36 protein-coding genes and 5 tRNA genes are annotated in these 40,997 nt (G+C 72.0%); 27 read left to right on the top strand and 14 right to left on the bottom strand.

What is annotated here, in order from left to right; translation table 11 throughout:
- From fliP to csrA, 7 genes are all read left to right on the top strand, one after another.
- Window positions 1-826 (top strand): flagellar type III secretion system pore protein FliP (gene fliP, locus ASG04_RS17625; RefSeq protein ID WP_162241719.1); only part of this gene is annotated, 826 nt, incomplete at its 5' end.
- The gene (gene fliQ / locus ASG04_RS12435) at window positions 826-1,101 is read left to right on the top strand and encodes a flagellar biosynthesis protein FliQ (protein ID WP_056124776.1); all 276 of its coding nucleotides are present in this window, start codon (window positions 826-828) and stop codon (window positions 1,099-1,101) included. The genes fliP and fliQ, both read left to right, overlap by 1 nt.
- A complete protein-coding gene (locus ASG04_RS12430) occupies window positions 1,101-1,877 on the top strand; it encodes a flagellar biosynthetic protein FliR (protein ID WP_056124771.1) in 777 nt (258 codons plus the stop codon). Before fliQ ends, ASG04_RS12430 begins: the two co-directional genes overlap by 1 nt.
- 2 nt (window positions 1,878-1,879) lie before the next feature.
- Complete coding sequence (locus ASG04_RS12425) at window positions 1,880-3,073, top strand: flagellar biosynthesis protein FlhB (protein ID WP_056124769.1); 1,194 nt, start codon at window positions 1,880-1,882, stop codon at window positions 3,071-3,073.
- Window positions 3,070-5,124, top strand: coding sequence for a flagellar biosynthesis protein FlhA (locus ASG04_RS12420; RefSeq protein ID WP_056124765.1), 2,055 nt, complete (start codon window positions 3,070-3,072; stop codon window positions 5,122-5,124). The genes ASG04_RS12425 and ASG04_RS12420 overlap by 4 nt, the downstream gene beginning before the upstream one ends.
- Window positions 5,099-6,046, top strand: a complete 948-nt coding sequence (locus tag ASG04_RS12415) for a hypothetical protein (protein WP_156463652.1) — start codon at window positions 5,099-5,101, stop codon at window positions 6,044-6,046. The genes ASG04_RS12420 and ASG04_RS12415 overlap by 26 nt, the downstream gene beginning before the upstream one ends.
- 46 nt (window positions 6,047-6,092) lie before the next feature.
- A complete protein-coding gene (gene csrA, locus ASG04_RS12410; protein WP_056124761.1) occupies window positions 6,093-6,386 on the top strand; it encodes a carbon storage regulator CsrA in 294 nt (97 codons plus the stop codon).
- 74 nt (window positions 6,387-6,460) lie between these two features.
- Here the strand turns inward: csrA and ASG04_RS12405 are convergent, their stop codons facing one another.
- The gene (locus ASG04_RS12405; RefSeq protein WP_056124758.1) at window positions 6,461-8,572 is read right to left on the bottom strand and encodes an acyl-CoA dehydrogenase; all 2,112 of its coding nucleotides are present in this window, start codon (window positions 8,570-8,572) and stop codon (window positions 6,461-6,463) included.
- 155 nt (window positions 8,573-8,727) lie between these two features.
- Here ASG04_RS12405 and ASG04_RS12400 point away from each other — a divergent pair, with 155 nt between their 5' ends.
- Window positions 8,728-10,194 (top strand): peptide MFS transporter, encoded by a 1,467-nt coding sequence (locus tag ASG04_RS12400; RefSeq protein WP_056124755.1) that lies wholly within the window; start codon window positions 8,728-8,730, stop codon window positions 10,192-10,194.
- A 160-nt stretch (window positions 10,195-10,354) separates the two neighbouring features.
- On the opposite strand, the gene ASG04_RS12395 is transcribed toward ASG04_RS12400, so the two are convergent.
- From ASG04_RS12395 to ASG04_RS12375, 5 genes are all read right to left on the bottom strand, one after another.
- Window positions 10,355-10,681: a hypothetical protein gene (locus ASG04_RS12395; protein WP_156463651.1), complete on the bottom strand. Its 327-nt coding sequence runs from the start codon at window positions 10,679-10,681 to the stop codon at window positions 10,355-10,357.
- 361 nt (window positions 10,682-11,042) lie between these two features.
- Window positions 11,043-14,441, bottom strand: a complete 3,399-nt coding sequence (locus tag ASG04_RS12390) for an ATP-binding protein (protein ID WP_056124749.1) — start codon at window positions 14,439-14,441, stop codon at window positions 11,043-11,045.
- A complete protein-coding gene (locus ASG04_RS12385) occupies window positions 14,438-15,223 on the bottom strand; it encodes a DUF4194 domain-containing protein (protein ID WP_056124746.1) in 786 nt (261 codons plus the stop codon). The genes ASG04_RS12390 and ASG04_RS12385 overlap by 4 nt, the downstream gene beginning before the upstream one ends.
- Entirely contained in the window at window positions 15,220-16,725 is a 1,506-nt protein-coding gene (locus ASG04_RS12380; RefSeq protein ID WP_056124743.1) for a DUF3375 domain-containing protein, read from the bottom strand. The genes ASG04_RS12385 and ASG04_RS12380 overlap by 4 nt, the downstream gene beginning before the upstream one ends.
- Before the next feature lie 120 nt (window positions 16,726-16,845).
- Window positions 16,846-16,918, bottom strand: a tRNA-Val gene (locus ASG04_RS12375).
- A gap of 370 nt (window positions 16,919-17,288) precedes the next feature.
- Here ASG04_RS12375 and ASG04_RS12370 point away from each other — a divergent pair.
- The 5 genes from ASG04_RS12370 to ASG04_RS12350 all read left to right on the top strand — a co-directional run bounded on the left by ASG04_RS12370 (window position 17,289) and on the right by ASG04_RS12350 (window position 19,463).
- A tRNA-Gly gene (locus tag ASG04_RS12370) sits at window positions 17,289-17,360 on the top strand.
- 82 nt (window positions 17,361-17,442) lie between these two features.
- Window positions 17,443-17,516: transfer RNA gene (locus ASG04_RS12365), tRNA-Cys, on the top strand.
- Between the two features lie 15 nt (window positions 17,517-17,531).
- A tRNA-Val gene (locus tag ASG04_RS12360) sits at window positions 17,532-17,606 on the top strand.
- 343 nt (window positions 17,607-17,949) lie between these two features.
- Window positions 17,950-18,672 (top strand): GAF and ANTAR domain-containing protein, encoded by a 723-nt coding sequence (locus ASG04_RS12355; protein WP_082518099.1) that lies wholly within the window; start codon window positions 17,950-17,952, stop codon window positions 18,670-18,672.
- Window positions 18,673-18,689: 17 nt separating this feature from the next.
- Entirely contained in the window at window positions 18,690-19,463 is a 774-nt protein-coding gene (locus tag ASG04_RS12350; protein ID WP_082518195.1) for a GAF and ANTAR domain-containing protein, read from the top strand.
- Window positions 19,464-19,754: 291 nt separating this feature from the next.
- Here ASG04_RS12350 and ASG04_RS12345 read toward each other — a convergent pair whose 3' ends face one another.
- A complete protein-coding gene (locus ASG04_RS12345) occupies window positions 19,755-20,648 on the bottom strand; it encodes a helix-turn-helix transcriptional regulator (RefSeq protein ID WP_146245181.1) in 894 nt (297 codons plus the stop codon).
- 215 nt (window positions 20,649-20,863) lie between these two features.
- Here ASG04_RS12345 and ASG04_RS12340 point away from each other — a divergent pair, with 215 nt between their 5' ends.
- The 3 genes from ASG04_RS12340 (at window position 20,864) to ASG04_RS12330 (ending at window position 23,594) form a co-directional block, all read left to right on the top strand.
- Window positions 20,864-21,445, top strand: a complete 582-nt coding sequence (locus ASG04_RS12340; protein ID WP_056124738.1) for a GrpB family protein — start codon at window positions 20,864-20,866, stop codon at window positions 21,443-21,445.
- 63 nt (window positions 21,446-21,508) lie between these two features.
- Window positions 21,509-22,219 (top strand): 5'-methylthioadenosine/S-adenosylhomocysteine nucleosidase, encoded by a 711-nt coding sequence (mtnN, locus tag ASG04_RS12335; protein WP_056124735.1) that lies wholly within the window; start codon window positions 21,509-21,511, stop codon window positions 22,217-22,219.
- Between the two features lie 103 nt (window positions 22,220-22,322).
- Window positions 22,323-23,594 carry a DUF2254 domain-containing protein gene (locus ASG04_RS12330; protein ID WP_156463650.1) on the top strand — a complete coding sequence of 424 codons (1,272 nt, stop codon included), beginning with the start codon at window positions 22,323-22,325 and terminating at the stop codon, window positions 23,592-23,594.
- 89 nt (window positions 23,595-23,683) lie between these two features.
- On the opposite strand, the gene ASG04_RS12325 is transcribed toward ASG04_RS12330, so the two are convergent.
- The gene (locus ASG04_RS12325; RefSeq protein ID WP_056124730.1) at window positions 23,684-24,283 is read right to left on the bottom strand and encodes a hypothetical protein; all 600 of its coding nucleotides are present in this window, start codon (window positions 24,281-24,283) and stop codon (window positions 23,684-23,686) included.
- A 163-nt stretch (window positions 24,284-24,446) separates the two neighbouring features.
- Here ASG04_RS12325 and ASG04_RS12320 point away from each other — a divergent pair, with 163 nt between their 5' ends.
- The 3 genes from ASG04_RS12320 (at window position 24,447) to ASG04_RS12310 (ending at window position 28,756) form a co-directional block, all read left to right on the top strand.
- Entirely contained in the window at window positions 24,447-25,124 is a 678-nt protein-coding gene (locus tag ASG04_RS12320; RefSeq protein ID WP_181436951.1) for a response regulator, read from the top strand.
- Window positions 25,121-26,686 carry a sensor histidine kinase gene (locus tag ASG04_RS12315; protein WP_056124724.1) on the top strand — a complete coding sequence of 522 codons (1,566 nt, stop codon included), beginning with the start codon at window positions 25,121-25,123 and terminating at the stop codon, window positions 26,684-26,686. The genes ASG04_RS12320 and ASG04_RS12315 overlap by 4 nt, the downstream gene beginning before the upstream one ends.
- 210 nt (window positions 26,687-26,896) lie before the next feature.
- A complete protein-coding gene (locus ASG04_RS12310) occupies window positions 26,897-28,756 on the top strand; it encodes a family 43 glycosylhydrolase (protein WP_056124721.1) in 1,860 nt (619 codons plus the stop codon).
- Between the two features lie 13 nt (window positions 28,757-28,769).
- Here ASG04_RS12310 and ASG04_RS12305 read toward each other — a convergent pair whose 3' ends face one another.
- Entirely contained in the window at window positions 28,770-29,471 is a 702-nt protein-coding gene (locus tag ASG04_RS12305) for a DUF4232 domain-containing protein (RefSeq protein WP_162241718.1), read from the bottom strand.
- Between the two features lie 124 nt (window positions 29,472-29,595).
- On the opposite strand from ASG04_RS12305, the gene ASG04_RS12300 reads away from it, so the two are divergent.
- Window positions 29,596-30,255, top strand: a complete 660-nt coding sequence (locus ASG04_RS12300; protein WP_056124714.1) for a response regulator transcription factor — start codon at window positions 29,596-29,598, stop codon at window positions 30,253-30,255.
- The gene (locus tag ASG04_RS12295; RefSeq protein ID WP_056124711.1) at window positions 30,252-31,505 is read left to right on the top strand and encodes a sensor histidine kinase; all 1,254 of its coding nucleotides are present in this window, start codon (window positions 30,252-30,254) and stop codon (window positions 31,503-31,505) included. The genes ASG04_RS12300 and ASG04_RS12295 overlap by 4 nt, the downstream gene beginning before the upstream one ends.
- A 52-nt stretch (window positions 31,506-31,557) precedes the next feature.
- Here ASG04_RS12295 and ASG04_RS18040 read toward each other — a convergent pair whose 3' ends face one another.
- Window positions 31,558-32,466 carry a GNAT family N-acetyltransferase gene (locus ASG04_RS18040; protein WP_321164488.1) on the bottom strand — a complete coding sequence of 303 codons (909 nt, stop codon included), beginning with the start codon at window positions 32,464-32,466 and terminating at the stop codon, window positions 31,558-31,560.
- A 106-nt stretch (window positions 32,467-32,572) separates the two neighbouring features.
- On the opposite strand from ASG04_RS18040, the gene ASG04_RS12280 reads away from it, so the two are divergent.
- Complete coding sequence (locus ASG04_RS12280) at window positions 32,573-33,256, top strand: hypothetical protein (protein WP_056124708.1); 684 nt, start codon at window positions 32,573-32,575, stop codon at window positions 33,254-33,256.
- 12 nt (window positions 33,257-33,268) lie between these two features.
- On the opposite strand, the gene ASG04_RS12275 is transcribed toward ASG04_RS12280, so the two are convergent.
- Entirely contained in the window at window positions 33,269-33,487 is a 219-nt protein-coding gene (locus tag ASG04_RS12275) for a hypothetical protein (protein ID WP_056124705.1), read from the bottom strand.
- Between the two features lie 101 nt (window positions 33,488-33,588).
- On the opposite strand from ASG04_RS12275, the gene ASG04_RS12270 reads away from it, so the two are divergent.
- A tRNA-Gly gene (locus tag ASG04_RS12270) sits at window positions 33,589-33,660 on the top strand.
- Window positions 33,661-33,767: 107 nt separating this feature from the next.
- Here ASG04_RS12270 and ASG04_RS18095 read toward each other — a convergent pair.
- From ASG04_RS18095 to ASG04_RS12255, 3 genes are read right to left on the bottom strand one after another with little or no spacing between them, the layout of a single operon-like run.
- Window positions 33,768-34,016, bottom strand: a complete 249-nt coding sequence (locus tag ASG04_RS18095) for a DUF6510 family protein (protein WP_056124702.1) — start codon at window positions 34,014-34,016, stop codon at window positions 33,768-33,770.
- Entirely contained in the window at window positions 34,016-34,843 is an 828-nt protein-coding gene (locus tag ASG04_RS12260; protein ID WP_235515532.1) for a ferredoxin reductase, read from the bottom strand. Before ASG04_RS12260 ends, ASG04_RS18095 begins: the two co-directional genes overlap by 1 nt.
- Window positions 34,840-35,433 carry a molybdopterin-dependent oxidoreductase gene (locus tag ASG04_RS12255; protein ID WP_056124698.1) on the bottom strand — a complete coding sequence of 198 codons (594 nt, stop codon included), beginning with the start codon at window positions 35,431-35,433 and terminating at the stop codon, window positions 34,840-34,842. The genes ASG04_RS12260 and ASG04_RS12255 overlap by 4 nt, the downstream gene beginning before the upstream one ends.
- Before the next feature lie 170 nt (window positions 35,434-35,603).
- Here ASG04_RS12255 and ASG04_RS12250 point away from each other — a divergent pair, with 170 nt between their 5' ends.
- From ASG04_RS12250 to ASG04_RS12235, 4 genes are read left to right on the top strand one after another with little or no spacing between them, the layout of a single operon-like run.
- Entirely contained in the window at window positions 35,604-37,208 is a 1,605-nt protein-coding gene (locus ASG04_RS12250; RefSeq protein WP_056124694.1) for an ABC transporter substrate-binding protein, read from the top strand.
- Window positions 37,205-38,257 carry an ABC transporter permease gene (locus ASG04_RS12245; RefSeq protein ID WP_056124686.1) on the top strand — a complete coding sequence of 351 codons (1,053 nt, stop codon included), beginning with the start codon at window positions 37,205-37,207 and terminating at the stop codon, window positions 38,255-38,257. The genes ASG04_RS12250 and ASG04_RS12245 overlap by 4 nt, the downstream gene beginning before the upstream one ends.
- On the top strand, window positions 38,254-39,123 hold the full coding sequence (locus tag ASG04_RS12240) for an ABC transporter permease (RefSeq protein WP_056124683.1): 870 nt from the start codon (window positions 38,254-38,256) through the stop codon (window positions 39,121-39,123). Before ASG04_RS12245 ends, ASG04_RS12240 begins: the two co-directional genes overlap by 4 nt.
- Window positions 39,120-40,901 carry a dipeptide ABC transporter ATP-binding protein gene (locus ASG04_RS12235; protein ID WP_056124680.1) on the top strand — a complete coding sequence of 594 codons (1,782 nt, stop codon included), beginning with the start codon at window positions 39,120-39,122 and terminating at the stop codon, window positions 40,899-40,901. Before ASG04_RS12240 ends, ASG04_RS12235 begins: the two co-directional genes overlap by 4 nt.
- The last annotated feature ends 96 nt before the right edge of the window (window positions 40,902-40,997 follow it).

Genomic DNA, 40,997 nt, shown 5'->3' with positions numbered 1-40,997 from the left:
GACCGCCGCGCGCGCCCGCGTCCTGCTCCTCGCGATCCTCGGGGTGGCCATGGTCGCCGGCTTCCTCATGCTCACGGCGACCGGGGCGCACGCCGCCGGGGTCGTCCAGCCGACCGCCCCCGCGACCCCCTCCGCACCGGCCGCACCGTCGACCGGCGGCTTCTCGGTCAACGTGAACGGCCCGGACGGCACGCCCTCGTCGGCGGTCGTCACGCTGATCGGCATCACGCTGCTGAGCATCGCCCCGGCGCTCATGCTCATGATGACGTCGTTCACGAAGATCTTCGTCGTCCTGGCGATGACCCGGAACGCCCTCGGCCTGCAGTCGATCCCGCCCAACCAGGTGATCGCGGGCCTGGCGCTCTTCCTGTCGCTGTTCGTCATGGCTCCGGTGATCGGGCACATCAACGACGACGCCCTGCAGCCCTACCTGGCCGGGCACCTCGACTTCCAGCAGGCCGTCGACATCGGCACCAAGCCGCTCCGGACCTTCATGCTGCACCAGACGCGCGAGGAGGACGTGGCGCTCATCACCCGCGCCGCCGGCCTGGCGAACCCGAAGGACCTGGACGCCGTGCCGATGACGACCGTGATCCCGGCCTTCATCATCTCCGAGCTCCGCAGCGCGTTCATCATCGGGTTCGTCATCTTCATCCCGTTCCTGGTCATCGACCTGGTCGTGTCGGCGGCGCTCATGTCGATGGGCATGATGATGCTCCCGCCGGTGATGATCTCGCTGCCCTTCAAGATCCTGCTGTTCGTGCTCGTCGACGGGTGGGGACTCATCATCAAGTCGCTCATCGAGAGCTACCAGGTGGTGCACTGATGGACCAGCAAGCGGTCATCGACCTGGTGCTCCAGGCCCTCATCGTCGCCGGCAAGCTCGCCGCCCCGGTCCTCGTCACGTCGCTCGTCGTCGGCTTCGCGATCTCGCTGTTCCAGTCGGTCACCCAGATCCAGGAGGTGACGCTGTCGTTCGTGCCGAAGGCCCTGGCGGTCGCCGTCGCCCTGGTCGTCTGCGGCAACTGGATGATCTCGGAGATGATCGGGTTCACGCACTTCGCGTTCGACCAGATCCCGAAGCTGCTCGGGGTGGGCTGATGGAACTGGCCATCGACTTCAACGCGCTCGAGGGCACCATGCTCGCCGGGGTGCGCATGATCGCGTTCTTCCTGATCGCCCCGCCGTTCTCGTACAAGGCGTTCCCGGCGACGGTGAAGCTCATCCTCGCGCTCGGCCTGGCCGTCGGCGTCGCACCGCGGGTCACCGCCGGGTACGTCTCGCTCGACACCGGCCCCTTCCTGGTCGCGCTCGTCACCCAGCTCGCCGTCGGCCTGGTGCTCGGCTTCCTGGTGTACCTGGTGTTCGCCGCGGTGCAGTCCGCCGGCGCGCTCATCGACCTGTTCGGCGGATTCACGCTCGCCCAGGCCTACGACCCGCAGTCCCAGGTCAACGGCGCGCAGTTCACGCGCCTGTTCCAGATGGCCTCGCTCGCGCTGCTGTTCGCCTCCGGCGGGTACCAGCTCATCGTCGGCGGGCTCGTCCGCTCGTTCGACGCCGTCCCGCTCGTCGACGGCACCGGGCACGTCGGGTCCTTCGCCCTCGGCGGCGTCGCCGGGCTGCTCGTCGCCGCGCTGTCGCAGATGTTCCTGGCCACGCTGCAGATCGCCGGACCGCTGGTCGTCGTGCTGTTCCTCGCCGACGTCGGACTCGGGCTGCTGACGCGCGTCGCCCCCGCGCTCAACGCCTTCCAGATGGGCTTCCCGATCAAGATCGGGCTGTCCGTCATCTTCGCCGGCGCGCTCTTCATGGCGCTGCCCGCGGTCGTGTCGAGCCTGACCGGGGACGCCGTGCAGGCGATCTCGGGGAGGGGGTGAGCATGTCCGACAGCGGTGAGAAGTCCGAGAAGGCCACCGACAAGCGGATGCGCGAGGTCCACAGGAAGGGCCAGCTCGGCCGCTCCCAGGACCTCGGCGCGTGGATCGGCATCGCCGCCGCGGCCCTCGTGGTGCCCGCGACGATCGGCCGTGCGGCTGCCGCCGGGCAGGCGCAGCTCGACGCCGTCCGGGTCGTCATCGCCGACCCCACGATCGGCACGATGCGCGGGGTGTTCGACGACGCGATGGGGTCCATCGGCGCCACGATCGGCCCGATGCTGCTGGTCGTCCTCGTCGCGGTCACGGCCGCAGCGGTGGCGCAGGGCGGTGTGCACATGCGCTCGCTCGCCCCGACGCCCGAGCACTTCGACCCCGTGCAGGGCGTCAAGCGCGTGTTCGGCATGCAGGCGCTCTGGAACGGCGTGAAGGCCCTCGTGAAGACCGCGGTCGTCGGTCTCGTGCTCTGGTTCGCCGTGCAGGGACTCGTCCCCGTGCTCATGACCAGCGGGTCCCTGCCGCTGACGGCCGTCCTCGCCGCCGCGGGCGAGGGCGCCGGCACCCTGCTGCGCGCCGCGATCGCCGCCGGTCTGGTGCTCGCGGCGCTCGACGTGTTCGTCGTCATCCGCCGGAACCGCAAGCGCACGATGATGACCAAGCGCGAGGTCAAGGACGAGAACAAGCAGTCTGACGGCGACCCGTTCGTCAAGGGGCAGCGGCGTTCCCGACAGCTCGCGATGAGCCGGAACCGGATGATCCAGGCGATCCCCGGTGCGGACGTCGTGATGACCAACCCGACGCACTACGCGGTGGCCCTCAAGTACGAACCCGGCAAGTCCGCGCCGCGCGTCGTCGCGAAGGGAGCCGGGCCCGTCGCCGTGCTCATCCGCGAGCGCGCGCTCGAGGCCCGCGTGCCGATCGTCCGCGACGTCCCGCTCACCCGGGCACTGCACGCCGCGTGCGAGCTCGGCCACGAGGTGCCCGTCGACCTCTACACGCCGGTCGCCCGCGTGCTGTCGTTCGTCATGACGCTCAAGGCCGCCGGCACCCACGCGGGCACCCACGCCCCGCCCCGACCCACCACCCCGGCCGAGGTCGCCACGGTCATCGACCCGGCCACCCTGACCGGGGACCTCCGGCCCCGCCGACTCCGGCCCGCACGACACCAGCCCGAACCCACCCAGGGAGTCCCCGCATGAACCGCACGGACCTGCCGAAGCTCGCCGTCCCGGTCGCCGTCGTCGGCATCATCCTGCTGCTGATCCTGCCGGTGCCGTCGTTCCTGCTCGACTTCCTGATCATCTGCAACATCCTGCTGGCGCTGGTGATCCTGCTGACGACGCTGTTCGTCAAGAAGCCCCTCGACTTCTCGGTGTTCCCGTCGCTGCTGCTCGTCGCGACGCTGTTCCGCCTCGGTCTCAACGTCGCGTCCACCCGTCTGGTGCTCGGCGAGGGCTTCGCCGGCGACGTCATCCAGGCGTTCGGCCACGTCGCGGTGTCCGGGTCGATCATCATCGGCGCGGTCATCTTCCTCATCCTCATCGTCATCCAGTTCGTCGTCGTCACGAAGGGCGCCGAGCGCGTCGCCGAGGTCGGCGCGCGCTTCACGCTCGACGCGATGCCGGGCAAGCAGATGGCGATCGACGCGGACCTGAACGCCGGACTCATCACCGACGAACAGGCGAAGGAGCGCCGTGCGTCGGTCTCCGCCGAGGCGGACTTCTACGGCTCGATGGACGGCGCGTCGAAGTTCGTCAAGGGCGACGCCATCGCCGGCATCCTGATCATCGTCATCAACCTCATCGGCGGCATCGCGATCGGGATGCTGCAGAACGGGCTCTCCGTCACCGACGCCCTGTCGAAGTACGGCATCCTGACGATCGGCGACGGGCTCGTCACGCAGATCCCGGCCCTGCTCATGGCCGTCTCGACCGGCATGATCGTGACGCGTTCCGGTGCCGAGTCCGAGATGGGGTCGTCCGCGGCCACCCAGCTCGGCCAGTCGAAGAACGCGCTGCTCATCGCCGGTGTCGCCGCGATCGCGATGGGCTTCATCCCGGGCATGCCGATCCTGCCCTTCCTGCTCGTCGGCGGCACGCTGCTGTTCACGGGGTGGCGGATCGGACGGAACGCGGCCCGCGCCGAGCAGGCGGCCGAACAGCAGCGGGCCCTGGCGGCCGTCGCACCGACCGGCGACACCCCCGAGGACCTCGTCGAGCAGATGCGGGTCCACGCCCTCGAGATCCTGCTCGCGCCCGACCTGGTCGACATGGTCTCCGGTGCCTCCGACGACCTGCTCGGCCGGGTCCGCGCGCTCCGCCGGAAGATCGCCGTCGACATGGGCGTCGTCGTGCCGCCGGTCCGCACGCGCGACAGCATCGAGCTGCCGCCGTCGACGTACGCCATCCGCATCGCCGGCGTCGAGGCCGGCCGGGGCACCGCGCCCGCACGGAGCGTGCTGGCGCTCGGCGACCAGCTCGAGGGGCTCCCGGGTGACGCGACGGTCGAGCCCGTGTTCGGCCTCGCCGGCAAGTGGGTCCCCGCCGAGCTCCGCCACGCCGCAGAGATGACCGGTGCGACCGTCATCGACCGTGTGTCCGTGCTCGTCACGCACCTGCAGGCCGTCATCGGGGACAACGCCGCGCGGCTGCTCACCCGCGAGGACGTCAAGGTGCTGACCGAGGGCGTCAAGCAGGTGAACCCCGCCGCGGTCGAGGAGCTCGTGCCCGGGATGCTCTCGATGGCCGAGCTCCAGCGTGTCCTGCAGGGGCTCCTGGTCGAGCGCGTCCCGATCAACGACCTCGGCCGCATCTGCGAGGCGCTGACCCTGCGGGCGAAGGTCTCCACCGACCCTGAGGGCCTGGTCGAGGCCGCTCGCGCCGCGCTCGGTCCCGCGCTGCCGGCCCGCCACCTGGACGACGGCGTGCTCCGCGTCATCATGATCGACCCGCTGCTCGAGCAGTCGATGCTCGAGGGCCTGCGGCCGTCGGAACAGGGCTCGCAGATCATGCTCGACGCCCACCGCATCGAGCAGGTCCTCGGGTCCGTCCGCGACGCGGTCCACAGTGTCGAGGAGCAGGGGCTCTCCGCCGTGCTCGTCTGTGCCCCGCAGCTCCGCCCGGCCGTCCACCGCATGGTGTCGGCCCAGTCGAACGGCCTGCCGGTGCTCTCCTACCAGGAGGCCACCGCCGCGGGCTCCACCATCGAGACCGTGGGAGTGGTCCGTGCCGCCGACCCGATTGCAGCGTAGCGCCGCCACGCTCGACGACCTCCGCGTCGCCGTCCGCACCGAGTTCGGGCCGGGCGCGCGGATCGTCAGCGCCGAGCGGGTCACGAGCGGCGGCATCGGCGGGCTGTTCCGCAAGGCCCACGTCGAGGCGACCGTCGAGGTCCCGGCGGCGTCGGACCCGCCCGTCGCACGGATCGCGATCGCCGACGGTCCGGTGCAGCGCATCGGCATCGCGGCGCTCCTGGCCGACGCCGAGGCGGCCGAGGCCCGCATCGCGGGCGCCGACGGCACGTCGACGGCCCGAGCCGACGCCTTCGCGTCGGTGCTCGACGGGTTCGTCGCGGACGGGATCGCGCCGACGCCGCCGCCGACGCTGGTCGCGCTCGAGGCCCTGGACGGCCCCGACGCGACGGACGCCGGCGCGCCCGTGGGTGCCGCACCGGGCCTCCCGTCCGGCACCGCCGGTCTGCCAGGAGGCTCGTCCACCCTCGCCGACGTCGTCGCACTCGTGCCGCGCCCCGCGCCGGCCGCGGTGCGGGCGCCGGTGCCGGCCGTGCTGTCGTCCGACGGCGACCTCGTGCTGCTGGTCGGGCGGATGCGGGACGTCGACGCGGCCGCGGGCGCCTTCGCCGCGCGCCACGGGCTGCACGGGACGGACGCCCAGGACCGCCGCGGCGGGATCCTCGCGCGAGCCGAGGGCGTCCGCCAGGGACACGCCCTGCTCGGGTTCGCGGGGTGGGACGACCGAGCGGCACTGGCGGGTCTCGTGCCGGACCAGGTGTGGGTCGTGGTGGACGCGGGACGCAAGCACGAGGACAGCGTGGCGATGGTGTCGTCCGTGACGAGCGCGGTGGCAGTCGCGGGCATCGTGGCGATCGGCACGTCCGAGACGGCGACGCCGGACACCGTGCACACGCTGGGGCTGCCCGTGCACGTGCTCTGACGTGCCGCTGCGACGCGCTGCCCCGCTCGGTGGTTAGGCTGAGCGGGTGCTGGTACTCACGCGGAAGGTCGGCGAGCGGATCCTCATCGGTGACGACATCGTCATCACGGTGCTCGACTCCCGGGGGGACGGCGTGCGCATCGGCATCGATGCACCCCGCGGTGTGAAGATCCAGCGCGAAGAGGTCGTCCGCGCGGTGACCGAGGCGAACGTCGAGGCGGCGCAGGCCGCTGCCGGTGTGACGCCGGACGACGCCGAGGCCCGCCTGCGGGCGGCGCTCGGCGGGGCTGCGCCGTCGCCGTCGTCTGCTTCGACTGCTTCGTCGCCGTCGGACGAGTGATGCATCGCGCCCCGTGACGCACATCGCGCCCCGGGGGACCGGGGCGCGATGTGCGTGCGGGGGTGCGACTGTCCCTACGGACGGGGCTTCTTCTCCTGCTCGGGGAGTCGACCAGCCGCTCGCTCGGCCGCGAACCAGGCGTGTGCCTCGTCCTGACGGGCCTGCTCCTCGCCCAGAGCGATCGGCGCGCGGACGTGCCCGGGCTCGTAACCGAACGAGTCGAGCAGCTGCGGCACGACGGGCCGCAACCGGGCGATGAGCCGGTCGGCGTAGGCCGACACCGCACGGGCTCGCTGCGTCGACAGCCGGCCGTGCACCAGGTACCACTCGAGGTGCTGCTCGAGCAGGCCGAGTGCGAACAGGTCACGCAGCCAGACCAGCACGCGGCGGGTGTCACCCGGGGCGACCTCGTCGACCGCCGCGGTGAAGGCGTCCCACTGCATGAGCTCGGCGTGCGCCTTCGCCGCCTCGATGAGCTCGTGCTGCGAGCGGTTCAGCAGCTTCGCGGCGCGGGCACGGTCCTTGCCGGCGGAGCCGATGCGCACACCGATCTCGGTCACCATGGTGTCGACACGGCCCGCGAGCAGTGCCCGCTGCACGGCAGGGTCGCGCAGGTCCGCGACGCTCGCCGCGAGGGATCCGCGGTCCTTCGCCGTCTGCCCCAGACGCCGGACACCCGACGCGTCGGCGAGCTTCGCCCCGACCTGCGCCGCGACGAACTTCGCCGTGGACGCGGCGTCCCGCGGCGCACGCTTCCGGAAGTCGGTGAGCAGGCGCTTGCCGACGAGCTGCAGCAGCACGGTGTTGTCGCCCTCGAAGGTGACGTAGACGTCGAGGTCGGCACGCAGGCTGGTCAGGCGGTTCTCCGCGAGGAACCCGGCGCCGCCGCAGGCTTCGCGGCACTCCTGCAGGGTGTCGAGCGCGGACCAGGTCGACATGGACTTGAAGGCGGCCGCCTGGGTCTCGAGGTCCTCGCGGCGCTCCGGGGTGTCGAGCCGGCCGCTGAACACGTCGTCGAAGGTGCGGAGCAGCTGCTCGTGTGCGAACGACTGCGCGAACACCGTTGCCAGGCGGGGGATCAGGCGCCGCTGGTGCCGGCCGTAGTCGAGCAGGACGCCCTCGTCGCCGCCGTCGGTCGGGAACTGCCGGCGGTGCATCGCGTAGGTCAGGGCGATCTGCAGCCCGACCTTCTGCGCGACGACCGCCGCGCCGTCGAGGGACACCCGGCCCTGCACGAGCGTGCCGAGCATGGTGAAGAACCGCCGTCCGGGGGAGTCGATCGGCGAGGAGTAGGCGCCGTCCTCGGCGACGTCGCCGTACCGGTTGAGCAGGTTGGTGCGCGGGACCCGGACGTGGTCGAAGTGCAGGCGGCCGTTGTCGATCCCGTTCAGACCACCCTTGACGCCGTCGTCCTCGCCGCCGACACCGGGCAGGAACACCCCGTCCTCGTCGCGCAGCGGGACGTAGAACGCGTGCACGCCGTGGTCCACCCCGCGGGTGACGAGCTTCGCGAACACGACCGCGGCCCGGCCGTGCAGGGCAGCGTTGCCGATGTAGTCCTTCCACGCGCCACGGAAGGGGGTGTGCACGACGAACTCCTGCGTCGCCGGGTCGTAGGTGGCGCTCGTGGCGATGCTCTGGACGTCCGACCCGTGACCGGTCTCGGTCATCGCGAAGCAGCCGGGGACGGAGAAGTCGATGATGCCGGGCAGGAACTCGCGGTGGTTGCGCTCCGTGCCCAGGTGGTGGACGGCGGAGCCGAACAGGCCCCACTGCACGCCGGCCTTGATCTGCAGGGAGGGGTCGGCGGTGGTGATCTCCTCGAACGCCGCCAGGTTGCCGCCGTGGTTGTCCTGGCCGCCGAACTCCGGCGGGTACGGACGCTGGATGGCACCCGCCTGCTGCAGGATCCGGAGCTGGTCGAACGCCCGGACGCGGTGCTCGTGGTTCGTCAGTCCCTCGACCTTGTGCAGCGCCGGGTCGAGCACGAGCCTGCGCGAGATCCGACGGTCCTCGGCCCAGCGGCCCAGCAGGTGCTCGGCGAGCAGGTCCACGTCGATGCGGACGTCGGTGTCGGTCCCCGCCGTCGGGGTCCCGCCCGCGGGGTCGCCAGCGGCATCGGCGTTCGGTGCGGAGCCGCCCGGCGCGGCGGTGCCGGCTCGGGTGCTGGAAGCGGTGTCGACCATGGGTGTCCTCCTGAACAGCGGTGTTGCTCCTGCCAACGCTATGCACGTCCGCCCGGAGCCGCATGCGAGCGGTGCGGTCGCGACAAACCCGGGTCCGAGGTGGTCGCGTCGGTGGTGGGAACCCGACAAGGCCGGAGTCCGGCACACTGGATGGCATGTCACGCACCACCGACGCACCACAGCCCACGAAGCGCGAACGGACCTTCTTCGGCCAGCCGTTCGAGCTCTCCACCCCGTTCGCGGTCGAGCTGTGGGAGCGGTTCTCGTTCTACGGGATGCAGGGCATCGTCCTCATCTACATGTACTACACGGTCACGGAGGGCGGCCTCGGTGTCGACCGGACCGTCGCCGCGGGGATCATGGGTGCGTACGGCGGCGCCGTCTACCTGTTCACGATCCTCGGCGCGTGGATCGCGGACCGGCTGGTTGGCGCGGACCGCACGCTGTTCGGCAGCGCCATCGTGGTGATGGCCGGACACATCGCCCTGGCGCTGATCCCCGGTGTCGCCGGCGTCGGCGTCGGACTGGTGCTCATCGCGCTGGGCTCCGGCGGGCTCAAGGCGACCGCCACCACGATCGTCGGCAGCCTGTACTCCCGCGAGGACCCCCGCCGCGACGCCGGGTTCTCGCTGTACTACCTCGGCGTCAACATCGGCGCGTTCTTCGGGCCCATCCTCACCGGCCTGCTGCAGAGCTCCCTCGGGTTCCACTTCGGGTTCGGTCTGGCCGCGGTGGGCATGGCCGCCGGCCTGGTGCAGTACGGCATCCGTCGGCGCAACCTCCCCGACGCCGTGCGGCACGTGTCGAACCCGCTCGACCGCCGGCGCTGGCCGGTCGTCGCGGTCGGAGTGGTCATCGGCCTGGCCGTCATCGTGACGGCGGTGCTGACCGGTCTGCTCAACGTCGGCAACCTGCCCACCGTCGTCGTCGCGATCGTCATCCTGGCCACGATCGGCTACTTCGTGGTCATCCTGACGAGTGGGATCACCCGCGACGAGCGCTCCCGGGTGCTGGCCTTCATCCCGCTGTTCATCGCCAGTGCGGTGTTCTGGTCGCTGTACCAGCAGCAGTTCACCGTCGTCACGATCTACTCCGACCAGCGGCTCGACCGGTCGATCGGCGCGTTCGAGATGCCGGTCTCGTGGGTGCAGTCGATCAACCCGATCATGATCATCATCCTGTCCGGAGTCTTCGCGGCGCTGTGGACCAAGCTCGGCGACCGGCAGCCGTCCACGCCGACGAAGTTCGCGCTCGGCACCGGCATCATGGGCATCGCGTTCCTGCTGTTCCTGCCGTTCGTCGGCACCGGGCGGAACGGCACCCCGGTCCTGGTGCTCGTCGGCATCCTGCTGGTGTTCACGATCGCCGAGCTGCTGCTCTCGCCGATCGGGCAGTCCGTCGCGACGAAGCTCGCGCCGCCGAAGTTCCAGACGCAGATGGTCGCGCTGTTCTTCCTGTCGGTGTCGCTCGGCACCGCGGTGACGGGTGTGCTGTCGAGGTACTACGACCCCGCGAACGAAGCGCCGTACTTCACCGTTCTCGGCCTGGTCGCCGTGGTCGTCGGCGTCCTGCTGCTGATCGGTGCCAAGCCGGTGCTCCGCCTGATGCGCGGGATCCGGTAGCCGTTCCGGTAGCCTGGACGAAGCCACGTCGGCCCCGAGACCACAGGAGACACACCATGCTCGAACTCGTCGGAGCGATCATCATCGGCGTCGGTGTCCTGGGCGGCGTCGGCACGTGCATGGCACTCGGCGCCATGGCCAAGAGCGGGTCCGAGGACTACTAGGCCTCGTTCCGCTCCGGTTCCACCGGGACCAGTTGACGACTCAGGACGGTCGCGCGCTCGAAGGGGCCGCGGCCGTCCTCCGTGTACACGGGCTCGTCGAACGCGACGGTCCACGACAGCGGCTCGCCGACGCCGGGGTACCCGACGATCTGGTTCCCGCCCGGCGCCACGATGACGCCGATGAGCTCGCTGCCGCCGATCGAGTCGACCCAGCGTTCGCCGCCCTGCTCGGTGTCGACGACGCGCACGAGCGCCCCGATCCCGAGCGAACCGCGGGACCGGTCGACGTCGGGGTTCGGGCGGCGCTTCCGGTTCCACATCACGCCCGTACCGTACCGCGTCGACACGTCGCCCCGCCCTGCGCGCTCACCCGCGCGGCCGCCCGCCCACCCGCCCGAGGTTCCACGATTCGCGCATCTCGGGTCGGCCGACCGGCACCTCCCGCGACCAGGACGAACGTGAGCGGCGAGTCTCGCCCTCTCGACGGGCGCCACCAGCGGACGGACGGGAGGCTCGGTGCGGGCCCGCAGCGAGCCTCCCGTCCGTCGTCCGCTCCCGTCGACGGCCTCAGATGGCAGAAATTGCGAACCTCGGGCGTCTGGACAGGCCACTTGTGCGACCTCGGCGGAAGTGAGCGGCATGTCGTGGCATCTCGGGCACCGGGCGCCCGGCGCCCGGCGGACGTCAGGCGGGTGCCACCGCAGCCTCCGCCGCCGGCTCCGCCCGCCGGATCTCGGTGATCGACGAGTGGCCCGTGTCAGGGTGCTTGCGCATCGACAGCAGACGCTCCATCGCCGGCTCGAGCGCCGTGACCTTGTCGAGCGGTGCACTCACGACGAGCTGGAACCCGAGCCGCAGCCACGCCGTCACCGCACGCCCGGCGAACTCCGAGTCCGCCTTGATGAACGCCTCGTCCAGGAACACCGGCGCGAACCGAGGGCGGGGCCGGGTCTCGTCGCCGAGCTGGTACCGCAGCGCCGCGCCCACGATGAAGGCCACGAGCTCCTGCGTCTCTCCGCCGGACTTGTCGCCGAGGGACGAGTACACGCCCAGGTCGGTGCCCGTCGTGTCGTACCGCACGGCCGTGATCTCCATGTGGCGTCGGACGTCGAGCACGGCGTCGCGCTGCGAGGTCCGGGCGCCGCGGTGCATCGATCCGTCGTGCCGGATCACGGCCATGAAGCGTCGGAGTCGGCGGAACCGGGTCTCGAGCACGTCGTCGGTGAGCTCGGTGTCGACCGACGCGGACAGGGCACGGAGTTCGCGGCGGAACTGCGTGACGTCCTCGCGGGTGACCCGGCGGATGACGATCTTCAGGCGGTCGCGGTTCGCGCCGAACGGCAGGTCGCGCAGGATCTCGTTGACCGGTTCGAGCCGTTCCTCGATCTCGACGACCGCACGGTCGAAGGCGCCGGCCAGCGGGACGAGGTCCTCCCCGCTCCACTGGGACAGCCGTCGACGCCACTCGCTGCGCCGCGCGTGCAGGCCGGTCGCGACGATGTCGTCGAGGATCGCGCGGTAGTCCGGGTACGACGCGACACCGGTGCCGAGGTTCGGGTCGGGCCATGCATCCTGGTACCGCTGGAACGTCATCGTGAGCGCGTTCGACGCCGACGCGGCGCCGTCGAGGGCCTGCGACAGTCGCTCCTCGAGCCGCCGGCGGAGGCGACGGGTGGCGTCGTCGAACCCGTCGACGCCGTCGGGTGCGCCGACCTCGTCGAACGTCTCGGCCAGCAGCTGGGCCTGCTGTTCGTCCGGCAGCAGCGCGGGACTGTCTTCGAAGCGCGACAGGATCTCGGCCGCGGCGTCCTGCCCGTCGACGAGCACCGCGTGGCGCTCCTCGAGCCGCTGCACCGACAGCCGCGCGGCAGCCCGGCGGTCGGCAGCGTCGTCGAGGGCCGTCCGGAGCCGTGCGACGGACGTCCGGAGTGCTCGGAGGCCGTCGTCAGCGGCCAGCAGGGCGTCCCGCTCGGTCGACAGGCGCGCCAGCGACTCGTCGGCGCCGGTCAGGTCGATCGCGTCCCACGTGGTGTCGACCAGGTGCTGGTGCGCGGCCCGGAGCTCGTCGAGCGCGGTGATGTCCTGCGCGACGTCGGTCCGACGGGCCTCGAGTGTGGCGAGGTCCTCGGCGATCGCCGCCAGCTCCTGCTCGACCGCGACGACCCGGGCCTCGTTCGTGAAGCCGATGACGTTCGCCTGCCGTCGGTCGCCGTGCGCGCCGCGACGGCCGTCGCGGAGCTGTCCGGACTCCGTCACCCGACGACCGCCGCCCCCGAGCTCGGAGGCCGACGACACGCAGCGGGCGTCGATGCGGTCGGACTCGATGCGCGACCGGACCCAGGTGCTGAAGGGGGAGTCCTTGACGGCGAGCTTGCCGGACACCATCGCGCGGTCGCCAACGACGTCCAGGTGCGGTCCGGACGGCACGCCCTCGAACTGCACCCGGACCGGGATGCGGAGCGCGTCGATCGCGGCACTGAACGTGTCGAGCTGGTCCTGATCGACGAGGAGCGTGCGGGCGACGGGGGCGAGCACGGACTCGATCGCGGTACGCCAGCGCTCCTCGCCGGGCAGCACGTCGAGCAGCTCTGCGACGAAGGGCACCGACGCGGGGTCCATCCCGGCGGCCTGCGCCATCGCCACCCGGGCCTCGTGCATCGGCAGCGGCATCGCGCCCTGCCGGTGTTCGAGCGACTGCCGCTCCTGGCGCAGGGACCGCTCGCGGTCGAGCAGCGGGTACTCCTCGCGGGTGAGCGCGTCGCGACGGTCGTCGAGCGCGGCACGCGAGGCGGCGTGGGTACCGAGGAACTCGTGTGACGCGCGCTGTCCGGCGACGAACGCGGACTCCGTCGTGAAGGTCCCGAGCGCGGCCGTCCGGTCGTCGAAGGCCGTCCGGGTGCGCTCCACGGCGGCTCGCTCGCGCGTGCGTCGCTCGATGCGGTCCTCGAGCTGGGCGAGTGCGTTGCCGCCCGAGTCGCGCAGGCGGGCCTCGGCCTCGCGCAGCTCGATCTCGACGGCGGCGTGACGGGCGGACGCCGCCTCGACCTCGGCGCGGGCCGCGGTGCGGGACCGGCGGTTGCGGTCGACCTCGTCGTCGAGCAGCGCGCGCTTGCGGGTCGCTGTCCAGTGGGCGAACGGCGACACCTCGGACCCGGTCGCGATGCCGTCGAGGGCGGCCGCGGCGGCCCGGGAGCGCTCGATCTCCAGGTGCAGCTCGGTGATGGGGGCGAGGATCCGTACCTTCCGCTCCTCGGTGTCCATCGCCTCGTACGCCTCGTCGAGCGCGGAGAAGTGCGCGAGCGCGCGGTCGGCGGCCTCGTAGGTGCCGGGGGTCTCGAGCACCAGCGACTTGTAGAGCGAGTCGACCGTGGGCATGTGCTGCCCGGCCTGGATCCGCGCGAGCAGCCGCATCGCCCGGTTGCCCCCGCCGGAGTCGCCGATCCCGAGCCGGGTCTGCAGCGTGTACGCCAGCTCCTGGTACGTGTCGCGGACCACGAGCCCCGGCACCCGACCGGTCAGCTCGAGGTGGTTGAACCGCGACGGCACGAAGGCCTCGAGCCGGCGCAGGTCGAAGTCGTCGTCGACCGTCGCCATGGTCATCTGGATGTCGCCGACGCCGCGCGCGCGCTTCGGCACGATGTACGCGCGGAGCACCGTGAAGCGTCGCTCGTCGTCGTTGAGGAACGTCACTGCCACGGCACCCCACGTCGCGGTGTCGTCGCCGCGCAGGTTCACGTCGCGCAGGCTGCCGGACTCCGGGTCGCGCCGCGTGTCGATCTTGCCCCGCAGGTACGTCAGCAGGTTGCGCTGGTCTGCGCTCCGCGCCCGCCCCGTGGTGGCGTCGTTCGACGCGCCGTTGAACGGCACGTCGGAGGGCATCATCACCGCGAGGTACGCGTCCATCAGCGTCGACTTGCCCGTGCCGGACGCGCCGGAGATCAGCGTCGCCGCGCCGGACAGCTCGATCTGGCGGTGGCCGTGGAAGCCGCCCCAGTTCACGACCTGCATGGACTCGGCGCGCCACTGCGCGACGGTGTCGAACAGCGCCGGCATGCCGGCGGTGTCGATCCGGTGGTCGGTCACGCGGACTCCTCCTCGTCGTCGTCATCGGTCTGGAGGCTCGGCTCGGCTCCGTCAGGCGCGTCCACCGGTGCGGAGGTCGCGTTCGACGACGTTGTGCTCGCCAACCACGTGTCCAGTTCCAGCAGCCGCTCCAGCGGGAGCAGGACCTCGACGACGCTCGCCACCCGGAAGCGGTCCGGGTCGCTCGTCTTCAGCAGGACCCGCGCGGTGATCAGGCGCTCGATGGCCTTCGCGACGCGGCCCTCGTCGCGCGTGCGGTCGGTCGCGGTGGCCGGTCGGAAGCCCGCCACGTGCCCGAGGATCTCCGACCGGTCGACGACGACCTGGTCGGGGCCCGGCCGGGTGTCGGCGCGGAGTCGCATCCGGAGCCAGACCAGGACGATCGTCTCCTCCCGCGTGTACGGCACGTCGCGGAGCAGCGTCGGGAAGCCGCGGCGCTGGCTCTCGGAGCGTGCCTGGCGCTTCCACGCGACCTCACGGTCGCGGTCGACGTGCAGTTCGAGGAACAGGTCGTTGAGGCGTGAGCGCAGCTGTCCCTCGGCGTCGAGCACCGCGCGCCACTCGTCGGGGTGTGTCCGCGCGCTGACGTAGGGGTGCCGGAGCAGCGCGACGAGCGCGCGGCGCTGGAGCTCGTCGAGGCGGCCCTCGTCGCCCTCGAACAGCGCGAAGCTCGATTCGTCGCGCTCGGTCTCGTCGAGCGCGACCGAGGCGGACTCGTCGAAGGGATCGATGCCGTCGAACGCGTCCGTGTCGTCGACGTGGGATGCCGTCGTGTCGGTCACCGGGCCTCCAGGGTGGTGCTGTCGTCGTCCGCCGGACGGTCCTCGGTGAGGTCCGCCGTGGGCATGGTGAAGGTGACTGCCGTGCCGTCCGGGCGCACCGTGTGGTGCGGCACGGCGGTGGCGGCGGTCTCGAAGTCGGTGTGTCCGGTGAGCAGGTGCGCGAGACCGAAGAGCTCGACCGGGCGACGCTGCTCTGGCGGCAGTGCGTGGAAGGCGCCGACGCTCGTGCCGGCACCGGCGGAGCGGAGTGCTTCGCGGAGCTCGACGAGCAGGGGACCGCCGTGGCGCCGGAGCGACTCGACGTCGATCTCGTCGAAGACGTCGTCGTCGGGTTCCTCGATGGGCGGCGGGACCGCCTCGGTGTCCGGGTCGTAGAAGCGTTCGCGGAGCGTGCCGACCTCGGCGACCGGGGGGAGGAGGCCGAGCGGGATCCGCTCCCGCGCACCGCCGGACTCCATCAGGGTGGCCATCCGGCGGTTCACGCTGCGGAGCACGGCGTCGAGCTCGCGGTCACGGACAACGTCGTGCGCGACGATCTGGTCGCGGAGCGTGCCGGTGAGCAGGCGGCGCTGCGCGAGGACGTCCTCGATGCCCTGCCGGAGGATCACGACCGTGTTGCGGAACGTGCGGCGTTCGGCGGTGCTGAGCGACTCCGCGAAGGGGTGGTCGAGGATCGTCGCGATGTCCTCGCGCAGGCGCAGCAGCAGGGCGTCGTCGCGGAGCAGCTCGAAGGCGCCCTCGAACGCGCGGCCCTCGGGCGTGGCCTCCATCAGGGTGTCCGTGCGCGCCAGGTAGTCGTCGAGGATCTCGCCGATCGGACGGACCTCGTTCCGGAAGTCCTCCACGATCTCGCGGTGCATCGTCGCCACCGCTTCCTCGACGCGCTTGAAGTCGCTCGGGAGCTGGCGGATCAGGTCGGTGATGTTCGTGTAGCCGTCGCGCATCCGGTCGTCGTCCACCGCGGTGGGCTCGTCGCCGCTGGCGAGTCGATCACGCTCGGCCTGCAGCTCGGCGATCTGCGCGTCGAGCCGGCGGATCTGCACGTCGGGGTCCGGCTCGGCGCGGGCGGCCCAGCGGTGCACGGCGTCGACGATCATCGCCAGGCGGCTCTCGCTGATCAGCGCCCGGTCCGAGGACAGGGCGTCCACGAGGCTCAGCGCTTCGAGGGCGTGGCTCGTGAGGGAGTACTGCTCGTCGCCGTCAGGGGAGTTCGAGCGGACGAGCCACTGTGCCGCGACCCACTCGCGGCAGAGCGCGCGGCCGGTCGGCCTGGTGTCGGGCTCGTCCTGCTGCTGGTGCTGGTGCGTTCGTGCCTGCAGGCGGGCGACGTGCTCCTCGACCTGCAGGTGCATGCGGTCGGCGGGGACGTACTGCACGTCGCGGTCGAACACCGTGCGGAAGACGGCGAGCACGACGGCGCTCGTCGGGCGGGACATCAGGCGGAGCGTCGGCCGGTCGAGCACCGCGCGCACGCGGGCGTACTCGAGGTCGACGTCGGTCATGCTGCCCTTGCTGATCGGGTGGGTCGGGGGATGCAAAGAGCCCGACGCGATTGCGCCGGGCTCTTTGTGCACTGCAGGTGTTCCTGCGGTGGGTGGTTCTTCAGGCCCTGGATGGGCACGTGGGCGATACCAGACTCGAACTGATGACCTCTTCGGTGTGAACGAAGCGCGCTACCAACTGCGCCAATCGCCCCCTGCACTTGCGTGCGGATCGATAGTAGCGGATGTGGCGGGCGCTGCCGAACCGCGTGTCGCGCTCGCGCGTGGCGTGGCGTGCCGTGCCGTGCCGTGCCGAGTCGACCGGCGCGCTGCAGCAGCGTGCGAGGTCCCGTCCACGGTGCGAGGCGCTCGACCTCGCACGCTGTCCGGAGGCTCGCACGTCCCGCGGGCCGAGCCGACGATCTCGGGAGAGGGCGGTCGGGGTGAGCCGCGGAGCGCGTGAACTCGGGGGACACGCCCGGTGAACGGCGATGATTTTGGCGGACACGGCGGACTTCGTATAGAGTTCACGACGTCGCCGCGAGAGCGGGCCGACATGAAGGGCACGACTTCGGTCATGTTCTGCGGATGTGGCGCAGTGGTAGCGCATCACCTTGCCAAGGTGAGGGTCGCGAGTTCGAATCTCGTCATCCGCTCGAGTACCGGTTCCTTCGGGGGCCGGTTTCTCACCAGAGGGTATCCCACCGTTCGGGTACTCACGGAGACGTGATCCTCGATGGTGGGGTGGCCGAGAGGCTAGGCAGCGGCCTGCAAAGCCGTCCACGCGGGTTCGAATCCCGTCCCCACCTCCATGGATGTCTCTCTCTGGGCGATTGGCGCAGCGGTAGCGCGCTTCCCTGACACGGAAGAGGTCACTGGTTCGATCCCAGTATCGCCCACCACGATGAAGCCCCCCGGGAAACCGGGGGGCTTTCGTGTTCCCACCCGCGGGACTACTGCGGCGGGATCGCGAACTCGTCGAGGACGTCACCCAGGGTCGTGCCGAGCAACACCGCCGTCCGTTCGTACCTGTCGTGCAGTCGCGTTCGGGTTGCCCGACACCCCGACACCCTGACCGCGCGGCCGGGACGTCGAGGTCGCGCCCCGTCGGCGCGGCGCCCGTGCCGGTCGCCCGCTGGTGTAGCGTCGTGCTCGAGAACGTGCCCTGACCTCTGCACGGTGCTCTCCCGAGGAGGTCTCCATGTGCATTCGTCCGCCAGGACAACCGTCGTTCGCGGGTCCGCGATGAGCCGGCCGGACGGGACGGGCTTCGTCGCCGCCATGACGGCGCTGTACCGCGCCGGGGAGCAGGACGACCTGTGCGCGCCCTTCCTCGCCTCGTTCCCCGTCGACAGCGTCGCGATCTCCACGCTCGGTGACCCACTCGGTTCCGAGACGGTCGGCGCCAGCGACGACTCCGCCGCGCGCTGGGACGAGATCCAGCTCGATCTCGGCGAGGGCCCGTGCTGGGAGGCAGTGGACCGCGGGGCACCGGTCCTGGTGCCGGACCTGCAGGACGCCGAGACCGTCCGGTGGCCGCTGGCACTGCATGCGCTCCGAGCGACCCAGCTCGGAGCGGTGTTCGCGTTCCCCATGCACGTGGGCCCGATCCCGGTCGGCGCGGTCGACCTCTACGGGCGGGCATCCGTGTCCCTCCGGCCCTCGGTCGTCGAGGACGCGGTCATCATGACCGGCCTCGTCGCCCGACACGTCCTGCACCGGGCCCTGGTGCGGACTGAGCGTGCCGAAGAGGGCACGTGGAACACTGGGAGTGGTTCCGGGCGGTTCTCACGGCGTGAGGTGCACCAGGCTTCCGGCATGATCGCGGCACAGACCGGCGCCGGAGCCGCGGATTCCCTGCTGCTCCTGCGGGCGTTCGCACACACGGCCGGACGGTCGGTCCTCGAACTCGCTGCAGACGTGGTGGCCGGGCGAGTGGACTTCACCGACCACGGCGAACCGGAATGACCGGGAAGGAACCCACCATGGCGCGGACCCGAGAGCAGCACCTCGTCGACACGTTCGTCACGCTCACCGACACCCTCGTGTCGGACTACGACACCGTCGAGCTGCTGCAGACACTCGTCGACAACGCTGCCGCCCTGTTCGATGCGTCTGCGGCGGGCATCCTGCTGGTCAACGACGAGCAGGAACTCGAGGTCATCGCCTCGACGAGCGAGCGCAGCACGTTCATCGGCCTCATGCAGCTGGACGCCGGTGAAGGCCCGTGTGTCGAGGCCTTCACGAGCGGCATGACCGTGATCGTCGAGGACGCACGGTCGATGCGCCGTCGATGGCCGCGCTTCGCAGAGCTGTCGGCCGAGCTCGGGTACGCGTCCGTGCACTCGATCCCGCTCCGGCTCCGTGACACCACACTCGGTTCGATGAACCTGTTCCGCGAATCCGAGGGGACGCTGAACCGCAACGACGCCGTTGCCGCGCGGGCGCTCACCGACGTCGCCACGATCAGCATCCTGCAGCAGCGCTCGACCGAGCAGGCGGTGCTGGTGCAGGAACAGCTGCGACGGGCGCTCGAGAGCCGGGTGTCGATCGAGCAGGCCAAGGGCTTCCTGGCCCACACGTACCGGCTCGACCTGGACACCGCGTTCGACGTGCTGCGCAAGTACGCACGATCGCACCAGGCGCGGATCGCCGACGTCGCGCGAGACGTCGTCAACCAGGTCATCGTCATCCCGTCGCCGACCGCGCCCGACCCGCAGTCCGCGTCCGAGTCCGAGTCCGAGTCCGAAGGACGCTGACCCGCGCGCTCCGCCGGGCAGACGAGACCGGCCGGGCACGGGATCAGAAGTCGCGCCCGACCGGTGGCTCATGGTGGGTGACGCGACGCCGCCGGCGGTGCTGCCGGGGGAGCCGTCGTCCCTGCTCGTCAACGGACCCAGCTGCTGTCGTAGCGACACGGTGGTGCCAGCGACACGGTCGTGTCAGCAAGACGTTCGTGCCAGCGATGCAGGTGGTTCCGGCGGCCGGGGACTGGGGCTGCTGGCAGCAACGCTAGAGGTGCCCGCCCGGCGGCGCAAGATCCAGTTCGGTCAGTCCCGGCCGCGACGCAGCGTGTCGCTCGGCCGCTCGCCGAACCGGTCCCCGTAGGCGCTCGCGAAGCGGCCGAGGTGGTTGAACTGCCAGTCGCGGGCGACGTCCGCGACGGTCGCGGACTCGCCGTCCTCGAGCTCGCGACGGGCACCGTCGAGACGCAGGTCGCGCAGGTACTTCGTCGGGGTGGTCTCGAGGTCACGTGCGAAGGCGTTCTGCAGCCCGCGCACGCTCAGCCCCGACGCTTCGGCGAGGTCGTCGAGCGTCAGGGGGGACCGGGCCTCGTGGTGCATGAGGTCGACGGCGCGGGCGACCGACGACGAGGTCATGCTCGGTGCGGCGCGGACGGGGAACGTCCCGACGACGGCGTCGGCGACGCGGGCGTTGAGGATCGCACGCTCGGTGCCGGTCACGGACGCCGCGGTCAGGTCGGGCGTCGACCGGCGGAGTTCTGCCTGCAGGCGTCGGAGGGCGTCCGTCCCGTCGGGCTCCTCGTCGAAGACGAGGGGACCGCGCAGGTGGATGCCCCGATCCGCCAGGGCTCGGCGCAGCAGCCCCTCGGACAGGTGCAGCATCGAGACCTTGCGCGTGTCGGCCGAGAAGTCGTAGACGACGCTGCCGGACAGCAGCATCGGACGGCCGGGCGTGGCGGTCCGCGTGTCGGCCGCCTCCGGGGTGATCGTCGCGGTGCCGTCGCCGATCCAGAAGACGATGTGGTCACGACGTGGTTGCATGCGCCCGACCCGCGTCCCCTCGACCGTGGCACCGCGCATGGACAGGTCGGCGTCGCCGGCGCCGGCGTACTGGAACTGGTCGAGGGACCCGTCCACCCCGTCGGCGAGCCCGTAGGTCGCCTCGAGCTCTGCGCCGCGGTGCTCACTGACCGTCTCCACCCGGTACCTCCGGAAGGTGGGCGGCCGTTCCGGGAGCGGCATCGCCGTCACGGGCTCATCCTGACACGGCGGGTGTCCGGACCGCGACCCGCGTCCACGGGGTGTCGCGTCCGTGCGGTCCGGACGCGACCCGGTGCCGGACGGCAGGCCCGGTGTCGGCCGCACCGCGCCTCCGGTCCGGCACCTGCTCGCGACCAGTGCGCGAGTATTGCCCCGTGGAATCGCCTGCACACCCCAGCCGGCCCGACGTCACGACGACCGAGATCGTCGGGGGTCCGGAGCCACTCACGGTCGGTCTGCACCCCGCGGATGACTCCTGGCCGGCGACCTACCGCGAGCACGAGCGGCGGATCCGCACGGCGATCGGGTCGGCGCTGGCGGTCGAGGTCGAGCACATCGGGTCCACGTCGGTGCCGGGGCTGGCGGCGAAGCCGATCGTCGACCTCGTCGTGGCCGTGCCCGACATCACCGACGAGCACGCCTACCTCGTGCCGCTGCTCGCCGCCGGCTACCGGCTGCGCGTCCGGGAGCCCGGACACCGCCTGGTCCGGACGCCCGAGCGCGACGTGCACGTCCACGTGTACGAGCGGGGCGCCCCGCAGGTGGACGCCTACCTGCTGCTCCGCGACCACCTGCGTGCGGACCCGGCGGACCGGGCACTGTACGAACAGACGAAGCGCGACCTGCTGGCGCAGCAGTGGGACGACATGAACGCCTACGCCGACGCCAAGACCTCGGTGATCGAGGCGATCAAGGACCGGGCGCGCGAGCGGCAGCACGGACGCGGCGGCGCCTGACCGGGCTGCACGGCCGTGCACGCACCTGACCGGGTGACGACGGGCGTGTGGAAGGATCGTCTGGTGGACGAGCGGGCAGCACCGGTCGCCGTGGTGATCGCGGCGATGAGCGAAGAGGTCGACGCCTTCGCCGACCTGATCGGCGGGGTCCCGTCCGAGTACGGCCCCGTCGGCGGCCACGACGGACACCAGCTGCTCGACGTCGAGGGCGTTACGGTCGCCGTCCGTCGCAGCGGCATCGGGTTCACGAACGCGACCGCGGCCGTCGCGCACTGCTTCCACGACTTCGGCGCCGTGCCCGTCATCAGCGTCGGGACGGCCGGAGGGCTCATGCACGGGGTGGCCATCGGCGACGTCGTCGTGGGGGACCGCTACGTCAACCTCAACGCCGACGCCACGGCGTTCGGCTACGCGCTCGGACAGGTGCCGGGCATGCCGACCGGCTACGCCCCGGATCCCCGCATGGTCGCACTCGCACTGGGTGCGAAGACCGGGCACCGGCTGCGGTCGGCGACGATCGGGTCGAGCGAGGTCTTCGTGACCGAGGACCGCGCGCGCGTGCTCCGTGACGCCTTCCCGACCGTGGCGGCCGTCGACATGGAGTCGGCCGCCATCGCCCAGTTCGCGCACGTGCACGCGATGCCGTTCGTCTCGGTCCGGGGCATCAGCGACCTGTGCGCACCGGACGGCGACGAGTTCCGTCTGCACCTCGACGACGCCGCGGCCCGGGCGGCCGAGGTCGTGCACGACGTCGTGCGGGGCCTGGCCGCCTGACGTCGACGCGGCCCTCGGCGGGTGGCTCCTGGCAGACTCCACACGGGGACTCCGGGCGGTCATCTTCGGGTCGAGCGAGAGGCTGGTGGTGTCCGTGCGGACGATGACGTTGCGTGTCCGGGAGTCGTTCTGGTTCCTGCCGGCGCTGCTGGGCATCGCGGCGATCGTCCTGGCCGAGGTGCTGGTGGCGGTCGACCGGGCGGTCATCGACGGTGGTGTCCGGATCGCGGTGCTCGACTCCCTGAGCGCGAGCGGCGGCCGGTCCATCCTGACGACGATCGGCACGGCGATGCTGACCGTCGCGGGCACGTCGTTCTCGATCACCATCTCGGTGCTCGCGACGACCTCGTCCACCTACGGCCCGCGCCTGGTCCGGAACTTCATGGCCGACCGGGCGAACCAGTTCGTGCTCGCCGCGTTCACGGCGACGTTCCTCTACGCGATCGTCGTCGTCCGCTCGGTCCACACGGACGTCGACGACGGTTCCGCGTTCGTCCCCGTCATCGCCGTACACGTGGCCGTGCTGATGGGGATCCTCGACGTGGGCGTCCTGGTCTTCTTCATCCATCACATCGCGACGAGCGTGCAGATCACCTCGCTGCAGAAGCAGGTGCAGGTGGACCTGGTGGCCGCCGTCGACCAGGCCTTCGTCGACCGGGACGACGCGCACGACGCCGTCACCGTCGCACCGCAGGGGCCCGACCGCGAGGGCGGCAGGACGATCCGCGCGGCGCAGGACGGCTACGTGCAGTCGGTCGAGTGGGAGCGCCTGGTCTCGTGGGCCGATCGGCATGACCGTGTGCTCGACCTGTGCGTGATGCCCGGTGACCACGTCATCGTCGGGGATCCGATCGCAGTCGTGCACGTGGCCGACACGGCGACCGACGGGGGAGCAGTGGACGACGACGGCACCGGCGACGGGGCCGCCCGCCAGGTCCGCGCGTGCATCATGACCGGGACGGCCAGGACCCCGCTGCAGGACGTCCGCTTCGCGCTGCAGCAGCTCGTCGAGATCGCGGTGCGCGGGCTTGCGACCGGCTCGAACGACCCCTACACGGCAGTCAGTGCGCCCGACATGGCGGCGGTTGCGCTCGTGCCCGCCTGGCGTGACCGCGAGCGGGTCACCGGGTACCTCGACGACGACGGGACGGTCCGGGTGACGCCGCACTGGCCGCGGCTCGAGGACCTCGTCGACTCGGTCTTCGAGGGCGTCCGCACCTACGGGGAGGACCAGCCGATCGTGCTACGAGCCGCGCTGCGGTTGGCCGAGCGACTCGCCGACGCTGGGACGGACGCACGCGCGGCGTCGGCCGAGCAGACGGCGTCGGTGCTCCGGGCGTCCCTCGACCGAGCCGAGCGGGACGTCCGGAGCTGACCCCGCCGACCGGGTCGTGCCGTCGCGGCACGGACCCGGTCCGACGGGGAACGACGCCGGTGGGGTGTGACACGTACCCGCAGTGCGGGTCAGGACCCGGACGTCGGGCCCTCGGTCGGGGCGGACGGCGCGCCGGACGGGGTCGGTGCGTCGGACGGCTTGGGTGCATCGGTCGGCGGGGTCGGCGCGTCCTTGCCGTCCTTGCTGCCCTTTACGGCACCGTCCTGGGCGGTCGGCGGCTTCGGGGCGTCCTTCGGCGGCGTGGGAGCGTCGCCGCCCGGGGCCGGGGCCGCAGCGGCACCGGCGGCCGGGCCGCAGATCGCGCCGGCACCACCGGGGCCACCGGCAGCCGGACCGGCGGCGGGTCCGCCCGCCGCAGGACCCCCGGAGGGCGCATCCGAGGGAGCGCCGGACGGCGCACCGGACGGCGCACCGCTGGGGGCCGAGACGGGCGTGCTGCCCCCGTCGTTGCCCGCGGCGACCGCGGCCGTCACACCGACGCCGCCGATCAGGACCGCGACGATCGCGGCACCGATCCCGAGCCGTCGACCCAGACCGGAGCGGCGCGCGCTCGACTCGGCGGGTGCGGCGGAGGCCATGGGGAGCTGGTGGTGCGGGAACTGCTCGGTGGGCTGTCCGTCCGCGTCGTGGCGGGGGAACTCGCGGGTCGGCTCGTCGTTGTTCGTCATGGTGTCTCCAGTTCGTCTCCGGCTGCTGCCGGGCCGGCGGTCCTGCCGGTGACGACCACGCTCGGAGTCAGATCTGAAGCATCACTGAAGCATCTCGCGTGCACAGGTTGCGCCCAGCTGCTTCCATGCTCGGTGATTGCGAGTGCGACGTACCGTGTCCGCCGTGCCCACTCCAGCCCGCGTCCTGCTCGTCGACGACGACGACACCATCCGCGTCTCCGTCGCCCGCTCACTCCGTGACGAGGGCCTCGTCGTGCTCGACGCACCCGACGGGTCCGACCTGCAGCGCGACCTGACGCAGTTCGTGCCCGACCTGGTGGTCCTCGACTGGATGCTCCCCGGCGCGAGCGGCATCCAGCTCGCCGCGCGCGTCCGCACGTCCTCCGACGCGGCGATCGTGATGCTCACCGCCCGCGACGAGGTCGACGACCGCCTGCGCGGCTTCGCCGAGGGCGCCGACGACTACGTGGTCAAGCCGTTCGCGATGGCGGAGCTCGTCGCCCGTGTCACCGCGGTGCTGCGTCGCCGGGGACGGATCCCCGCGGTGGTCGAGGTCGGCGACCTGGTGCTCGACCCGGACGCGGCAGTCGCGCGCCGGGCCGGAGTCACCCTCGACCTGACCGCGACGGAGTACCGACTGCTCGCGTTCCTCGCCGAGAGCCGCGGGCGCACGATGTCGAAGGGCCAGATCCTGACGCAGGTGTGGGGTTACGACAGCGTCGACCCGAACCTGGTCGAGGTCCACCTCAGCGCCCTCCGCCGCAAGATGGAGGCACACGGCCCCCGCCTCGTGCACACCGTGCGCGGCATCGGGTACCGCCTCAGTGCGGTGGCCGCGTGACGGCCGCCGCCCAGCCGCCCGCGTCCCTGCGCACCGGCTCGCTGCGGACCCGCACGGTGGTGGCGGTCCTGGTCCTGCTCGCCGTGCTGCTCGGTGCGCTCTCGGTCGCGGTGCAGGCGACGCTCGGCGACCGGCTCCGCACGCAGATCGAGGACCGTCTGCGAGACCGGGCCTCCGCCGCAGCCGCACTCGTCGGCACGGTGGACGCCGACGACCTGGCCGACCGGCTCTCGATGCAGGGCCTGTCCGTCACGATCACGACGAGCGACGGCGGATCGGTCGAGGCCGGTCCCACCCCGGACCAACTGCGCCAGGGCCCACCCGACCCGGCCGGTCTCCCCGGTCCCGCCGGGTCCGGTCCCGCCGGGTCCGGTCCGGGAGGCTCGTCCACCGACGACACATCGGCGTCGGGCAGCGGGACGGCCGGTTCCACGGCGACGGGCCGCTCCGGCGCGCAGGTCACGATCACGTCCTCGCGGGTCACCGCACAGGACCGCCTGGTCACCCTGGTCTCCCGCCTGAGCGACGGGTCGACCATCCGGCTCACGGCGGGCACCGGGTCGGTCGACGAGGTCCTCGGCGAGCTCCGCTGGGTGATGCTCGGCGCGTCGGCGGGCTTCATGCTGCTCGCTGCCGGTGGCCTCGTGCTCGTCGTGCGTCGCACGATGCGGCCCCTCGACGAGATGACACGCGCGGCGCGCTCGATCGCCCACGGCGACCGTGGACGACGACTGCGCCCCGGACGAGCGGACACCGAGATCGGTCGCGTCGCCGTGGCCTTCGACGAGATGCTCGACGCCGTCGAGGGCGCGGAGCGACAGGCGCTCGAGGCCGAGGCACGGATGCGGGAGTTCCTGTCCGACGCCGCGCACGAGTTGCGCACCCCGGTAGCGGGTATCCGCGCCGCTGCCGACACCCTGGTCCGCGCACCACTCGACCCGCTCGAGCGTGAGGACCTCGCCGTACACGTCGTGCGACAGGCGGGCCGCGCATCACGCCTGGTCGACGACATGCTCCTGATGGCGCGCGTCGACCGCGGACTCGAGCTCGCCCTGGCGCCCACCGACCTCGGTGCCGTGGTCCGGATCGAGGCCGACCGCGCGCGCCTCCGAGCCCCGGGCCTGCGGGTGCGCGTCCGGACACCGGACGCACCCGTCACGGTGACCGGGGACGGCGACCGCCTGGGACAGGTCGTCGGCAACCTGCTCGAGAACGCCGCACGGGCGACCGGCGGCGTCGGCTCCGTCGAGGTGTCCGTCGGACGGTCGGAGGACGAGGTCGTCGTGCGGGTCACGGACGACGGCCCGGGCGTGCCCGAGGCCGAACGCACCAGGATCTTCGACCGGCTCGTCCGACTCGATGCCGGGCGGGACGACCGCAGCGGCGGTGCCGGGCTCGGCCTGCCGATCGCCCGCGGCATCGCCCGTGCCCACGGCGGTGAGCTCGTCTGCCCGCCCGGGGGAGCGACGGCGTTCGTCCTGACCGTCCCGGCGGTCCGTGCAGCTGGTGCCCCGGCCGTTGCGCGTGCCCCGCTGGCCGAGGCGGTTCGTTCGCGCGCGTGACGGATCCGGTTCGTCGGAGCCGGGGATCGTCGACCCGATCCGTCACCGCTGGATCCGGACCCCTGCTCCGCCGGAGCTCGGTGACCGCGCCGCAGCCGTCACGACCGGGTCGATCCAGCCTGGCCGACCGGGCCACGTCGGCGTACGCTCGCGCAGCAGCAGGACCAGCAGGACCAGCACCTCCTCAACGACGAGCGAGAGCGAGACCCCGTGCGCCGAGCACTGACCGCCCTGATCGCGGTGGCGACCCTGATCGTGGGACTGACACCGGCCCTCCCGGCTGTTGCCGTGACCCCGGGTGCCGCGCCCGCATCGCGGAGCGGCCACGCCGCTCCGATGCACCAGAACCCGATGGCGCTCGCGCTGCCCGACGGGCAGACCGCCGCGAGCTGCGCCGACCCGAGCGCTGTGCACGGCGTCGGACGCGACCGCAACTGGTACCTGTACTGCACGTCGGACGCGCTGACCGCGACCGAGCTGGACCCGGACGGGTCGCTCGTGCAGCACGTCGTCCCGACCTACCGGTCGACGGACCTGACGCACTGGACGTACGTCGGCGACGCGTTCACCACGAAACCCGCCTGGGTCGGCGACGCGAACGGCATCTGGGCGCCCGACGTGGTCTTCCGGAACGGGCGCTGGTACCTGTACTACGCCGCTTCGGACACGCCCGGCGCCACCGCTCCGACCGGCGGGGGCTCCGCGGTCGGGGTGGCGACGAGTTCCAGCCCGACCGGCCCGTGGACGGACTCGGGCGGTCCGGTGGTCGCTCCGCAGGCCGCGCCGACCGGCACCGGGCAGCGGTGGGAGTTCGACCCCGAGGTCATCACCGACCGGGGCACGACCTACGTCTACTTCGGCAGCTACTTCGGCGGGGTGCACGTCCGCACCCTGAGCCGCGACGGGCTGCGATCGGACCCGTCGAGCGAGCGGTTGATCGCGATCGACAACCGGTACGAGGGCGCGTACCTGATGCGCCACGGCGGCTGGTGGTGGTTCATGGGATCGGCCACGAACTGCTGCAACGGTGCCCTGACCGGGTACGGCGTGTTCGTGGCGCGGTCGCGCAGCCCCCTCGGACCGTTTCTCGACCGGGACGGCGTGTCGATCACGAGCACCCGCGTGGGCGGAACGCCCCTGCTCGCGCAGAACGGCAACCGGTGGGTGGGCACCGGGCACGACACGGTGGTGACGGACTTCGCCGGGCAGGCCTGGATCATCTACCACGCGGTCGACCGCGGTGACCCGTACTACGCCGGGCAGCCGACCTACACGAAGCGGCCGGTGCTGATCGACCCGCTCGACTGGCAGGGCGGGTGGCCGTCGGTCCGTGGAGGTGCGGGACCGTCGGACACCGTCCAGCCCGGGCCGGTCGCACAGCCGGGGGAGCGGCCGACGTACCGTGCGTCCGTCGCCCCCGTCGACGTGCCCGGTCGCCTGATCCGCGAAGCGTCGACGGAGTTCGACGGCTCCGCGCTGCCGCCGACGCTCACGTGGACCCGCGAACCGGACGCGTCGACGTGGACGGTCTCCAACGGTGCGTTCCGGTGGCAGACGCAGGCGGCGGACCTGCACCCACCGGCGACACCGCTGGCCTCGGTGCTCTCCGAACCGGCTCCCCGTGGCGACTGGGTGGCGGAGACCACCGTGTCGGTCGACACCCCGGCGAGCGGTGACGGAGTGTACAACTACGTGCAGGGTGGGCTGATCGTGTACGGGTCCGACAGCGACTACGTCCGGCTCGTGTCGAACTCGATCTACGACACCCGGCAGACGGAGTTCGGCAAGCAGGCCTCCGGGCAGCCCGCCGGGGCTCCGACCTACGGCAACATGGTCGTCGGCCCCGTGGGCGACGCCACGACGCTGCGGATCGTGCACCGGGTCGTCGACGGCGAGGACCACTACACGGCGTCCACCAGCGTGGACGGTCGGCACTTCGTGCAGGGCGGGACCTGGACGGCGGCACTCGGCGACACGCCGCGCATCGGGCTGATCTCGCTCGGCGGGACCGGGTTCACGAGCACCTTCGACGACCTGCGCGTGAGCACGGTGGTGTCCTCGCGCCGCTGAGGCTCGCGCCGGTTCAGGCGGCGCCGGCCTGGATGCCCGTCACCGACATCGTCGGGGGCAGGTCGGACGAGCAGGCCTGGTAGCCGGGGGCCTCGACGAAGAGCGAGCGCGTGGACCCTGGCGGGATGACACGGAGGCCGTCCGCCGACCGCGGAGCACACGACGCGTTCGAGCCGTCACCCGGGCGTGTGACGTGCAGGACGAAGTGGGCGGCCGCACCGGGGGACAGGGTCACGGTGGGGTGCGGGGTCTGGCGGTCGAGGTACGCGCCCGGCCCGATCTGGGCGCCGTTGCCGCCGCCGACGAACGAGACACCCGGCCAGCCCTGGATCGTGCACGCGGCGGAGCCGGTGTTCGTGATCGTGACCGGGACGTCGATGTCGACGTCCGTGTGCAGGTCCTTCGTGGTCGACGCGGAGAGCGTGTCGACGCCGCAGCGGCCGGGAGCGGACGACCCACCGGCCGACGTCGTGCTCGACGCGGAGGTGCCGCTCGTCGGGGTCGTGGCGGTCGGTGTCGGGCTCATCTGGGAGTCCGACGCCGTGGTGGCCGAGCCGGACGGCCCCGTCGTGATCGCCGGGTCCCCGGTGGTGGCGGTTGCGGCGCAGCCGGCGAGGCCCACGATGACGACGCCGAGGCCGGCGAGCAGGAGGGTCGATCGTGTCGTGCGGGCGGTGCGTGTGTGGTGCGTGTGCGACCTGGGTGTGTGGTTCATGGGTTCGACCATGATCGCCCCTCGATGAGACGACCGTGAGACGGGGCGTCTCACGTGGGTCTCACGGAACACCTGGCAGGCTCTGCGTGTCCGGGACCGACCCCGGGCAGGACGGAGCACCCGGATGCGTCTGCTGCTGCTCGAGGACGACCTCGACCTGGCCGCGCAGGTGTCCGCGGGACTCCACCGTGCCGGGTTCGCGGCCGACCACGTCGCGACCATCGCCGAGGCCGACCTCGCGGTCACGGTCACCGACTACGACTGCCTGGTCCTCGACCGGATGGTGGCCGACGGGGACGCGCTCACCCTCGTGCGCCAGCTGCGGGAGCGCGGTGACGAGGTCGCCGTCGTGGTGCTCACCGCCCGCGACACCGTCGAGGACCGCGTGGACGGGTTCCACGTCGGTGCCGACGACTACCTGGTCAAGCCGTTCGCGTTCGCCGAGCTCGAGGTCCGGGTCCGCGCGGTCACGCGACGGCGTGGCCGGACCCGTGCCCCGATCCTCCGCGCCGGGGACGTCGCACTGGACGTGCCGCGGCACGAGGTCACCCGCGGTGGTGTCCTGCTCTCGCTGACCGCCAAGGAGTTCGCGGTGCTCGAGATGCTGCTCGCCGCCGACGGCGAGGTCCGCACCCGGACGGACCTGTTCGAAGGGTGCTGGGACGAGCGCACGGACCCGACGTCGAACGTCGTCGACGCGGTCGTGGCGCAGCTCCGCCGACGCCTCGGTCCACCTGATCCGATCGAGACCCTCCGCGGTGTCGGGTACCGGATCCGGTCGTGACCCGTCCGTCCCGCAGCGCCGCCGGACGGCGGCTGGCGTGGGTGCGGTGGTGCATGACCGCGTTCTTCGCCCTGACCACCGCCGCGTGCCTGGTCGGGCTGGCCACGTTCGCCGCCCGTCAGGACCAGGTCGACCGGGAGCGCGTCGACCGTGAACTGCTCGTGCACGCCGACCGGATCGCGCTCGGGATCGACATCGACGCCGACGGGTTGGTCTTCTCGTCGGCGCCGCCCGGAGCGAACCTGGACACCGCGGTCGGCCTCAACGCGATCGGCACCGCGCCGACGGGGATCGTGATCGACGGCGCCCTGCAGTACGCCGAGCCCGCGGCGCGGGAGCTCCCCTCCGCCCGCACGGTTGAACGCCTGGACGCTGCGGTCCGGCACGGTGCGGGCAGCGCGTCGACGACGACGTCCGACCGGTCCGGGACCCTGACGCGGTGGGTGGCGGTCCCCGTGCCGCAGGCCCGTGACGCCACCGTCCTCGTCGGGACCGCGCCGAGCTCGAGCGTCGACCACCAGACCGTCGTGCTCGGGCTCGTCGCGGCGGTCCTCGGCCTGGTGAGCGTGGCCACCCTCGCCGGACACCTGCTCTCCGGCATCGCGATGCGACCCGCCGTCCGCCAGACCGAGCAGCAGGAGCAGTTCCTCCGCGAGGCGGCGCACGAGCTGCGGACGCCGATCGCCACCATGGCGCTGATCGCGGAGTCGGGGCTCCGCGACCCGGACACGGCGACCGGAGCGCTCCGCGCGCTGGACCGCCGACTCGCGGGCATGAGCATGCTCGTCACGAGCCTGCTCGCACGGGCGCGGGCCGACCAGTCCGGCGCGGCTGTCAGCATGCGCCGGCTCCGGCTCGACCAGCTCGTCGAGGTCACGGTCGCGGACCTCGAGGCCGGTGACGACGTGCAGGTCGACGCCCGCGAGACCGTGGTCCGCGGCAACCCGGAGCTCATCGCCCAGGCCGTGCGCAACCTGGTCGAGAACGCGCTCGGCCACGCGCCCGGCAGTCGTGTCGAGGTCACCGTCGGCGAGCGGGCGTTCGTCGTCGCGGACGACGGCGGGGCCCCGGGCCGTCGTGCCGTCGACGGGCGCGCACCCCGCCCCGCCGGCACGGGGACCGGGCTGTCCATCGTGGAGTGGGTCGCCGAGGTGCACGGCGGCACGGTCGAGCTCGGTCCGTCCTCGTCAGGCGGCACCCGCGCGACGATGCGGTTCCCGGAGCCCGCCACAGGCACCGACGACGCCTGATCCGAGCACGCGGTGGATCTGCGCCGTGCAGGTCCTTGTCGTCAGAGCCGGGTCACCGGACCAGCCGCACGGTCGTGGCGATCGGGCCGAAGCTCGACGTGGTCCCATCAGCGACGAAGCCGTTCCGACGGTAGAACGCATGGGCGCGCGGGTTGTCGGCGGCGACCCAGAGTGACGCCGGCCGGTCGCCGAGTGCCGCGTCGAGGAGCGTCTGGCCGGCCCCGGTGCCGTGGGCACGAGCGAGGACGTAGAGCATGGTCAGTTCCTCGGGCCGGACCGCATCGGGCTCGGTCACGGTCTGAACCGCTGCGAAGCCGACGACGCCGGTCTGGTCCGTGACGACCACGGTGGGGAAGGCCCCTCGGGCGAGCTCCGTCCGCCACATCGCGATCCGCCGGTCGACGTCGAACCAGGGGTGCGTGTCCGGGTCGTCGACGAAGCGGCCGTACGTCTCCCGCCACGACGTGGCGTGGACGCGCGCGATGCCCTCGGCGTCCTCGACACCGGCGTGCCGGACGACCCACGCGGGCGTCGGCGCTGGCGAGGCGAGTCGCACGAAGGACCGGAGCTGCGCCGGGCGGACGTCCTGCGTCTCGACGAGACCGTGGGCCTCGTAGAAGGCACGCTGCAGTGGCTCCGCGTCCGTCAGGAGCACGACCTGCCGGATGTCGGCCGCCCGTCGCAGCACCTCGTCCAGCAGGGCACCGCCCACACCCTGTCCCTGTGCAGCGGGAGCCACGAGGACGTCCTGGACGTAGACGATCGTCGTCCCGTCCGACACCGTCCGCGCGAGCCCGACCAGACGGCCAGCACCGTCGCGTGCCGTCAGCACGAGGGAGGAACCCTGGATGGCCCGTTCGAGCTGTCCAGGCACGTCCGTGTACGCGGACCAACCGACCGCGTCGTACAACGCCCGCAGTTCGCCGGACATCGGTCGTTCCGCTCGGACACGCAGCTCCATGTCCCGAGTCTCCCAGCACCGCCGACGCCGGGAGCGACCGGTCCTCGGGATTGAGAGGACACGCAGGTCCGGCCGCCCGGTCGAGCGTGCACCTAGGGTTGGCCGGATGGGGAACGAGAACGGATCCGGTCGGCGACGTGGCGGACTGATCGGCATGACGGTGGTGGGCGCGTACCTGGTGCTGCGCTTCGGGTACCTGGCGTACCGCGAGCACGAGGACGGCATGTCGACGCCCGCGGTGATCGGCACGCTCGTGCTGTACGCGGTCGGGCTCTTCGTCATCGTCGAGATCGTCCGGGGCGTGCAGAACGCCACGACCCGCAGACGCGAGGCCGCGCTGGCACAGCAGCACCCCGGCGCCCACCTGGTGCCGGTGCTCCTGCAGAAGGACGTCGCGACGGACGTCCGCCGCGTGGCCGCGATGCTCAACGTCACGCTGACGGAGACCGTCCCACGCCGCGGACACGCGACGGTGGTCGCCGACCAGAACGGGATCGGCATCTACGTCGGCGGCAGCACCCCGCGCCTCCTGCTCGGCATCCCACGCGCGGCGATCCGCTCGGTGGGCAACGGCGAGACCAGCGCCGCGGGTCGGTACCGCTTCGGCAAGGTCGACGCGCTCCGGATCACGGTCGACAACGGGCAGTGGACCACGATCGACCTGCCGGCGTACCGCACGGTCGTCGGGTTCTCGAAGCACCTGCGTGACGAGGAGCTCACGACGCAGGTCCGGTCCGTGGCGGTCGCAGCCGGTGTCCGGCAGGACGACCTGCAGACCCGGCCGTACTGACCGCCGAGCCGCTCAGGAGGCCGGTCGGAACACGCTGATCGCGGGGGCGTCCCCGGCGTCGTGGGTCTCGTCCGTGGCCCGCCAGGTCCTGCCGTCGTGCTCGATCGTGTCCGGCAGGTCGCCGCGCACCAGGATGCGGACGGCCGGCTCGTCCCCGTCGACCAGGTCCACGCCGTGCACGTCGGGCTCGGCGGGACCGTCGTCGGGGACTTCCTTCACGAACTCACTCATGCTCCCGAGTGAACACGGACACGCCCGGAACCGCCCGCGGGTCGTCCGGATCGGGTGGACACGGCTACACTCGGTGCAGCGCGGTCGTCAGGTCGTGCGATGCGGATGTGGCGCAGTGGTAGCGCATCACCTTGCCAAGGTGAGGGTCGCGAGTTCGAATCTCGTCATCCGCTCGGGAACAACCGGCTCCACCCGGCCCTCACACAGCCTCGACCTCGGTCGAGGCTGTTGTGGTTCCGGCTCAGGGCTGTTGTGGTTCCGGGCCCGGAACGGTCCTGGTTCAGAACGCAGCCGCTCGGACGCCCGGCATCCCGACCCACCGATGCGGCCCGTTCGTCACCACGGTGACCAACACGGCGTCGCAGCCGTGGCACCGGGCGACCGCCCCCATCGCCGTCCGGTACACCCGTGTCTCACCCAGGGCACCGAGCTCACCGCACCCCGTGCACCGCAACCGCGCGACCGTGGCGTCCGGCCCCAGAACCTCGCTGAGGACACCCGCCAGTGCGTTGCCGTCGAGGACCGTCATCAGCTGCCTCCGAACCGTTCCGCACGGACGTCGCGGATGTCGTGCCCGAGCTCGCCGAGCCAGGTGAGGACCTGCTCGACGAAGGGCGTCGAACCGCACACGTAGACCAATGCCCCGTCCTCCGGCGGCAGCACCGCGGCGGCGAGGGCCTCGCGGGTGAGCCTGCCGCTCGGGGTGGACGAACCGGCGGGGGAGCGGCGGCTGTACACGACGGTCAGTGCGAACGGCGCCGCGGCGGCCTCGGCGGCAGCGAGCTCGTCGCGGAAGAAGACGTCCTCCGGGGTCCGCACGGCGTAGAGCATCCGGAACGGCTGCGGGTCGTCGAGCTCCTGGTGCGTCGACACCATCGCGAGCAGGGGGACGATGCCCGAGCCACCGGCGATGAGCTGCACGGGCCGCGACGACCGCGTGGGGCGCCAGACGAACCAGCCGCCGAGCGGTCCGTGCACCTCGAGGGCGTCGCCGACCTCGACCGCGTCGACCAGGAACGGGGAGACCTCGCCGTCGTCGACCCGGTCGACGGCCAGGGTGACCCGGGTGCCGTCGCCCGCGGAGGCGATCGAGTACGCGCGGGTGGCCTGGTAGCCGTCCTCTGCGGTCAGACGCAGGTCCAGGTGCTGCCCCGGGTCGTTGCCCGGCCAGGTCGGCACGTCGAGGACGATGCGCCGGGCGTTCGGGGTCTCCTGGGCGACCGACGCGACGGTCGCTTCGTGCCAGGTCGGCCGCCTGCGGGGCGCGGGCGGCGGGACGGAGCCGGCCCGGGCCTCCAGACCGACGAGATCGGTGGCGGACGTGTCGGACGTGATCGACGGAGCAGGACCGCTCACCAGTACCGCTCCTCCTTCCAGGGGTCGCCGTGCAGGTTGTAGCCCGCGTTCTCCCAGAAGCCCGGTTCGTCGTCGGCCTGCATGACGATCCCGCGCACCCACTTCGCGCTCTTCCAGAAGTACAGGTGCGGCACGAGCAGCCGCGCGGGTCCGCCGTGCTCGGGCTCGAGCGGCGCGCCGTCCGCCTCGAAGGCGATCCAGGCCTTGCCGTCCAGCAGCTCGTCGAGCGGGACGTTGGTGGTGTACCCGCCGAAGCTGTGCACCATGCAGTAGTCGAGGGACGTCTCGACCTGGTCGAACAGCGCGTCGAGCGGCACCCCGCGCCAGGGCATGTCGAGCTTGGTCCAGTGCGTGACGCAGTGGATGTCGACCGTGACGTCCTGAACCCCGAGTGCCTGCACCTCGTCCCACGTCCACTCGGTCAGCCCGGACTCGGTGCGGATCGAGAAGCTCCAGTCCGCGGGGGCGATCTCGGGCGTCGCGCCGGCGGACAGGACCGGCCAGTCGCGGACGAGGGTCTGACCCGGTGGGATGCGGGAGTCGTCCTGGTCGCGACGGCGTCCGCCGAAACCCCGTGTGAAGCTCGCCATCGTTGCTCTCCCAGTCGGTCAGCGTTCCCTGTGTCGATCATGGCCCCTCGACGCCGATCCGGCGTGTAACAGGTTCGTGAACTGTGCCGCCGGGGGCGTCGAAGGATTCGCCAGGGGCGGTGAAGCCCTCTATCGTTCACCGGAACGATTACCAGGAGGGGCCACCCCGAATGCAGCACGTCGTCCACACACCCGAATACCCGCGGCGCGGGCCGAGCCGTCGCTCGCTCCTCACCGGTGCAGCCGGACTCGCCGGCCTCGGCCTGCTCACCCTGACCGGGTGCAGTTCCGGCGCCAGTGCGGGCACCCCCGAACTGCCCGAACAGGCCGCCACCGGGCTCGCCCGCCGCGGCGGCCGGCTCCGCATCGCCCGGCCCGCCGCGTCCGCCGCCGAGACCCTCGACTCGGCGAGCTCGCTGTCCGCCTACGAGTACCTCGGTGCGCTGTACAACCGGCTCGTCAAGCTCGACGAATCCGGCAGGACGGTGCCGGACCTGGCGAAGGAGTGGTCCGCGAACGCCGACGGCACCGTGTGGACGTTCCACCTGCGCCAAGACGTGCGCTTCCACGACGGCTCGCGCTTCGGAGCGGACGACGCGATCGCCAGCATCCGGCACATCCTCGACGAGGCGACCGGCTCCCCCCAGGCCGGAGTGCTCGGCGAGGTGATGACGGCGAAGTCCATGCGCGCAGTCGACCGGTCCACGCTGCGCTTCGACCTGACGAAGCCGAACGCCGAGTTCCCGTCGCTGCTGACGGCGTACCAGTGCTACATCGTGCCCGCCTCCGCGATCAGCACGATCGGCCGCACCGGGATCGGAACGGGTCCGTTCCGCCTGTCGTCGTTCACCCCCGCTGGCGCCGGCAGCGTCGAGGCGTTCGACGACCACTTCGCCGGTCGTCCCGCGCTCGACGGCATCGACTTCTTCTCGATCCAGGACACCACCGCTCGCGTGAACGCCCTGCTCGCCGGGCAGATCGACCTGATCTCGCAGACGAACCTGGACTTCGCGACCGCCCGGGTCGTCGCCGCGTCCGACCGCGCGACGGTCGCCCGCTCCGTGAACGCGCAGTGGTACACGATCCCTATGCTCGCGACCAGCAAGGAGTTCAGCGACAACCGGGTCCGACAGGCCATGAAGCTGGCGTACGACCCGAAGTCGATCGTGCAGACCGCGTTGCAGGGCACCGGGTCGCCCGGGTGGGACAACCCGGTGCCACCACAGCTCGCCGCGTTCGTCGACGTCCCGCGCGAGCACGACCCCGACAAGGCGAAGAGCCTGCTCAAGCAGGCCGGACGGGAGGGTCTGGCCACCTCGATCTACACGTCCAGTTACGAGTCGGTCTTCACCCCGCTGGCGGTCGCGTACCGCGACCAGGTCGCCGAAGCGGGCATCGACCTGACCATCAAGAACGCCTCGTCCGACTCGTACTACACGCAGATCTGGATGCAGAAGCCGCTGATGGTGAGCTACTGGTTCACCGGCCGGCCGATCGACCAGCTGCTCAACCAGATCTTCCGCACCGGCTCGTCCTACAACGAGAGCGCGTGGTCGGACACGGGCTTCGACACCATGCTCGATCAGGCCCGCGCCGAGATGGACGACGCGAAGCGTCTGACGCTCTACCAGGACGCCCAGCGTGTCGTGGTCGAGAACGGTGCCGACATGACGCCGATGTTCGGGGACCGTCTGGTCGGGCTCTCCCGGGACGTCGTCAACTACGCCGAGTTCGGGTTCGAGTTCGACTACCTCCGGATCGGACTGCGCCGATGAACGTCCTGCTCCCCGTCGTCCGCCGCGTGGGCATCGCCCTGCTGACGGTGGTCCTCGCCTCGCTCTTCGTGTTCCTGGCCGTGCAGGCGCTGCCCGGGGACGTCGCCCAGCAGCTGCTCGGACAGAACGCCACCCCCGACGCCGTCGCCGCGCTGCGGAAGACGCTCGGTCTCGACCAGAACGTGTGGCTCCGGTACGGCCAGTGGCTCGTCGGCGCTGCCCACGGCGACTTCGGCACGTCGCTCGTGAGCGGGAACCCGGTCGCGCCGACGCTGTTCACCGCCTTCCGCAACAGCATGCTCATCGCCGTGCCCGCGATGCTGGTCGGCGTCACGCTGTCACTGACCCTCGGCGTCGTCGCCGGCGTGCGCCGTGGTCGTCCGACGGACCGGGTCATCTCGATCGTGAGCCTGGTCGTCATGAGCGTGCCGGAGTTCATGGTCGCGACGGTCCTGGTCCTGCTCTTCGCGATCGGCGTCCCGCTCTTCCCCGCCGTCGTGCTGCGGGGGAGCGACGCCACGGTCGGCGAGCTCCTGCCCTCCATCTGGCTGCCGATCATCGTGCTGACCCTGGCGATGGCCGCGTACATCGTCCGGACCGCGCGGTCGTCGACGATCGACGTGATGGCGTCGGAGTTCGTCACGACGGCCGAGCTCAAGGGCCTGACGCTCCGCCGCGTCGTGTGGAAGCACGCCGTGCCGAGTGCCCTGCTGCCGACGCTCAACGTCGTCGCGCTCAACGTCGCGTGGCTGCTCGGCGGTGTGGTCGTCGTCGAGAACGTCTTCAACTTCCCGGGCATGGGCAAGCTCATGCTCGAGTCCGTCTTCAACCGGGACCTGCCGACGATCGAGGCGATCGCGCTCCTGAGCGCCGTCGTCTACGTCGTGTGCAACCTCGCCGCTGACCTGGTGGCACTCGCGCTCGACCCCCGCCTGCGCACCCGACAGCGTCGCACCCGGGTCCGACCCGCAGCACGACGCGCCACCGCACGTCGGACCGCCACCACGAGCGCTGCCCCGAGCCGCGCCGACGAAGGGACGGCAGCATGACCGCCATCGCACCCCGCCTGGGCCGCATCGCGACGCCGCTGCGGTCGTCCACGGCGCTCTCCGTCGGCCTCGGCCTGATCGCACTACACCTCGTGCTCGCGATCGCTGCGCCGCTCATCGCCGGGCACGACCCGGTCGCCACCGACCCAGGCACCGTGCTCGCCGGGCCCGAGTGGTCGCACTGGCTCGGGACCGACCAGTACGGCCGCGACATCCTGTCCCGCACCCTGAACGGTGGTCGGTACGCGCTGCTGGTGACGTTCCTGGCCACGACGATCGCCATCGCGGTCGGCACGGTGCTCGGCGCGGTCACCGCCTACGCCGACAACTGGTTCGACGAGGTCGTCATGCGCGTCGTCGACGCCCTGCTGAGCGTGCCGTCGATCCTGGCGCTGCTCGTGGTCGTGACCGTGTTCGACGCCGGGCTCTGGGTCATCGTCCTCGCGGTCACGGTCGTCTACGCACCCGCCGTGACCCGCGTGGTGCGCGGTGCCGCCCGGACCGTGATCACGCAGGACTACGTCACGGCGGCACGGGCACGGGGCGAGAAACCGCTGTCCATCGTGTTCCGCGAGATCCTGCCGAACGTGCTCGACGTCGTCCTGGTCGAGTACGCGATGCGGGCGTCGTGGATCGTGCTGCTCGTGGCGTCGCTGTCCTTCCTTGGCTTCGGCGCCAACCCGCCCACACCCGACTGGGGACTCATGGTGCAGGAGAACCGCACCGCCCTGACCGTCGTGCCGCTCGGCACGCTGGCGCCGATCGTGGCACTCGCGACGCTCGTGGTCGGCCTCAACCTCGCCGCGGACGGGCTGAGCAAGTCACTCGGTGTCGACCGCGCAACGCAGGGAGCCACGAGCGCATGACCGCCACGCACACGCACGCCCCGACCGACGCGGTCACCGACGCTGTCCCCGTCCGTGTCCAGGACCTCGCGATCTCCTACGCCGCCGGACGCACCGAGGTGCCCGTCGTCCGCGGTGTCTCGTTCACGATCGCCGCCGGCCGGACCCTCGGGCTGGTCGGCGAGTCTGGCAGCGGCAAGTCCACGGTCGCGCGGACCCTGCTGGCGCACCTGCGCACCGGGTCCCGCATCGTCGCCGGCAGCGTCACCGTCGCCGGACAGGACGTCTTCGCCCTGTCACCGTCCGCGACGCGACGGCTGCGGGGCGGCACCGCGTCGGTCGTCGCACAGAACGCCGGACAGGCCCTGACACCGTCGATGCGGGTCGGTGAGCAGATCCGCGAAGCGCTCCGCGCCCACGGCGAGCCCGACGACCCGGAGCGCGTCATCGAGCTCGTGCGGATGGTCCGGCTCCCGGACCCGGACACGATCGCCCGGCGCTGGCCCCACCAGCTGTCCGGCGGACAGCAGCAGCGCATCGCGATCGCGATGGCCGTGGCCGCGCGACCGAGCGTCCTGGTGCTCGACGAGCCGACCACCGCGCTCGACGTCGTGACCCAGGCTGCCGTGCTCGACCTGGTCGCCGACCTCGGGCGCGAGCTCGGCATGGCGGTCCTGCTCGTCAGCCACGACCTCGGCGTCGTCTCGGCGATGGCCGACGAGATCGCCGTGATGCGTCGCGGCGAGATCGTCGAGCACCGCTCGACCGCGTCGCTCTTCGCCGCGCCGCAGCACGAGTACACGCGGGCCCTGTTGGCCGCGGTGCCGGACGGCACCCGGTCGGGAGGCCCGGACCGGCTCCGTCACGACGCGAGCGTCCCGGAGACGGTCACCGACGCACCCGCCGCAGCCGGTCCTCCCGTCCGGCACGGCCGCCCCGTGGTCGACGCTCGCGACCTGGTGGTCCGGTACGGACGCGGCCTCCCGGCCGCGGTCGACGGCGTGTCGTTCACGATCGGGTCGCGCGAGACGCTCGCCGTCGTCGGCGAGTCCGGCAGCGGCAAGTCGACCCTCGCGACCGCTCTGGCGGGGCTGGTCCCCACGGAGTCGGGCATGTTCACCTACGACGACGGGACGACCTCGGGCGACCTGCGTGACCCGGTCGCCGCCCGCCGTCCGGAGCTCCGCCGTGCGGTGCAGCTCGTCTTCCAGAACGCGGACACCTCGCTCAACCCCCGCCGCACGGTCGGCGCCGCCGTCGCACGACCGCTCCGGTTGTTCACCGGCTCGAGCTCACGCGCCCGGGTGGACGACCTGCTGACCAAGGTCGGGCTCGGACCGGAGTTCGCCGACCGCCTGCCCGCGCAGCTCTCCGGCGGCCAGCGGCAGCGCGTCGGGATCGCCCGGGCGCTGGCAGCCGGGCCGCGGCTCGTGATCGCGGACGAGATCACCACGGCGCTCGACGTGCAGGTGCAGGCCGGGATCCTGGCGCTGCTCGCCGACCTGCAGCGGGACGAGGGGCTCAGCTGCCTGTTCATCAGCCACGACCTCGCCGTCGTGCGGGGCGTGGCCGACCGGGTCGCGGTGATGACCGGTGGGCGGATCGTCGAGATCGGCCCGACCGAACGGGTGTTCAGCGGACCGAACCACCCCTACACGCGGACGCTGCTGGCGGCGACGCTCGAACCCGGGGTCACCGAGCTGCCGGACGTCGACGACGGCGTGCAGCACTGGCGGCACACCGACGGGTGGGCCGACCACGGGGACGGGCACCGGATCAGGAACTGGGAGGACGCATGAGCACGACGCTGACCGGGATCGGCGCACCGGACGGGCTGCCCGCCGGCGTGACGGTCCGCGACACGTGGATCCCGATGCCCAACGGCGCCCGCCTGC

This window comes from Curtobacterium sp. Leaf183, from assembly GCF_001424385.1.
Taxonomy (GTDB): Bacteria; Actinomycetota; Actinomycetes; order Actinomycetales; family Microbacteriaceae; genus Curtobacterium.
The sequence above is the reverse complement of the archived record's forward strand: the minus strand, read 5'-3'. Positions and strand labels throughout refer to the sequence as shown.

What these genes read in the sequence shown, in the direction of transcription:
- ASG04_RS12350 (WP_082518195.1), top strand. Translation starts at nt 18,690, where the DNA reads ATGGCGCGGACCCGAGAGCAGCACCTCGTCGACACGTTCGTCACGCTC.
- ASG04_RS12245 (WP_056124686.1), top strand. Translation starts at nt 37,205, where the DNA reads ATGAACGTCCTGCTCCCCGTCGTCCGCCGCGTGGGCATCGCCCTGCTG.
- ASG04_RS12240 (WP_056124683.1), top strand. Translation starts at nt 38,254, where the DNA reads ATGACCGCCATCGCACCCCGCCTGGGCCGCATCGCGACGCCGCTGCGG.
- ASG04_RS12420 (WP_056124765.1), top strand. Translation starts at nt 3,070, where the DNA reads ATGAACCGCACGGACCTGCCGAAGCTCGCCGTCCCGGTCGCCGTCGTC.
- ASG04_RS12325 (WP_056124730.1), bottom strand. Translation starts at nt 24,283, where the DNA reads ATGACGAACAACGACGAGCCGACCCGCGAGTTCCCCCGCCACGACGCG.
- ASG04_RS12355 (WP_082518099.1), top strand. Translation starts at nt 17,950, where the DNA reads ATGAGCCGGCCGGACGGGACGGGCTTCGTCGCCGCCATGACGGCGCTG.
- ASG04_RS12305 (WP_162241718.1), bottom strand. Translation starts at nt 29,471, where the DNA reads ATGAACCACACACCCAGGTCGCACACGCACCACACACGCACCGCCCGC.
- ASG04_RS12430 (WP_056124771.1), top strand. Translation starts at nt 1,101, where the DNA reads ATGGAACTGGCCATCGACTTCAACGCGCTCGAGGGCACCATGCTCGCC.
- fliQ (WP_056124776.1), top strand. Translation starts at nt 826, where the DNA reads ATGGACCAGCAAGCGGTCATCGACCTGGTGCTCCAGGCCCTCATCGTC.
- ASG04_RS12380 (WP_056124743.1), bottom strand. Translation starts at nt 16,725, where the DNA reads ATGACCGACGTCGACCTCGAGTACGCCCGCGTGCGCGCGGTGCTCGAC.
- ASG04_RS18040 (WP_321164488.1), bottom strand. Translation starts at nt 32,466, where the DNA reads ATGGAGCTGCGTGTCCGAGCGGAACGACCGATGTCCGGCGAACTGCGG.
- ASG04_RS12425 (WP_056124769.1), top strand. Translation starts at nt 1,880, where the DNA reads ATGTCCGACAGCGGTGAGAAGTCCGAGAAGGCCACCGACAAGCGGATG.
- ASG04_RS12330 (WP_156463650.1), top strand. Translation starts at nt 22,323, where the DNA reads ATGACGTTGCGTGTCCGGGAGTCGTTCTGGTTCCTGCCGGCGCTGCTG.
- ASG04_RS12235 (WP_056124680.1), top strand. Translation starts at nt 39,120, where the DNA reads ATGACCGCCACGCACACGCACGCCCCGACCGACGCGGTCACCGACGCT.
- ASG04_RS12250 (WP_056124694.1), top strand. Translation starts at nt 35,604, where the DNA reads ATGCAGCACGTCGTCCACACACCCGAATACCCGCGGCGCGGGCCGAGC.
- ASG04_RS12300 (WP_056124714.1), top strand. Translation starts at nt 29,596, where the DNA reads ATGCGTCTGCTGCTGCTCGAGGACGACCTCGACCTGGCCGCGCAGGTG.
- ASG04_RS12405 (WP_056124758.1), bottom strand. Translation starts at nt 8,572, where the DNA reads ATGGTCGACACCGCTTCCAGCACCCGAGCCGGCACCGCCGCGCCGGGC.
- ASG04_RS12255 (WP_056124698.1), bottom strand. Translation starts at nt 35,433, where the DNA reads ATGGCGAGCTTCACACGGGGTTTCGGCGGACGCCGTCGCGACCAGGAC.
- ASG04_RS12280 (WP_056124708.1), top strand. Translation starts at nt 32,573, where the DNA reads ATGGGGAACGAGAACGGATCCGGTCGGCGACGTGGCGGACTGATCGGC.
- ASG04_RS12400 (WP_056124755.1), top strand. Translation starts at nt 8,728, where the DNA reads ATGTCACGCACCACCGACGCACCACAGCCCACGAAGCGCGAACGGACC.
- ASG04_RS12275 (WP_056124705.1), bottom strand. Translation starts at nt 33,487, where the DNA reads ATGAGTGAGTTCGTGAAGGAAGTCCCCGACGACGGTCCCGCCGAGCCC.
- ASG04_RS18095 (WP_056124702.1), bottom strand. Translation starts at nt 34,016, where the DNA reads ATGACGGTCCTCGACGGCAACGCACTGGCGGGTGTCCTCAGCGAGGTT.